Annotated in this window: 49 protein-coding genes and 3 pseudogenes (1 of these 52 running past the window's edge); 33 read left to right on the top strand and 19 right to left on the bottom strand. The window is 70.0% G+C overall.

Annotated elements, in window-relative coordinates; genetic code table 11:
- Together AB0N66_RS06460 and AB0N66_RS06455 are read left to right on the top strand one after the other, a co-directional pair.
- Positions 1–1,108, top strand: partial view of an alpha/beta hydrolase-fold protein gene (locus AB0N66_RS06460; RefSeq protein WP_365429612.1) — the 3' portion only. 14 nt of this gene lie to the left of the window's left edge; only the last 1,108 of its 1,122 coding nucleotides appear in the window; the start codon falls outside the window, past its left edge; its stop codon occupies positions 1,106–1,108.
- A 236-nt stretch (positions 1,109–1,344) separates the two neighbouring features.
- A complete protein-coding gene (locus tag AB0N66_RS06455; protein ID WP_365429610.1) occupies positions 1,345–2,952 on the top strand; it encodes a hypothetical protein in 1,608 nt (535 codons plus the stop codon).
- 77 nt (positions 2,953–3,029) lie between these two features.
- Here the strand turns inward: AB0N66_RS06455 and AB0N66_RS06450 are convergent, their stop codons facing one another.
- Positions 3,030–4,370 carry a PH domain-containing protein gene (locus AB0N66_RS06450; protein ID WP_365429608.1) on the bottom strand — a complete coding sequence of 447 codons (1,341 nt, stop codon included), beginning with the start codon at positions 4,368–4,370 and terminating at the stop codon, positions 3,030–3,032.
- Complete coding sequence (locus tag AB0N66_RS06445) at positions 4,367–4,870, bottom strand: PH domain-containing protein (RefSeq protein WP_365429606.1); 504 nt, start codon at positions 4,868–4,870, stop codon at positions 4,367–4,369. Before AB0N66_RS06445 ends, AB0N66_RS06450 begins: the two co-directional genes overlap by 4 nt.
- Positions 4,871–4,901: 31 nt before the next feature.
- Between AB0N66_RS06445 and AB0N66_RS06440 the strand changes: the two genes are divergently transcribed.
- Entirely contained in the window at positions 4,902–6,053 is a 1,152-nt protein-coding gene (locus AB0N66_RS06440) for an NADH-quinone oxidoreductase subunit D (protein ID WP_365429604.1), read from the top strand.
- On the opposite strand, the gene AB0N66_RS06435 is transcribed toward AB0N66_RS06440, so the two are convergent.
- Positions 6,018–7,169 carry an SAM-dependent methyltransferase gene (locus AB0N66_RS06435; protein WP_365429602.1) on the bottom strand — a complete coding sequence of 384 codons (1,152 nt, stop codon included), beginning with the start codon at positions 7,167–7,169 and terminating at the stop codon, positions 6,018–6,020. The two genes, AB0N66_RS06440 and AB0N66_RS06435, sit on opposite strands and share 36 nt — an antisense overlap.
- A gap of 118 nt (positions 7,170–7,287) precedes the next feature.
- Here AB0N66_RS06435 and AB0N66_RS06430 point away from each other — a divergent pair, with 118 nt between their 5' ends.
- The 3 genes from AB0N66_RS06430 to AB0N66_RS06420 all read left to right on the top strand — a co-directional run bounded on the left by AB0N66_RS06430 (position 7,288) and on the right by AB0N66_RS06420 (position 9,956).
- A complete protein-coding gene (locus tag AB0N66_RS06430) occupies positions 7,288–8,496 on the top strand; it encodes a sensor histidine kinase (RefSeq protein WP_365429600.1) in 1,209 nt (402 codons plus the stop codon).
- Positions 8,497–8,593: 97 nt separating this feature from the next.
- On the top strand, positions 8,594–9,265 hold the full coding sequence (locus AB0N66_RS06425) for a response regulator transcription factor (protein ID WP_365429598.1): 672 nt from the start codon (positions 8,594–8,596) through the stop codon (positions 9,263–9,265).
- A 58-nt stretch (positions 9,266–9,323) separates the two neighbouring features.
- The gene (locus AB0N66_RS06420) at positions 9,324–9,956 is read left to right on the top strand and encodes an AAA family ATPase (protein ID WP_365429596.1); all 633 of its coding nucleotides are present in this window, start codon (positions 9,324–9,326) and stop codon (positions 9,954–9,956) included.
- A 124-nt stretch (positions 9,957–10,080) separates the two neighbouring features.
- Here AB0N66_RS06420 and AB0N66_RS06415 read toward each other — a convergent pair whose 3' ends face one another.
- Entirely contained in the window at positions 10,081–11,187 is a 1,107-nt protein-coding gene (locus AB0N66_RS06415) for a DUF5937 family protein (RefSeq protein ID WP_365429594.1), read from the bottom strand.
- A 158-nt stretch (positions 11,188–11,345) separates the two neighbouring features.
- Between AB0N66_RS06415 and AB0N66_RS06410 the strand changes: the two genes are divergently transcribed.
- Positions 11,346–11,549: a hypothetical protein gene (locus AB0N66_RS06410; protein ID WP_365429592.1), complete on the top strand. Its 204-nt coding sequence runs from the start codon at positions 11,346–11,348 to the stop codon at positions 11,547–11,549.
- A gap of 10 nt (positions 11,550–11,559) precedes the next feature.
- Here AB0N66_RS06410 and AB0N66_RS06405 read toward each other — a convergent pair whose 3' ends face one another.
- Positions 11,560–12,780, bottom strand: a complete 1,221-nt coding sequence (locus AB0N66_RS06405; RefSeq protein ID WP_365429591.1) for a beta-eliminating lyase-related protein — start codon at positions 12,778–12,780, stop codon at positions 11,560–11,562.
- Between the two features lie 185 nt (positions 12,781–12,965).
- On the opposite strand from AB0N66_RS06405, the gene AB0N66_RS06400 reads away from it, so the two are divergent.
- The 10 genes from AB0N66_RS06400 (at position 12,966) to AB0N66_RS06355 (ending at position 21,403) form a co-directional block, all read left to right on the top strand.
- Entirely contained in the window at positions 12,966–13,898 is a 933-nt protein-coding gene (locus AB0N66_RS06400; RefSeq protein WP_365429589.1) for a DUF2520 domain-containing protein, read from the top strand.
- Positions 13,895–14,908, top strand: coding sequence for a pantoate--beta-alanine ligase (gene panC, locus AB0N66_RS06395; protein ID WP_365429587.1), 1,014 nt, complete (start codon positions 13,895–13,897; stop codon positions 14,906–14,908). The genes AB0N66_RS06400 and panC overlap by 4 nt, the downstream gene beginning before the upstream one ends.
- The gene (locus tag AB0N66_RS06390; protein ID WP_365429585.1) at positions 14,905–16,677 is read left to right on the top strand and encodes an L-aspartate oxidase; all 1,773 of its coding nucleotides are present in this window, start codon (positions 14,905–14,907) and stop codon (positions 16,675–16,677) included. Before panC ends, AB0N66_RS06390 begins: the two co-directional genes overlap by 4 nt.
- Before the next feature lie 5 nt (positions 16,678–16,682).
- Positions 16,683–17,675: a carboxylating nicotinate-nucleotide diphosphorylase gene (gene nadC, locus AB0N66_RS06385; protein ID WP_365429583.1), complete on the top strand. Its 993-nt coding sequence runs from the start codon at positions 16,683–16,685 to the stop codon at positions 17,673–17,675.
- A 5-nt stretch (positions 17,676–17,680) separates the two neighbouring features.
- Positions 17,681–18,478 carry a type III pantothenate kinase gene (locus AB0N66_RS06380; protein WP_365429581.1) on the top strand — a complete coding sequence of 266 codons (798 nt, stop codon included), beginning with the start codon at positions 17,681–17,683 and terminating at the stop codon, positions 18,476–18,478.
- 427 nt (positions 18,479–18,905) lie between these two features.
- Positions 18,906–19,505, top strand: coding sequence for a hypothetical protein (locus tag AB0N66_RS06375; protein ID WP_365430220.1), 600 nt, complete (start codon positions 18,906–18,908; stop codon positions 19,503–19,505).
- Positions 19,506–19,518: 13 nt separating this feature from the next.
- The gene (locus AB0N66_RS06370) at positions 19,519–19,698 is read left to right on the top strand and encodes a hypothetical protein (protein WP_365429579.1); all 180 of its coding nucleotides are present in this window, start codon (positions 19,519–19,521) and stop codon (positions 19,696–19,698) included.
- Between the two features lie 128 nt (positions 19,699–19,826).
- The gene (locus AB0N66_RS06365; protein WP_365429577.1) at positions 19,827–20,255 is read left to right on the top strand and encodes a BlaI/MecI/CopY family transcriptional regulator; all 429 of its coding nucleotides are present in this window, start codon (positions 19,827–19,829) and stop codon (positions 20,253–20,255) included.
- A gap of 9 nt (positions 20,256–20,264) precedes the next feature.
- Complete coding sequence (locus AB0N66_RS06360; protein WP_365429575.1) at positions 20,265–20,840, top strand: amino-acid N-acetyltransferase; 576 nt, start codon at positions 20,265–20,267, stop codon at positions 20,838–20,840.
- Positions 20,841–21,067: 227 nt separating this feature from the next.
- Positions 21,068–21,403 (top strand): Lsr2 family protein, encoded by a 336-nt coding sequence (locus tag AB0N66_RS06355; protein WP_365429573.1) that lies wholly within the window; start codon positions 21,068–21,070, stop codon positions 21,401–21,403.
- On the opposite strand, the gene AB0N66_RS06350 is transcribed toward AB0N66_RS06355, so the two are convergent.
- A complete protein-coding gene (locus tag AB0N66_RS06350; RefSeq protein ID WP_365429571.1) occupies positions 21,382–22,080 on the bottom strand; it encodes an SCO3374 family protein in 699 nt (232 codons plus the stop codon). The two genes, AB0N66_RS06355 and AB0N66_RS06350, sit on opposite strands and share 22 nt — an antisense overlap.
- A 430-nt stretch (positions 22,081–22,510) precedes the next feature.
- On the opposite strand from AB0N66_RS06350, the gene AB0N66_RS06345 reads away from it, so the two are divergent.
- Positions 22,511–25,042, top strand: a complete 2,532-nt coding sequence (locus AB0N66_RS06345; protein ID WP_365429568.1) for an ATP-dependent Clp protease ATP-binding subunit — start codon at positions 22,511–22,513, stop codon at positions 25,040–25,042.
- Between the two features lie 238 nt (positions 25,043–25,280).
- Here AB0N66_RS06345 and AB0N66_RS06340 read toward each other — a convergent pair.
- Positions 25,281–26,582, bottom strand: a pseudogene (locus AB0N66_RS06340) (NACHT domain-containing protein); the annotation flags it as partial.
- A gap of 512 nt (positions 26,583–27,094) precedes the next feature.
- Between AB0N66_RS06340 and AB0N66_RS06335 the strand changes: the two are divergent.
- Positions 27,095–27,739 carry a M23 family metallopeptidase gene (locus tag AB0N66_RS06335; RefSeq protein ID WP_365429565.1) on the top strand — a complete coding sequence of 215 codons (645 nt, stop codon included), beginning with the start codon at positions 27,095–27,097 and terminating at the stop codon, positions 27,737–27,739.
- Between the two features lie 22 nt (positions 27,740–27,761).
- Here AB0N66_RS06335 and AB0N66_RS06330 read toward each other — a convergent pair whose 3' ends face one another.
- A complete protein-coding gene (locus AB0N66_RS06330; RefSeq protein ID WP_365429562.1) occupies positions 27,762–28,358 on the bottom strand; it encodes a TetR/AcrR family transcriptional regulator in 597 nt (198 codons plus the stop codon).
- A 174-nt stretch (positions 28,359–28,532) separates the two neighbouring features.
- On the opposite strand from AB0N66_RS06330, the gene AB0N66_RS06325 reads away from it, so the two are divergent.
- Positions 28,533–30,122 carry an MDR family MFS transporter gene (locus tag AB0N66_RS06325; RefSeq protein WP_365429559.1) on the top strand — a complete coding sequence of 530 codons (1,590 nt, stop codon included), beginning with the start codon at positions 28,533–28,535 and terminating at the stop codon, positions 30,120–30,122.
- A 351-nt stretch (positions 30,123–30,473) separates the two neighbouring features.
- Here the strand turns inward: AB0N66_RS06325 and cseC are convergent, their stop codons facing one another.
- The 5 genes from cseC to AB0N66_RS06300 all read right to left on the bottom strand — a co-directional run bounded on the left by cseC (position 30,474) and on the right by AB0N66_RS06300 (position 35,055).
- Positions 30,474–31,904 (bottom strand): two-component system sensor histidine kinase CseC, encoded by a 1,431-nt coding sequence (gene cseC, locus AB0N66_RS06320; RefSeq protein ID WP_365429556.1) that lies wholly within the window; start codon positions 31,902–31,904, stop codon positions 30,474–30,476.
- A gap of 8 nt (positions 31,905–31,912) precedes the next feature.
- Positions 31,913–32,629: a two-component system response regulator CseB gene (gene cseB / locus AB0N66_RS06315; protein ID WP_365429553.1), complete on the bottom strand. Its 717-nt coding sequence runs from the start codon at positions 32,627–32,629 to the stop codon at positions 31,913–31,915.
- A 54-nt stretch (positions 32,630–32,683) separates the two neighbouring features.
- Positions 32,684–33,301, bottom strand: coding sequence for a hypothetical protein (locus AB0N66_RS06310; RefSeq protein ID WP_365430218.1), 618 nt, complete (start codon positions 33,299–33,301; stop codon positions 32,684–32,686).
- 74 nt (positions 33,302–33,375) lie between these two features.
- Positions 33,376–33,927: a SigE family RNA polymerase sigma factor gene (locus AB0N66_RS06305; RefSeq protein WP_365429550.1), complete on the bottom strand. Its 552-nt coding sequence runs from the start codon at positions 33,925–33,927 to the stop codon at positions 33,376–33,378.
- A 222-nt stretch (positions 33,928–34,149) separates the two neighbouring features.
- Entirely contained in the window at positions 34,150–35,055 is a 906-nt protein-coding gene (locus AB0N66_RS06300) for an A/G-specific adenine glycosylase (RefSeq protein WP_365429547.1), read from the bottom strand.
- A gap of 400 nt (positions 35,056–35,455) precedes the next feature.
- Between AB0N66_RS06300 and AB0N66_RS06295 the strand changes: the two genes are divergently transcribed.
- Entirely contained in the window at positions 35,456–36,286 is an 831-nt protein-coding gene (locus AB0N66_RS06295; protein WP_365429544.1) for a hypothetical protein, read from the top strand.
- An 86-nt stretch (positions 36,287–36,372) separates the two neighbouring features.
- Here the strand turns inward: AB0N66_RS06295 and disA are convergent, their stop codons facing one another.
- Positions 36,373–37,497, bottom strand: a complete 1,125-nt coding sequence (disA, locus tag AB0N66_RS06290; RefSeq protein WP_365429541.1) for a DNA integrity scanning diadenylate cyclase DisA — start codon at positions 37,495–37,497, stop codon at positions 36,373–36,375.
- A gap of 68 nt (positions 37,498–37,565) precedes the next feature.
- The gene (gene radA / locus AB0N66_RS06285) at positions 37,566–38,975 is read right to left on the bottom strand and encodes a DNA repair protein RadA (protein WP_365429538.1); all 1,410 of its coding nucleotides are present in this window, start codon (positions 38,973–38,975) and stop codon (positions 37,566–37,568) included.
- Positions 38,976–39,318: 343 nt separating this feature from the next.
- On the opposite strand from radA, the gene AB0N66_RS06280 reads away from it, so the two are divergent.
- Positions 39,319–41,223 carry a hypothetical protein gene (locus AB0N66_RS06280; protein WP_365429536.1) on the top strand — a complete coding sequence of 635 codons (1,905 nt, stop codon included), beginning with the start codon at positions 39,319–39,321 and terminating at the stop codon, positions 41,221–41,223.
- Between the two features lie 43 nt (positions 41,224–41,266).
- On the opposite strand, the gene AB0N66_RS06275 is transcribed toward AB0N66_RS06280, so the two are convergent.
- Positions 41,267–42,106, bottom strand: coding sequence for a hypothetical protein (locus AB0N66_RS06275; protein WP_365429533.1), 840 nt, complete (start codon positions 42,104–42,106; stop codon positions 41,267–41,269).
- 125 nt (positions 42,107–42,231) lie between these two features.
- Between AB0N66_RS06275 and AB0N66_RS06270 the strand changes: the two genes are divergently transcribed.
- From AB0N66_RS06270 to ilvD, 4 genes are all read left to right on the top strand, one after another.
- Positions 42,232–43,164, top strand: a complete 933-nt coding sequence (locus tag AB0N66_RS06270) for a Ppx/GppA phosphatase family protein (RefSeq protein WP_365429530.1) — start codon at positions 42,232–42,234, stop codon at positions 43,162–43,164.
- Between the two features lie 309 nt (positions 43,165–43,473).
- On the top strand, positions 43,474–44,298 hold the full coding sequence (locus AB0N66_RS06265; protein WP_365429528.1) for a sugar phosphate isomerase/epimerase: 825 nt from the start codon (positions 43,474–43,476) through the stop codon (positions 44,296–44,298).
- Positions 44,298–44,924: a TetR family transcriptional regulator gene (locus AB0N66_RS06260; RefSeq protein WP_365429525.1), complete on the top strand. Its 627-nt coding sequence runs from the start codon at positions 44,298–44,300 to the stop codon at positions 44,922–44,924. The genes AB0N66_RS06265 and AB0N66_RS06260 overlap by 1 nt, the downstream gene beginning before the upstream one ends.
- A 273-nt stretch (positions 44,925–45,197) precedes the next feature.
- Positions 45,198–47,051: a dihydroxy-acid dehydratase gene (ilvD, locus tag AB0N66_RS06255; protein WP_365429522.1), complete on the top strand. Its 1,854-nt coding sequence runs from the start codon at positions 45,198–45,200 to the stop codon at positions 47,049–47,051.
- A gap of 87 nt (positions 47,052–47,138) precedes the next feature.
- On the opposite strand, the gene AB0N66_RS06250 is transcribed toward ilvD, so the two are convergent.
- On the bottom strand, positions 47,139–49,244 hold the full coding sequence (locus AB0N66_RS06250) for a serine/threonine-protein kinase (RefSeq protein ID WP_365429519.1): 2,106 nt from the start codon (positions 49,242–49,244) through the stop codon (positions 47,139–47,141).
- A gap of 182 nt (positions 49,245–49,426) precedes the next feature.
- Here AB0N66_RS06250 and AB0N66_RS06245 point away from each other — a divergent pair, with 182 nt between their 5' ends.
- From AB0N66_RS06245 to AB0N66_RS06235, 3 genes are all read left to right on the top strand, one after another.
- Positions 49,427–49,750 (top strand): SH3 domain-containing protein, encoded by a 324-nt coding sequence (locus AB0N66_RS06245; protein WP_365429516.1) that lies wholly within the window; start codon positions 49,427–49,429, stop codon positions 49,748–49,750.
- A 46-nt stretch (positions 49,751–49,796) separates the two neighbouring features.
- A complete protein-coding gene (locus AB0N66_RS06240) occupies positions 49,797–50,285 on the top strand; it encodes an EamA/RhaT family transporter (RefSeq protein WP_365429513.1) in 489 nt (162 codons plus the stop codon).
- A gap of 170 nt (positions 50,286–50,455) precedes the next feature.
- Positions 50,456–51,304 carry a class I SAM-dependent methyltransferase gene (locus AB0N66_RS06235; RefSeq protein WP_365429510.1) on the top strand — a complete coding sequence of 283 codons (849 nt, stop codon included), beginning with the start codon at positions 50,456–50,458 and terminating at the stop codon, positions 51,302–51,304.
- Here the strand turns inward: AB0N66_RS06235 and AB0N66_RS06230 are convergent.
- Positions 51,268–52,041: pseudogene (locus tag AB0N66_RS06230) on the bottom strand (SulP family inorganic anion transporter). The gene AB0N66_RS06235 and the pseudogene AB0N66_RS06230 sit on opposite strands and share 37 nt — an antisense overlap.
- Before the next feature lie 282 nt (positions 52,042–52,323).
- Between AB0N66_RS06230 and AB0N66_RS06225 the strand changes: the two are divergent.
- The 4 genes and pseudogenes from AB0N66_RS06225 to proC all read left to right on the top strand — a co-directional run bounded on the left by AB0N66_RS06225 (position 52,324) and on the right by proC (position 55,093).
- On the top strand, positions 52,324–53,268 hold the full coding sequence (locus AB0N66_RS06225; RefSeq protein ID WP_365429507.1) for an ABC transporter ATP-binding protein: 945 nt from the start codon (positions 52,324–52,326) through the stop codon (positions 53,266–53,268).
- Positions 53,265–54,074, top strand: a complete 810-nt coding sequence (locus tag AB0N66_RS06220) for an ABC transporter permease (protein WP_365429504.1) — start codon at positions 53,265–53,267, stop codon at positions 54,072–54,074. The genes AB0N66_RS06225 and AB0N66_RS06220 overlap by 4 nt, the downstream gene beginning before the upstream one ends.
- Positions 54,017–54,190 (top strand): annotated as a pseudogene (locus AB0N66_RS06215) (PT domain-containing protein); the annotation flags it as partial. The gene AB0N66_RS06220 and the pseudogene AB0N66_RS06215, both read left to right, overlap by 58 nt.
- A 93-nt stretch (positions 54,191–54,283) precedes the next feature.
- Positions 54,284–55,093, top strand: a complete 810-nt coding sequence (proC, locus tag AB0N66_RS06210) for a pyrroline-5-carboxylate reductase (RefSeq protein ID WP_365430216.1) — start codon at positions 54,284–54,286, stop codon at positions 55,091–55,093.
- Between the two features lie 69 nt (positions 55,094–55,162).
- Here proC and trpS read toward each other — a convergent pair whose 3' ends face one another.
- Complete coding sequence (trpS, locus tag AB0N66_RS06205; RefSeq protein WP_365429501.1) at positions 55,163–56,161, bottom strand: tryptophan--tRNA ligase; 999 nt, start codon at positions 56,159–56,161, stop codon at positions 55,163–55,165.
- Positions 56,162–56,975 lie beyond the last annotated feature (814 nt).

The raw sequence follows: 56,975 nt of genomic DNA, 5'->3' as shown, positions 1-56,975 counted from the left end.
TAACAACGTGCTGGTGTCGGCGGTCGTGCTCGCCGTGCTGCTGTTCGTCGGCACGGTGTGGCTGTGGCCGCGGCTGGCACGGCGCAACTGGCGGGCCGTCAGCGGACGGATCGGCCTGTTGCTGACCACCCAGGTGGTGGTCTTCGCCTCGGTCGGCCTCTGCGCCAACCAGGCGTTCGGCTTCTACGCCGGCTGGGCCGACCTCTTCGGCCAGGAGAACGGCGAGGGCGTGGTCGTCGACCACGACGGCCCGGGCGGCGGTCCCCTCCAACTGGTCGACACCCAGGAGGTGAAGGTGGCGGGCGGTTCCCGGCCACGGGTCGGTGGGCAGATCCAGAAGATCGACATCGTGGGCCGTACGACACGCATCGCGACTCCGGCGTACGTCTATCTGCCTCCGGAGTACTTCCAGTCGCGGTATCGGACCCGCACCTTCCCGGCCGCCACGGTCCTCACCGGATACCCGGGAACTGCCGAGGCACTGATCAAGGGCCTGCATTACCCGCAGACGGCCCATGAGTTGGCCAGGGACGGCGCAATGCAGCCGATGATCCTGGTCATGCTGCGGCCGACCGTCGCACCTCCACGCGATACCGAGTGCGTGGACATACCGGGTGGCCCGCAGACCGAGTCGTTCTTCGCCAGGGATCTCCCCGACGCCGTATCGGCCCACTACAGGGTGGGCGAAAAACCCGGCAGCTGGGGCATCATCGGCGACTCCACGGGCGGCTATTGCGCTCTGAAACTCGCCATCCACCACCCCGAGGTGTACGCGGCGGGGGCGGGTCTGTCGGCGTACTACAAGGCGCCGATCGACCCCACGACGGGCGACCTCTTCCACGGGAACACGGAGTTGCGGAACAGCGCCGACCTGCGGTGGTACCTCAAGCACAGGCTCGCGCCCGACACCTCACTGCTCGTCAGCAGCAGCAAGGTGGGCGAGGCCGACTACCAGGACACGTTGCAGTTCATAGAGCTGGTGAAGTCGAAGAGGCCCACCCGGATCTCGTCGATCATCCTCGACAGCGGCGGTCACAACTTCAACACCTGGCGGCGCGAAATCCCGCGGACGCTGGAGTGGATGAGCGGGCGGCTGAGCGACCGCTGAACCGGCGGCCGTTCAAATCGGTCTCCGGTCGAATGCACGCCGACGTTCGGGATACACAGCGACGTTCACGGAATTTCTCACCGTGGAGAAAACCATGGAGAAAAGGGGCGAAGGGCTTGATCAAGTAAGGGGGCGGGTGTCCACAGGGGCTGCAGAGTCGTGTGGAGGCTGCGAGCTGGCTGTGTTTTTACCGGGCGGGGCACCAAGATTCGCCTACGCGCGGTAAGTTTCTGGCCATGCCACGTGGACGTCACCGTCATTCGCCGCCTCTGCACAGGCTGCTGCCTCCGTCGGCGATAGCCGGCGTCTCGCTCGTCTGCGCCGTGGGGCCCTGGGTGTCCACGGAGTCGATGGTGCTCCGCGGGCTGGCCGCGGGTGCGGCGCTGACGGCGGTCCTCGGCGCGGTCGTCATGCGCCGCTGGGACTGGTCCGCGGGCAAACAGGTCGCTGACCTCGAGCGCGCGCGAGTGAGCGACGAGTGGCGTTTCGAGGAGCGCGTCGCCGAACTGGAGACCGACCTCGACGAGTCGCGCGAGCTGCGGGTCAAGCTGGAGCACAAGCTGCGCGCGAAGCGGACCGAGTTGGCGGGCCTGCGCAACGAACACGCGGCGCTGCTGCGGCGGTACGCCACGGCCGAGACGGAGCGGGCGACCGCCCTTGAGGGGCGCCGGCTGCTCGAGATAGAGACGACGGAGCCGGCTCGCGAGCTGCCTGCCGCGCTGACGGCTTCGGAGGAGCCGGAGGATTCTGAGGCGACTGAATCGTCCGAGGTGCTTGAGGAGCTTGAGGCTCTTGATGCGGCTGAGGCTTCTGAGGCGGTTGCCGGCGGACCGGACGCCGACGATGCCGTCGACGCCGGCGAGGCAGCCGAGGGCCAGGTCGAGGAGAGCCGGAGCGACGAGGACCAGGGCGACGAGGACCAGGGTGAGACGGATGCGTCGAATTCCCCCGAGGTCTTCTCCCCGACCGGCTCGTCGCTCTTCCTGCGGGCCAACGCGGCGCTGAACCGGATCGCGAACGGCGCCCCGGAGGCCGACAACGACCCGGAACCGGACGGATCGACGCCGAGCGAGTCGGTGCACGACGGTTCGACGGACGCTGAGGCGGAAGCCAGGGCCGAGGCGGAGACCGGGGCGAGTGCGTCCGACGGCACCGCGGCGGAGGAGGGTGAGGCAGCGGGGAAGCCCGAGGCGGTCGGCGGACATGAGCGCGCGGCCGCCGAGGCGAAGCCTTCTCCGTCGTCGCGTGCGCAGGCTTTGCCCGCCGAGGTGAAGCCCTCCCCGTCGCCGTCTGTGCAGGCTCTGCCTGCCGAGGTGAAGCCTTCTCCGTCGCCGTCTGTGCAGGCCCTGCCCGCCAAGGCGAAGCCCTCCCCGTCATCTCCTGCGCAGGCCCCGCCCTCGGCGTCGCCCCAGAGCGTGGATTCGACAGACCGCTCGCAGCCGTCGACGCCTCCGGACCGGCCGACGCCTCCGGACCGCCCGGCCCCCTCGAAGCCGGTGAAGCCCGTCAAGCCGGTGAAGCCCGCCCCGTCCGCCGGGCACTTCACCGTGCCGACCGCGGTGGCCGTCGTACCGGCCGCGCCCGTGCGGCGTCCGTCGGTCGAGGGTGGCTTCGACTTCTTCGGTACGCAGACGGAGTCCCCGGACACGATGCAGGCCGTGCAGAACGAGGACCTCGCGGACGTGGTCGGCGAGGAGGCGCTCGCCCTGCACAAGGCCGAGGCCGAGGCCGGCTTCAAGCCCGCTGACGAGGAGACCCGTGGCGTCGCCCAGGTCATCGACCTGACCGTCCATGACGAGACCGAGCGGATCGACGTGGCGGAGCTGCGAAGCGCGGTTTCCTGAGAGACAACGGCGGTCCTTCGACGTGAGGGTGGGCGGTGGCGCACAAGCCACCGCCCACCCTCACGTCGTAGGACAACTCACGCCATCCACCGGTCCGGCCGGGCCTCCCGCCGCCCCGTGCGTGACCGGTCGGCCTGGGACTGAAGCAGTTCCGCCGCCTCGGAGGCGTCCCGCAGGCGCGCCGTCACCGTCTTGTTGGCCCCCGTGTCCACATGAACGTCGGCGAGCCCCTTGAAGCGGGCCCAGGGCCCCTGCTCCAGCCGTACGCTCTGGACCTTCGCGTGGGGCACGAGCGCGAGGCTGCGGCGCAGCAGCCCGTGGCGGGCCACGAAGACGGTGTCGGTGACCGCGAGTCCGTACCCCCGCCACCAGAACGGCATGCACCATCCGGCCCGGCGCGGTGGCCGTGACAGGGCCGGCACCGTCACCCCCGGCAGTACCCGCGCGATCATCGCCTCGGCGACCTCGCGCGGAGCGACCGGCACGAGCACGGAGTTCGAGGACCCGGCCACGTCCAGCTCCACCCGCACCCAGTCGCGCCGCCGCCACAGCAGTGGTTCGACGATCCGTACGGTCTGCACGCGTCCCGGCGGCACCGTCTCGTGCGTACGGTCCAGGAGCCCGTGGTCGATCCGGAGCCCGTCCGGCGATTCGCCCACCGTCCAGTCGTACTCGCTGACGAACCGACCCAGGCTGCTCGCACCCGCCGCGCCGAGCAGTGGCAGCGCGGTCGCGAGGACCGTCCACACGCTGTGGGTGGCCAGCCACAGCAGCGACGGTACGACGAGCGCGGCGGCCAGCGTTCCCCAGGTGGCGCCGGTGAGTACGAGGGAGACGGCGAGCTTGCCCGCCGGCACGTGCAGCAGCTGCCGTACGGGCGCTTCGCCGACCTCGTGCGCGGTCTCGGGGGCGAAACCGGCCGCGCGGGCGAGCAGTTCGGCGCGCAGAGTGCGGGCCTCCGCCTCGCCCAGATAGGCCAGTTCGTCCTTCTTGTCCGTCCCGATGACGTCGAGTTTGAGCTTGGTGACGCCCGCGACGCGCGCCAGCAGGGGCTGGGTGACATCGACGGCCTGGAGCCGGTCGAGCCGGATGTGCGCGGTGCGCCGGAACAACAGGCCAGTACGGATGCGCAGTTCGGTGTCGGTCACCGCGAAGTGGGTGAACCACCAGGTCAGAAAGCCGTAGAGGGTGCCGCCCAGGACGGCCGCGGCGAACCCGAGGAGGAGCGTGGTGGTGGCGAGTTTGGTCAGTTGCTCCTGTGCCTGGTTGGGGTCGTGCACGGCCCATCCGGCGACCACCGCGATCGGCGCCCAGGCGCGCCGCAGGGGCGTCACGGGGTGCAGGCGCCGCTCGATGAGCGGTTTCCCGTCCGCTATGTCCTTGCCGGCGTCCAGAGGCGCCGTGGGCGGCGTCGTCACAGCCCTGCCGATCGTGCCTCGCCCAGCTCGGTGAGCCGGTCGCGCAGACGCTCGGCCTCGGCCGGGTCGAGGCCGGGGATGCGCGCGTCGGTCGCCGCGGCCGCCGTGTGCAGCTGCACGCTCGCGAGCCCGAAGTGCCGCTCGACGGGCCCTGAGGTCACCTCGACCAACTGCATCCGGCCGTACGGCACCACGGTCTCCTCGCGCCACAGCACACCCTTGCTGATCAGCAGGTCGTCCACGCGCTCGGCGTACCGCCAGGACTGCCAGTTGCGCCCCAGCATTCGCCAGCCCCACGCCAGCAGGGCCAGCGGCAGGACGGCGAAGGCGGCCCAGACGGGCCCGGCGAACATCCCGAGCAGCAAACCCACCGCGATGGTCAGCAGCCCCAGCCACACCACCAGCAGCAGGCGCCGCATCCGCAGCAGCCCGTTGGGCAGCCCGGTCCAGACCGGCTCGGTCGCCGTGTTTCCGGTGGTCTCCATGCTCCCCGTCTCCATGTGGCAAGCGTACGTACGAGACACTGTGCCCATGACTCCCACGACGGAGACCATGGTCGGCATCGGCGGCGCCGCGGAGAGCACCGACATGGTGCTCAACATCGGGCCCCAGCACCCGTCCACGCACGGTGTGCTGCGGTTGAAGCTCGTGCTTGACGGCGAGCGGATCCAGCGCGCGGAGCCGGTCATCGGCTATATGCACCGCGGCGCGGAGAAGCTCTTCGAGGCACGCGACTACCGCCAGATCATCATGCTCGCCAACCGCCACGACTGGCTGTCCGCCTTCGCCAACGAGCTGGGCGTGGTCCTCGCCGTCGAGCGGATGCTCGGCATGGAGGTCCCCCAGCGCGCGGTGTGGACACGCACACTGCTCGCGGAGCTGAACCGTGTCCTGAACCACCTGATGTTCCTGGGCTCGTACCCCCTGGAGCTGGGCGGAATCACGCCGATCTTCTACGCCTTCACAGAGCGCGAAGAACTCCAGCAGGTCATGGAGGAGGTCTCCGGCGGGCGCATGCACTACATGTTCAACCGGGTCGGCGGCCTCAAGGAGGACCTTCCGGCGGGCTGGACGGGACGCGCGCGTGACGCCGTCACCGCCCTGCGCTCGCGGATGAGCGTGTACGACGACCTGGTGCTCGGCAACGAGATCTTCAGGGGGCGTACGCGGGGCGTGGGGGAGCTCACGCCGGCGGCCGTGCACTCGTACGGCGTGAGCGGGCCGATCGCACGCGCCTCCGGGGTCGACTTCGACCTCCGCCGGGACGAGCCGTATCTCGCGTACGGGGAACTCCAGGACACCCTGAAGGTGGTCACCCGTCAGGAGGGCGACTGTCTGGCCCGCTTCGAGTGCCTCCTGGAGCAGACCCACAACGCGCTGGACCTCGCGGACGCCTGCCTCGACCGGCTCGCGGACCTTCCGCCGGGCCCGATCAACCAGCGGCTGCCCAAGGTCCTGAAGGCGCCCGAGGGCCACACGTACGCCTGGACCGAGAATCCCCTCGGCATCAACGGCTACTACCTGGTCAGCAAGGGCGAGAAGACCCCGTACCGGCTGAAGCTGCGCTCGGCCTCGTTCAACAACATCCAGGCGCTCACCGAACTGCTGCCGGGCACGCTGGTCTCGGACATGGTGGCGATCCTGGGGTCACTGTTCTTCGTGGTCGGGGACATCGACAAGTAGGGCTCGATCGAGAAGGCGGGTTCGATCGAGAAGTCGGGTTCCATCGTCGAGCCCGACCGGCTGGAGCAGCCAGCCGAAGTCGCCCAGGCCGCCGGGCGCGGTCAGTTCGGCCGCCGCGCCGGCGCTCGCGAGGGCGCGCACGTACGCGGCGGGGTCTGTGGACGCGAGGGCGAGCGCTGGGCGTGCGCCGCTCACACCCAGCGCGCGCAGCGCGTCCCGCTGGGTCACCACGCGCCCCCCGGGCAGCGCGCACGCATCCAGCGCCACATGCGCGGTGATGTCGCAGGAGCCGTCCGGGACGGGCACCGTCTCCCGCCCCTCCCGGAAGCCGGTGAGGGTCCCGAACGGTGGCCGCGCGCCGACGGTGTGTGCGTAGTCGACGGCCACGGCGAGACCCCGTCCGAGGGAGGCGACGGCGGAGGCCCAGGCGACATCCCTGGGTAGCCCGATTTCGGCACGGGCGCCTTCGGATGGCATGCGGGCTCCTTCGAACGGCATGCGGGCGCCTTCGGACGGCACGCAGGCTCCTTCGGAGGACAGTGGCCACCACTTCCGCAGCCATTCCGCTTCCGCTTCCGCTTCCGCACCCGTTTCAGGATCCGTTTCCGCTTCCGCGACGGCCTTCCCGAGGCGTTCGGTCCCGTCCCGGCGTACGAGAACCCGGCGCGCCACGCCCTCCGAGTCCACCTCGGCGACCTCCACGGGCACGTTGTCCAGCCATTCGTTGGCGAACAGCAGCCCGGTGACGCCCTTCGGAGGCTCCGCGAGCCACTCGATCCGGTGATCAAGACCGGCGGGGCGGTCGGCGCGTTCGACGGCGTACCCGCGCGCGCGGGAGGCCACTTCGGCGGGGAGTGCGGCGAGGACGGCGGTCACGAGCTCGCCGCGGCCCGCCGCCATGTCGACGAAGGCGAGCGAGGAGGGGTGGTCCAGCACCTCGTCGACCTGGCACAGCAGCCGGGCCACGGCACCCGCGAAGAGCGGCGAGGCGTGCACCGAGGTGCGGAAGTGGCCCGCGGGCCCCTCGGGCCTGCGGTAGAAGCCGCCGGGGCCGTACAGGGCTTCCTCCGTCGCCTCGCGCCAGCCCCGGAACCCGTCCGTTTCCTCACGTCTCACGGAGTCAGGCTAAGCGGCGGGGACCCCCGGGCCTCCACCTTGGGGAGTACGCGCGGCGGTTGCGGATCGATCCTCCGGTTGACCCCTGCACACTGCACGCTTCCCTACTCTGGGTTACGTGCAGCGCCTCTATGACTTCCTCCGCAGGCACCCGACGTGGGTCGACAGCTTCTGGGCTGTCGTCCTGCTCGGGATCACCGGCGTGAATCTCAGCAGTGTCGCGGGGGCCCGGGAGAACTACCACGGGTCGCCCGAGGTGGCCCTCCCGATCGCCGTCGTCCTGTGCCTGGCCGTCGCGCTGCGCCGCCGGATGCCCGAGAAGATGCTGCTCCTGGTCGCCGCGATGGGTGTCGTACAGCTGGCCGCCGATACGGAGGTGATGGCGGCCGACTTCGCGATGCTGGTGATCATCTACACCGTCGCCGCGGACGGCGCCCGCTGGGCCTCCCGCTTCGCGCTGACCGGCGGTCTGGCCGCGGGAACCATCTCGCAGATCCGCTGGCCCCAGACGCACACGAGCGCGCTGGGCATTGTCCTGATAGCCGTCTTCCAGACGGTGCCCTTCGCGCTCGCCTGGGTGCTCGGCGACTCCATCCGCACCCGCCGCGCCTACCTCGCCCAGCTGGAGGAGCGCGCCGCCCGCCTGGAGAAGGAGCGCGAGGCGCAGTCCAAGGTCGCGGTCGCCGCCGAGCGCGCCCGGATCGCCCGCGAACTGCACGACGTCGTCGCGCACAACGTCTCGGTGATGGTGGTCCAGGCCGACGGCGCCGCGTACGTCATGGACACCGCCCCGGAACAGGCCAGGAAGGCCCTGGAGACCATCTCGGGAACCGGCCGCCAGGCCCTCGCCGAGATGCGCCGCCTGCTCGGCGTACTGCGCACCGGTGAGCACCAGGAAAGCGGCGAGTACGTGCCGCAGCCCGACGTCGAGCAGCTCGACGACCTCATCGCGCAGTGCCGTACCTCGGGCCTCCCCGTCGACTTCAAGGTGGAGGGCACCCCGCGCCCCCTCCCCAGCGGCGTCGAACTCACGGCGTACCGCATCGTGCAGGAGGCGCTCACCAACACGCGCAAGCACGGCGGCCCGAACACGGGCGCCAGCGTGCGCCTGGTCTACTTCGACGACGGCCTCGGACTGCTCGTCGAGGACGACGGCAAGGGCGCACCCCACGAGCTGTACGAGGAGGGGGGCGCCGACGGCCAGGGACACGGCCTGATCGGTATGCGGGAGCGCGTCGGTATGGTCGGCGGCACCCTGGACGCGGGGCCGCGTCCCGGCGGCGGCTTCCGCATCAGCGCCCTGCTCCCGCTCAAGCCCGCTCACTGACACCTGTAGCCCCCCTCAGCGACCCCCTGCTGACCTTGACCTTGACCTTGATTTTGACCCTGATTTTGACTTTTGACGGAAACGGAAGAGGCCCCCGATGGCGATCCGCGTGATGCTCGTCGACGACCAGGTGCTGCTGCGCACCGGTTTCCGGATGGTGCTTGACGCCCAGCCGGACATGGAGGTCGTGGCCGAGGCGGGCGACGGCGTCGAGGCCCTCCAGGTGCTGCGCGCGACCGAGGTCGACGTGGTGCTGATGGACGTACGCATGCCGAAGCTGGACGGTGTCGAGGCGACCCGGCGTATCTGCTCGGACCCCAATCCGCCGAAGGTGCTGATCCTCACCACCTTCGACCTCGACGAGTACGCCTTCTCGGGGCTGAAGGCAGGCGCCTCCGGCTTCATGCTCAAGGACGTGCCGCCCGGTGAACTCCTCACCGCCATCCGCTCCGTGCACAGCGGCGACGCCGTGGTCGCGCCCTCCACCACCCGGCGCCTGCTCGACCGGTTCGCGCCGCTGCTGCCGCACGCCGGCAAGGAGCCCCAGCACAAGGAGCTGGAGCGGCTCACCGGCCGCGAGCGCGAGGTCATGATCCTGGTCGCGCAGGGCCTCTCGAACGGGGAGATCGCGGCCCGCCTGGTGCTCTCCGAGGCGACCGTGAAGACGCACGTCGGGCGCATCCTGACGAAGCTGGGGCTGCGCGACCGGGTGCAGGTGGTCGTCCTGGCGTACGAGACGGGGCTGGTGCGGGCGGGCGGGCAGGGCTGACGGTGTGGACCACGGGGGGCGTGACCGGCGCGTGACCGGCGCCCACTAGGGTCTGCGCATGCTCCTGTGGATCAACGGCCCCTTCGGGGGCGGCAAGACACAGACCGCACACGAGATCCAGCGACGGCTGCCGGACAGCGTCGTCTGCGACCCGGAACACGCCGGATTCGGTCTGCACCGCATGCTGCCGCCCGAACTGCGGGGCGACTTCCGGGACTTGACGTCCTGGCGGCAGGGCGTGGTCGAGGTGCTCGACCTCGCCCTCAGCAAGCACGACGGTGTGGTCATCGCCCCCATGACGGTCACGAATCCCCGCTACTTCGAGGAGACCGTCGGGCAGCTGCGCGAACTGGGCCACGACGTACGCCACTTCGCGCTCCTCGCCGAACGCGAGACCGTACTGAAGCGGCTGCGCGAACGTGGCTTCGGACACCTCCTCGGTTACGTCGCCGGCAAGGCCGCCCCGCTGCGCCGCGAGACTTGGGCCGTGCAGCAGCTCGACCACTGCCTGGAGCGGCTGCGCGAGCCGGAGTTCGCCGAGCATCTGTGGACCGACAACACGACGGTCGCCAAGACGGCGGACCGGATCGCGGTACTGGCGGGCCTCACCCTCACACCGAACCGGGACGGGCTCGTGCGGGGGCGGCTGCGGCGGGCGTGGACGGGCGCGCGGCACATCCGGTTCGACTGAGGTACCCCGCGGCACATCCGGTTCGACTGAGGTACCCCGCGGCACATCCGGTTCGGCTGAGGTGCCCCCTGGAAGTTCTCGCTGGATACCCTCCAAAGGCCTGGATCCCCTTCAGAGGCAAGGCTCAGCGCAGGATCCCCTCCAGGAAGTCGCTTCCCAGCCGGGCCACGACGGTGACGTCCAGCTGGTGCAGCACATACCGGCCCCGGCGCCGCGTGGTGACCAGGCCCGCCTTCTTGAGCACGGCCAGGTGCCGGGATATCTCGGGGGCGCTCATCCCGTGCACCTGCGCCAGCTCGCCCGTGGTGTACGCGCTACGGGCCAGGTGGCGGCAGATCCGCATCCGGACCGGGTGGGACAACGCGGTCATCCGCAGGGTCAGCTGCTCGACCGAGGGCGGGGCGGCGAGCTCGGGAGAGCTGACCGGGTAGTGCAGCACCGGCTGCCAGCCGTATCGGTGCAGCACCATGAGATGAGGCCAGCCCAGGCTGGTGGGCACGAGCAGGAGGCCGCCGTCCGCGGTGACCGTACGGCCCTCGGCCAGCTTGTCGACGGTGATCCGCCCGGCCGTCTCGTCCAGCGCCGTCGCGGGGGACACCGAGGCCAGCGCCTCGCCCAGGCCCTTGTGCCGCAGCAACTCCGTCTTGTGCCGGGCGTCCGCCGCGAGCTGGTGGCGCAGGCGCGACCAGGCCTCGGCGAAGAAGGCATCGTCGCAGTCCTCCAGGAACCGCCTCAGCCAGGCCCGGACGCTCGGTGGATCGTCGAGCAGCCGTTTGGTGAACCGCGCCTGTTGCGGCCCGCGCGAGGCGGCGAGCTCCAGCGCGCGGCGGCGCAACTCCGGGTCGGAGAGCGCGGCGGGTCCGTGCGAGTCGTACGCCGGCACGCAGGTGAACTCCAGGGCCGCGTCCACGAACTGTTCGTCCGTCAGCTTGTCCAGCAGGTCCAGGTCCTCGGCGAGCGTCGCGCCCGGCAGCGTGGTCCTGCCCGGAATCCCGGCGGCGGGCAGGAACAGGTCCGAGAACGTCGTCCGCCACAGGAAGTCCGCCTCGCACATCCGGTCCGCGAGATCAGGCTGCAGCCGTGCGGTCACTCCCGTCGCCCAGCCCTGCAGGCCGGGGTGGTGCCCCGGCTCGGACAGGGCGTGCAGCGCCATCCCGAGCTCGGCCAGCGGTGACGGCACGACGGCGATGTCCTCCCGCCGCAGCCCGGTGATGTCGATGTGCACGCTCATGACCTCATGGTGCACCCCACCACTGACAACGCCGCCGTCGATTGACTGAGGCCGTCAATCGAGGCGACGTACGCCGTGAGCAGGCGCAGTCTGGGATCACCGGGGCATACCGCGCGGGGCCCACGGATCCCCTTCCCCGTCCCGAGAGGCGATCCGCCATGAGCGTCACCCAGCAGTACCTCCTCGACACCTACCGGGCGCGGCAGCACGGCGAGCCCGTCCCGCCGGCACCCGGCAGGCACGACTGGCAGGTCGTGCGCGAGCTGCGCGACCACCGGCGGTTCCGCGCGGTCCTGGCGGGCCGCCCGGCCCATGGGCGGGTACGGGAAACCCTGGGCCGGTGGCTGCACGCCGGTCGGTGACCGGCGGTCGTCAGCGGGGCAGCCGCTCCACGAAGTCCCGTACGGCCGCCTTGACGTCCTCAGCCGTCCACTCCAGGCCGGGCGCCGCCACCGTGATCTCGGTGTACGCCAGTCCCGGGCCGCTCCGCGCCCAGCCCTGCGCGAACAGGCCGGTCTTCGTCTCCTCGGTCTGCCGCAGCCCCGCGTCGCCGAGGACGTCGGGGTCGTACGGCAGCCAGATCTGGAACTGGTGGGTGTGCGGTTCCTCGGGGTGGACGCGTACCCAGGGGACACCGGCCTCCGTGAACCCATCACGCAGGGCGGCGGCGACCACGCGCGCGTGGGCCACGTATTCCGGCAGCCGGGGCAACTCCCGCTCCAGACCGATGAGCGCCGCCAGGACGGTCGGGAACTGCTGGAGGACCATGCCGCCGTACCGGTGCCGCCAGGTCTTCGCCTCGTCGATCAGCGTCTTCGGGCCCGCGATCGCCGCCCCGCCGAGCCCGTCGAGCGACTTGTAGAACGACACGTAGACGCTGTCCGCGAGGCTCGCGATCTCGTCCAGGGGGCGGCCGAAGTGGGCGGTGCACTCCCACAGCCGGGCCCCGTCGAAGTGCACCACCGCGTCACGTTCCCGCGCGGCCTCGACGGTTTCGGAAAGCTCCTCCCAGGACGGCAGCACGAAACCGGCCTCCCTGAGCGGCAGTTCGAGCATCAGCGTGCCGAAGGGCTCCGCGAAATCCTGTATCTCCTCGGCGGTCGGCAGCCGGGGCTCGTACGTCACATGCACCGGGCGTAGGCCGCTGACCTGGCTGAACGCATGCCGCTCATGCATCTCCGGGTGGCTCAGCTCATGCAGCGCGACGGTCGGGTTCCCGGTGCGGCCCGCCCAGCAGCGCAGGGCGATCTGCTGGGCCATGGTGCCGGTGGGGAAGAAGGCGGCGGCCTCCTTGCCGAGCAGGCCCGCGACCCGCTCCTCCAGGGTCTCGACGAGCCGGTCGCCGTACATGTCGACCGGCTGGTCGAGGTCGTACACGCCCTCGGCCCCGTCGTTCAGCCACGCCAGCCGGTCGCGGACCGTGCTCTGGTAGCTGGGGTGCCACAGCACCCGCCGAGCGGCCCGCCAGGCGGCGACACGGCGCTCGCGCTTCTGCTCAGCCGTCTCTTCCTCGGCCTGCTCAGCCGTCTCTTCCGCGGGTTGTTCCACCGGAACTGCGGCTTCTGCAGCCTTATCGCTCGCCGTATCGCTCATCCCCGGATGATGCCGCGAGCGAGGCCGTTGCGGCATCCCGATTTCCGTACCCTCGCGACCTGCGGAAACCCACAGCCTGTGGACAACGAAAACGCCCCTCGAACCAATCGCGTTAACATGACGAGAAATCGTCCGGTACATCGTCCGGTACCCCGAGCGGACTGGAACGGGAAGGCCGTCGTCGAGTGAGTACATTCCAACCGCCAGATCCCAGGGACCGCCCCGCGCGGCTCACCGTCGGCGTCGTCGGCGCCGGCCGGGTGGGCCCCACCCTGGCCGCCGCCCTCCAGCTCGCCGGGCACCGCCCGGTGGCCGTCTCCGGAGTCTCCGACGCCTCCGTACGGCGGGCCGCGCAGCTGCTGCCCGACGTGCCACTGGTGACCCCCGCGCAGGTCATGGCGCGGGCGGACCTGGTGCTGCTGACCGTCCCCGACGACGCCCTGCCGGGGCTCGTGGAAGGGCTCGTGGAGACCGGGGCCGTGCGGCCCGGGCAGCTGCTCGTGCACACCTCGGGGCGGTACGGCGCGCATGTGCTCGATCCGGCGCTCAGGGCCGGCGCGCTGCCGCTCGCACTGCACCCCGCGATGACGTTCACCGGCACCCCCGTGGACGTACAGCGGCTCGTCGGATGCTCCTTCGGGGTCACCGCGCCCGAGGAGCTGCGGCTGGCCGCCGAGGCCCTGGTGATCGAGATGGGCGGCGAGCCCGAGTGGATCGCCGAGGAGAGCCGGCCGCTCTACCACGCGGCCCTCGCGCTCGGCGCCAACCACCTGGTGACCCTGGTCGCCGAGTCCATGGAACTGTTGCGCGCCGCGGGCGTCGAAGCCCCCGACCGGATGCTGGGCCCGCTCCTTGGCGCCGCCCTGGACAACGCGCTGAGGTCGGGCGACGCGGCCCTCACCGGGCCCGTCGCGCGCGGCGACGCGGGCACGGTCGCCGCGCACGTCGCGGAGCTGCGCAAGCACGCCCCAGGGACCGTCCCCGGCTACCTGGCGATGGCCCGCGCGACCGCCGACCGCGCGCTCGCCCACGGGCTGCTCAAGCCGGAACTCGCCGAGGACCTGCTCGGGGTACTCGCCGACGGGGCGTCCCTGCCCGAGGACGGGGATGACCGATGAGCAGCCGCCGGTGGGGACTTCTGCGCGACGCCGAGGACCTGGAGGACGCGCGCGCACATCTCGCGGTGCCGGGACACACCGCCGTCGTTATGACGATGGGCGCCCTCCACGAGGGTCACGCCACCCTGATCCGGGCTGCTCGCGAGCACGTCGGCAGCAAGGGGTTCGTGATCGTCACCGTCTTCGTGAACCCCCTCCAGTTCGGCGAGGGCGAGGACCTCGACCGCTACCCGCGCACCCTCGACGCCGACCTCAAGATCTCCGAAGAGGCGGGCGCGGACGTCGTGCTCGCCCCCTCCGTGGACGAGGTCTACCCGGGTGGCGAACCCCAGGTCCGGGTCAGCGCGGGCCCCATGGGCGGGCTCCTCGAAGGAGCCACCCGCCCAGGGCACTTCGACGGCGTGCTCACCGTCGTCGCCAAGCTGCTGCACCTCACCCGGCCCGACGTGGCGCTGTACGGGCAGAAGGACGCCCAGCAACTGGCCCTGATCCGGCGCATGGCGCGCGACCTGAACTTCGGCGTGGAGATCGTCGGCGTGCCCACCGTGCGCGAGGAGGACGGGCTCGCCCTCTCCAGCCGCAACCGCTACCTCTCCCCCCAGGAGCGGCGCACCGCGCTCGCCCTCTCGGGGGCCCTGTTCGCGGGCCGCGACCGGCACGCCGCCCAGGAGGCCCTGCGCGCGCGTGCCCGTGAAGTGCCCGCCACGCACGCGCGTGCCGAGGCCCTCAGCGCGATCGGTGAGTCCCGCGCGGCAGCCGACGCGCACGCCGTCGCGAAGGCCGCCCCCGGCGTTCCCTCCGGTGTCCGCGCGGCGGCCCGCCTCGTCCTCGACGAGGCCGCCCGTATGCAGCCACCCCTGGTCCTGGACTACCTGGCCCTGGTCGACCCGTCCGACTTCACCGAGATCGACGAGGACTTCACCGGCGAGGCGGTCCTCGCCGTCGCCGCCCGGGTCGGGACGACCCGCCTGATCGACAACATCCCCCTCACCTTCGGAGCCGCCTCGTGACCGGCAAAGGCACAGGTACGGGTACCGGTAAGAGCACTGGTACCGGCATACGACTGCACGCGCCCGCCCCCGGCTGGGCCCTCACCGCCGACGTCGTGGTCGTCGGCTCCGGCGTCGCGGGCCTCACCACCGCCCTCCGCTGCGAGGCCGCCGGTCTGCGGACCGTCGTCGTCACCAAGGCCCGCCTGGACGACGGCTCCACCCGCTGGGCGCAGGGCGGCATCGCCGCGGCCCTCGGCGAGGGCGACACCCCGGAGCAGCACCTCGACGACACCCTGGTGGCAGGCGTGGGCCTGTGCGACGAGGAGGCCGTACGCATCCTCGTCACCGAGGGCCCCGACGCCGTACGCCGCCTCATCGAGACCGGCGCCCACTTCGACGAGTCCGCCGAGGGCGCCCTGGAACTGACCCGCGAGGGCGGCCACCACCGCCGCCGGATCGCGCATGCCGGCGGCGACGCGACCGGCGCCGAGATCTCCCGGGCGCTCGTCGAGGCCGTACGCGCGCGTGGCTTGCCTACCGTCGAGAACGCACTCGTCCTGGACCTCCTCACGGACGCCGAGGGCCGCACCGCGGGTGTGACCCTGCACGTCATGGGCGAGGGCCAGCACGACGGCGTGGGAGCCGTGCACGCCCCCGCCGTGGTCCTCGCGACCGGCGGCATCGGCCAGGTCTTCTCCGCCACGACCAACCCGTCGGTGTCGACGGGCGACGGCGTGGCACTGGCCCTGCGCGCGGGCGCCGAGGTCTCCGACCTCGAATTCGTGCAGTTCCACCCGACCGTGCTCTTCCTGGGCGCGGACGCCGAGGGCCAGCAGCCGCTCGTCTCCGAGGCGGTACGCGGCGAGGGCGCCCACCTGGTCGACGCGGACGGCGTGCGCTTCATGGTCGGACAGCACGAGCTCGCCGAGCTGGCGCCCCGGGACATCGTCGCCAAGGGCATCATGCGCCGCATGCAGGAGCAGGGCGCCGAGCACATGTTCCTCGACGCCCGGCACTTCGGCGCCGACATGTGGGAGCACCGCTTCCCGACGATCCTGGCCGCCTGCCGCGCCCACGGCATCGACCCGGTGACCGAGCCCGTCCCGGTCGCCCCGGCCGCCCACTACGCCTCCGGAGGCGTCCGCACGGACGCCCTGGGCCGCAGCACGGTGCCGGGCCTGTACGCGTGCGGCGAGGTCGCCTGCACCGGCGTGCACGGCGCCAACCGGCTGGCCTCCAACTCCCTCCTGGAGGGCCTGGTCTACGCGGAGCGCATCGCGGCGGACATCGCGACCCGGCACGGGGAGAACCGCCTCCACGCGCGCGTGCCCGAACCGGTCCCGCACCCCGAGAAGCCCGCGCACCCGCTGCTCGCCCCGGAGGCCAGGTTCGCGATCCAGCGGATCATGACGGACGGCGCCGGCGTGCTGCGATCGGCCGCCTCCCTCGCCACCGCCGCCGACCGCCTCCAGCGGCTGCATGCCGACGCCCGCGACGCCCTCGACGAGAACGGCAAGACCGCCGAGCCCGGCGTCGACACCTGGGAGGCCACCAACCTCCTGAGCGTGGCCCGGGTCCTGGTCACCGCCGCCCATCTCCGCGAGGAGACCCGCGGCTGTCACTGGCGCGAGGACCACGCCGACCGGGACGACACGGACTGGCGCCGCCACATCGTCGTACGGCTGAATCCCGACCGGACGCTCGCCGTACACACCACCGACACAGCAGACTTCCCCCCGACCCGGCAGAACCGCCAGGACCGTCAGTCCCGCCCCCAGGAGCAGTGACAGCAGTGAGCACCCCCGACCTTCCCCTCGTCCAGAGCGGCGGCTGCGGCGACGGCTGCGGCTGTGGCGCCGACGCGGACGAGACGTACCTGGAGTGCGGCCTCGACCCCGCGCTCGCGCAGCTCCTCGCCGAGGCGGGACTCGACTCCCTGGAGGTCGAGGACATCGCGAACGTGGCCATCCAGGAGGACCTCGACCACGGCGTGGACGTGACGACCGTCGCGACCATCCCTGAGGACGCCGTCTCCACCGCCGACTTCGTCGCCCGTGACGCGGGCGTCGTCGCGGGCCTGCGGGTGGCCGAGGCGGTCATCTCCGTGGTCTGCACGGACGAGTTCGCGGTCGAGCGGCATGTCGAGGACGGCGACCGGGTGGAGGCGGGCCAGAAGCTTTTGTCCGTCACCACGCTCACCCGTGACCTCCTGACGGCCGAGCGCAGCGCGCTGAACCTGCTGTGCCGCCTCTCCGGCATCGCGACCGCCACGCGCGCGTGGGCGGACGCTCTGGAGGGCACCGAGACCCGCGTGCGTGACACCCGCAAGACGACGCCGGGCCTGCGCTCCCTGGAGAAGTTCGCGGTGCGCTGCGGCGGCGGCGTCAACCACCGCATGTCCCTCTCGGACGCGGCGCTGGTCAAGGACAACCACGTGGTCGCCGCGGGCGGCGTGGCGCAGGCCTTCAAGGCCGTACGCGAGGCCTTCCCCGAAGTGCCGATCGAGGTCGAGGTCGACACCCTGCAACAGCTGCGCGAGGTCCTGGACTCGGGCGCCGACCTGATCCTTCTGGACAACTTCACGCCCGGCGAGTGCGAGGAGGCCGTCGCCCTCGTCGACGGCCGCGCACTCCTGGAGGCCTCGGGCCGCCTCACCCTCGGCAACGCCGAGGCGTATGCCAAGACCGGCGTCGATTTCCTGGCGGTGGGCGCTCTCACGCACTCCTCGCCGATCCTGGACATCGGCCTCGACCTGCGCGAGGCGTCGACGGACGAGGCGGCGTAGGACCCATGCTGCTCACGATCGACGTCGGCAACACGCACACCGTCCTCGGCCTCTTCGACGGGGAGGAGATCGTCGAGCACTGGCGCATCTCCACGGACGCCCGCCGCACCGCCGACGAGCTCGCCGTGCTCCTCCAGGGCCTGATGGGCATGCACCCGCTCCTTGGCGAGGAGCTCGGCGACGGCATCGACGGCATCGCCATCTGCTCCACGGTCCCGTCCGTGCTGCACGAGCTGCGCGAGGTGACGCGCCGCTACTACGGCGACGTGCCCGCCGTGCTGGTCGAACCCGGCATCAAGACCGGCGTCCCGATCCTGATGGACAACCCCAAGGAGGTCGGCGCCGACCGCATCATCAACGCGGTGGCGGCGGTCGAGCTCTACGGGGGGCCGGCGATCGTCGTGGACTTCGGTACGGCGACGACGTTCGACGCGGTGTCCGCGCGCGGCGAGTACGCGGGTGGTGTGATCGCTCCGGGCATCGAGATCTCCGTCGAGGCCCTCGGCGTCAAGGGCGCCCAGCTCCGCAAGATCGAGATCGCCCGGCCGCGGACCGTCATCGGCAAGAACACCGTCGAGGCCATGCAGTCGGGCATCATCTACGGGTTCGCCGGCCAGGTCGACGGTGTGGTCACGCGCATGGCCCGCGAGCTCGCCGACGACCCCGACGACGTCACCGTCATCGCCACGGGCGGCCTGGCGCCGATGGTTCTCGGCGAGGCGTCGGTCATCGACGAGCACGAGCCGTGGCTGACGCTGATCGGGCTGCGGTTGGTGTACGAGCGGAACGTGTCGCGTACGTAGCGCCTGCGGCTGAGCCGCTGCCGGGTTTTTCGCCCCCTCCGCCCCTACCCGTCCCTTGTCCCTGGGGGCTGCCGCCCCCAGACTCCCGCTGTCGGCCTGGACGGCCTCGTCCTCAAGCGCCGGACGGGCTGAAGGATCTCCCCCGGCCGGGGGTGAAGAGTGCCGCCCTCTCGGGTGGGTGGGGGATCGGGATGGCATCGGCTCGGCCTCGGACGCCGGACGGGCTGAAGGATCTCCCCTGGCCGGGGCTGAAGAGTGCCGCCCTCTCGGGTGGGCGAGGGATCGGGACGGCGCCGCCTCGTCCTCAAACGCCGGACGGGCTGGAGATGGCCCCGGGGAGGCGCGCCGCATTCGCGCCCTATGCGCGTTTTGTCTGATTAGCGCGTATCGTCGGCGCATGCCCACGCCATACGGATCCCGCGGCGGCATGGCGTTCGGTGCGGAGGAGCTGCGTGTGCTCCGTCGCGCTCTCGCCCTCGCCCTTCACCCCAGCCCCGTCTCGGCCGAGGACCTCCAGGACTGTCTCCGCCTCGCCGAGTCCGTCGACGAGGCGGCCCGCGAGGGGGCCAGGCTCCGGGCCTTCCTGGTGGCCGACCTCGCCCGCTACCGGGCTGCGCTGCCCGGCACCGCGGCCGGCTACCTCCTGCTCCTGGAAGAGGCGCTCGGCAACGGCTACCGCCCGAACCCCGACGACCTCGCCGCGCTCCGCGCCCTGCGCGGCAACCCCTCCGCCGCCACCCTCCTGGACCGCTGCCGGGTGCTCGCCGAGCAGGACGTACGCGCCCGCCTGGCCGGCCGCACCGTTCCGTCGTCCCGCACCCGCCTCCTCGCCCTCCCCGGCGGTCTGGCCTCCGACGAAGGGGTCAAGAAGCCCGTGGAAAAGCCGGCCGCACAGCCGCAGTCGCGGCCTCCCGTCAAGACACCGCGCCCGGAGCGCCCCATCCCCACCCCGGGCGAGGTCTTCCCCCCGAAGCGCAAGCCCGCACCGTCACCGACGAACCCCCCTCAACAGCTCGCTGCGGGCTAGCTACTCTGGAGGCATGGACTATGTCTCCGCGCTCGTGCCCCCGGTAGTGATGGCCGTGTTCTTCATCGGGCTGATCGTGACGATCGTGAAGAGCCAGGGCGGGGCCAACAAGGCCAAGGAGGACGCGTTTGTCGACGCCACCCTCGCGCGCGCGGAGAGCGCCCGGCAGGTCTCACGGGACACCGAGGACTGACAGGGACTGACGGAGACCGGCGAGGGCTGGGCACTCGGCCCTCCCGGGACACTCATCGGCGTACGACTCATACGTTTTTCGAGTCGTACGCCCTTTTTGTTGCTGATCTCCCACTATTGTTCTGAGCTGTGCCTCGCCCATTGGGAGAACTCGAAGACGCGGTCATGACGCGGGTGTGGAAGTGGAACCGCCCGGTGACCGTTCGAGAAGTCCTGGAAGACCTTCAGCAGGAACGGTCCATCGCCTACACCACGGTGATGACCGTTTTGGACAATCTCCATCAGAAGGGCTGGGTGCGCCGGGAAGCCGAAGGCCGTGCCTATCGATATGAGGCGGTCTCCACGCGTGCCGCCTACGCGGCCGCGCTCATGAACGAGGCCTGGTCACAGAGTGACAACCCGGCCGCCGCTCTCGTCGCGTTCTTCGGCATGATGAGCGAGGAACAGGGACATGCGCTGCGCGACGCCGTACGTATGGTCCAAGGGCCGGAAACGCCGGGGGCGGAGAACCCGCCCGGCGAGAACCCCGGCTCCGACCGCGACGACAGCGGGCGATAGCGTCCGCTCATGCCAGCAGAGCATCCCGCGGAGCTTCCGGCGAAGCTTCCGTCAGAGCGTCCCGAAGCCAGTGCAAAAGCCATCACCGTCCGGCGGGCCAGGACCAGCGATGTCGCCGCCGTGCGCCGACTCCTTGACGCGAACGTCCGAGAGCGCATCCTGCTCGACAAAGCGACGGTGACGCTTTACGAGGACATCCAGGAGTTCTGGGTCGCGGAACGGGGCGCCGGCTCGAGTTCTGAGGTCGTCGGCTGTGGTGCGCTGCATGTGATGTGGGAAGACCTCGCGGAAGTCCGCACTCTTGCCGTGAACCCCGCGGTCAAGGGCGTCGGCGTCGGTCATCAGTTGCTGGAGAAGTTGCTGCAGACCGCGCGCTGGCTCGGCGTTCGACGCGTTTTCTGTCTGACCTTCGAAGTCGACTTCTTCGCGAAGCACGGCTTCGTGGAGATCGGTGAGACACCCGTTGACACCGATGTCTACGCCGAGCTACTGCGTTCCTATGACGAGGGCGTGGCGGAGTTCCTCGGTCTCGAACGAGTGAAACCGAACACCTTGGGCAACAGCCGGATGCTTCTGCATCTGTGATCGCCCACAACTATTTCGGTTGAACGCCCTGCCCAGGTTCCCTATGTCCGAAACGCGCACGTTTCCGGTCTGCCGGTGTCCCATGAGTCTCCTCCAGGGGTTTGTGTTTTTCCAGCAAAAGCGGTTTGCTTTCCGACGTACTGCAGTACTGCATATAACAGGGGCCGTGAAACAGCGGCAGACGCTGTAGTCCCTCGGCTCTGAAGTTATCGATGAAAGGAAATCCGGTGGCACAGAAGGTTCAGGTCCTTCTTGTCGACGACCTCGACGGTGGCGAGGCGGACGAGACCGTCACGTTCGCGTTGGACGGCAAGACGTACGAAATCGATCTCACGACTGCCAATGCGGACAAGCTCCGTGGCCTTCTCGACGCCTACGTGAAGGGTGGCCGCCGTACCGGGGGTCGCGCTTCGGGTGCACGCGGAAAGGCGCGCGTCGCTTCCGGCGGCAGCCAGGACACCGCGCAGATCCGCGCGTGGGCGAAGGAGAACGGCTTCGAGGTCAATGACCGTGGCCGAGTTCCCGCGGCCATTCGTGAGGCCTACGAGAAGGCCAACGGCTGAGCGCACGCGCGCCGCAGCCGTACCCGGTGGCATTGCGTCGCCATCGTGTCGACGAGTCGTACGAGATCGGGGGCGCCCCCACCGCCCCCCACGGCCGCAAGTGCCGGCAGCGCCGACATCGTCGGCAGCGAGGACTCGACCTCGCACCCAGGCTCGGGGGGCCGCAGCCAGACAGCGGCCCCCTGTGGACTGGTCACCAGTGAACCGTCACCTGGTGAACCCGCCCCCTGTGAAGAACCCAGGCCCGACGGCGGTGAAACCCGCGGCATCCCCGGTAGCCGTGCGGCCCCCGGCATCCCCGGTGGCCGTGGTGCCTCGATGCTCCCGCCCGCGCCGATCGCCCCGAGGTCCAGCGTGAGGGCGCCCCACTCCAGCCAGTCGAGCAGCCCCGGCACCTCGTCCGCGCTCCCCGCGGCGACCAGGAACCGCATCCGCTCGCCACGTGCTCCGTGCCCGCTGTGAAGTGCCACCGGAGACCCCGGGCCCAGGTGCCGCAGCGCCGCGTATCCCGCCTCCGCCGGCACGTCCAGCACGTCGAAGCGCAGGCCGGTGACGAGCCGTAACGGGGCCCCGGGCACTGTCGCCCAGCCAAGTTCGTTCTCATACCACTGCCGCACCGGATCGCTCGGATTACTCGGATCGAGCGGTCGGCGGGGGTGGGGAACGGTGGGAATCATGCCAAGAGCAACAGCCGGAAAGGCTCCGGAGTTACGCTGGGTGTTCCGATGAATGCACAGAGTGCGGGAAATGGGGGCGTGCGGGGGTGATCGACGGCGCAAGGGTGTTCGCCCGTAGCGGAGGGAACCGGCGCGCGCGGCATGGAGTGTCAGTGCGTGCGGGTAAGACATCCCTAGTGGGAGGGCCGACACGCATGGCTCGGGCATCTCACGTTCGCCATCGGCGTACAGCGGGAGAGGGTATCTGCCTGGCCTGCGGGAACATCGTCTCGCACCATCAGGTTGGAGCAGATGTCGGCGTTCGGGGTCAGGAGGCCAAGGACGGTGTCGGCAGTTGGAATGAGCGGTCCCTGCTTGCGGGACTAAGCTGCGGAAGGACAGGGAGGGGAGCGTCCCCTTACTGCCTGACCGCTCTGAGGAGCGATTAACGATGTTCGAGAGGTTCACCGACCGCGCGCGGCGGGTTGTCGTCCTGGCTCAGGAAGAAGCCCGGATGCTCAACCACAACTACATCGGCACCGAGCACATCCTCCTGGGCCTGATCCATGAGGGTGAGGGTGTCGCCGCTAAGGCCCTGGAGAGCCTCGGGATTTCGCTCGAGGCGGTCCGCCAGCAGGTGGAGGAGATCATCGGGCAGGGTCAGCAGGCCCCGTCCGGGCACATTCCCTTCACCCCCCGTGCCAAGAAGGTCCTGGAGCTTTCGCTCCGCGAGGCTCTTCAGCTGGGCCACAACTACATCGGCACGGAGCACATCCTGCTCGGCCTGATCCGTGAGGGCGAGGGCGTCGCCGCCCAGGTCCTGGTCAAGCTGGGCGCAGACCTCAACCGGGTGCGGCAGCAGGTCATTCAGCTGCTCTCCGGCTACCAGGGCAAGGAGACCGCCGGCGCCAGTGGCGGTCCTGCCGAGGGCACTCCCTCGACGTCCCTGGTCCTCGACCAGTTCGGCCGGAATCTCACCCAGGCCGCTCGTGAGTCCAAGCTCGACCCGGTCATCGGGCGCGAGAAGGAGATCGAGCGGGTCATGCAGGTGCTGTCCCGTCGTACGAAGAACAACCCGGTCCTGATCGGTGAGCCCGGCGTCGGCAAGACCGCCGTCGTCGAGGGCCTCGCCCAGGCCATCGTCAAGGGCGAGGTGCCCGAGACCCTCAAGGACAAGCACCTCTACACCCTGGACCTCGGCGCACTGGTCGCCGGCTCCCGCTACCGCGGAGACTTCGAGGAGCGCCTCAAGAAGGTGCTCAAGGAGATCCGCACCCGCGGCGACATCATCCTGTTCATCGACGAGCTGCACACGCTGGTCGGTGCGGGTGCCGCCGAGGGCGCCATCGACGCGGCTTCGATCCTGAAGCCGATGCTGGCCCGTGGCGAGCTGCAGACCATCGGTGCGACGACTCTGGACGAGTACCGCAAGCACCTCGAGAAGGACGCGGCCCTCGAGCGCCGCTTCCAGCCGATCCAGGTGGCGGAGCCTTCCCTCCCTCACACGATCGAGATCCTCAAGGGCCTGCGGGACCGCTACGAGGCCCACCACCGCGTCTCCATCACGGACGAGGCTCTGGTGCAGGCCGCGACGCTCGCGGACCGCTACATCTCGGACCGCTTCCTCCCCGACAAGGCGATCGACCTGATCGACGAGGCCGGTTCCCGGATGCGCATCCGCCGGATGACCGCTCCGCCGGACCTCCGCGAGTTCGACGAGAAGATCGCGGGCGTGCGTCGCGACAAGGAGTCCGCGATCGATTCGCAGGACTTCGAGAAGGCCGCCTCCCTCCGCGACAAGGAGAAGCAGCTCCTGGCCGCCAAGGCCAAGCGGGAGAAGGAGTGGAAGGCCGGCGACATGGACGTCGTCGCCGAGGTCGACGGCGAGCTGATCGCCGAGGTGCTGGCCACGGCCACGGGTATCCCGGTCTTCAAGCTCACCGAGGAGGAGTCCTCGCGTCTGCTGCGCATGGAGGACGAGCTCCACAAGCGGGTCATCGGCCAGAAGGACGCCATCAAGGCGCTCTCGCAGGCGATCCGTCGTACGCGAGCGGGTCTCAAGGACCCGAAGCGTCCCGGTGGTTCGTTCATCTTCGCCGGCCCCTCGGGTGTCGGTAAGACCGAGCTGTCGAAGACCCTCGCGGAGTTCCTCTTCGGTGACGAGGACGCGCTGATCTCCCTCGACATGTCGGAGTTCAGCGAGAAGCACACGGTGTCGCGTCTCTTCGGTTCGCCCCCCGGTTACGTGGGCTACGAAGAGGGTGGCCAGCTGACGGAGAAGGTGCGTCGGAAGCCGTTCTCGGTGGTTCTCTTCGACGAGGTCGAAAAGGCTCACCCGGACATCTTCAACTCGCTTCTCCAGATCCTGGAGGACGGTCGTCTGACCGACTCCCAGGGCCGGGTCGTGGACTTCAAGAACACGGTCATCATCATGACGACCAACCTCGGCACCCGGGACATCTCCAAGGGCTTCAACCTCGGCTTCGCGGCAGTGGGTGACGTCAAGTCCAACTACGACCGGATGAAGGCCAAGGTCAACGAGGAGCTGAAGCAGCACTTCCGCCCCGAGTTCCTGAACCGTGTCGACGACACGGTGGTCTTCCACCAGCTCACCGAGGAAGACATCATCCAGATCGTCGACCTCATGGTCGCCAAGGTGGATGAGCGGCTGAAGGACCGGGACATGGGCCTTGAGCTCAGCCCGACCGCCAAGTCGCTCCTCGCGAAGAAGGGTTACGACCCCGTCATGGGCGCCCGGCCGCTGCGCCGGACGATCCAGCGCGAGATCGAGGACCTCCTCTCCGAGAAGATCCTCTTCGGCGAACTGCGCCCCGGCCAGATCGTGGTCGTCGACACGGAGGGCGAGGGTGACGCGAAGAAGTTCACCTTCCGCGGCGAGGAGAAGTCCGCGCTCCCCGACGTCCCGCCGATCGAGCAGGCCGCGGGTGGGGCCGCCGGTCCCAACCTGAGCAAGGAGGCGTAGGCGCTACGGCGCTCGCCTGAACGGAGGGGCTGGCCTGGGACTTCGGTTCTGGGGCAGCCCCTTTTCCATGTGGCGGCTGCGGTCAGATCACGCTGCCCATCTTTGTGACGGTGGGGGTGCACGGGAAGAGATCGAGGACGTCTTCCGGTACTTCGGCCGCTTCCGGGGTGAGGACGATCGTGACCCGACGCAGACCCGGAAAGAGGGCAGGGACTCGGGACAGGTCCTCGGTCCCCACGAGGCGGTCGGTGTCCGAGGCGTCGAGACGGGCTGCCGAGTGCCAGCGGCGGATGAACGCGGCCACGTCGTCGCGGCTCATGGGGGAGAGGGTGAGTTCGGTGAAGCCGTCGGGGGTGAGCCAGTCCTCGCGTACGGCCGACGGGCGTGACGTCACCAGCCACTGGTTGCCGGGATAGACGTCCAGCAGTTCGCGCAGCCAGCGGCGGGTTCGCTCGCGGTCGCGCTCGGGGATCTCGTCGATGCCGTCGATGAGGAGCAGTCCGCGCCCCGCGCCGAGCACGCGGTCGACCCAGCCGTCCGGCTGGGTGGCGTGGAAGGGGACGCCGACGGCGGAGAGGAAACCGTCGGGCGCCGGGAGTCCGTCGGAGCGGCGGACAAGCGTGCGCAGGGGCAGTACGAACGGGATCCGGTCGTCCCGCTCGCCTCGGGCCGCCGTCACGGCAAGCCACTGCACGAGCGTGGTCTTGCCGGAGCCGGCCACTCCGCGCAGCAGTACCAAGTCCTGTTCGGCGAGGGCCTGTTCGGCGGGGAGGTTGGAGACGGCGGGGGCGATGTGCGGGCCGTCCGCACTGTTCGCCTCGGTGTCCTGCGTGGTGTGTACGGCCTGGAGGCTCAGGTAGGCGGCGTCCAGGGGCCAGCGTTCGGGGGAGTTGACGAGGTCGATGCCGTAGATGGTGAGGCGGCTGTGCCGGGTGGCGACGTAGGCGAGATAGCGCTGTTCGAAGGCGAGGTCAGTGCCTCCGGGTAACGGCGTCCGGGCGATCAACTCATCGACCTTGGCGATGAGTTCGCTCTGCCTCCTGCTCTGCTCGACGAGCGTGCGGGCCACGAAGGCCGAGCGCTGCGTGAAGAAGTGCAGGATGTGCAGGCAGGCCGCGTCGAGGATCCGTTCGTAGAAGAGCGTCGCGTCGAAGGAGAGGTCCCGGTCGGGATTGCCGCTCGCGGCTCGCAGGCGCAGGGCGAGGGCCTCGTGGCCGAGTTCCACGGCCTGTACGTCGGTCATGGTGAGGTCGCCGAGGGCGTACAGGGTGCCGGCCAGGGCGTGTACGACGGCTTGCTCCTCGTCGGAGGGGAGCGGGCGTTCGCCGGTGCGGAGGGCTCTGGTGACCAACTCGGCTGAAAGTTTGGCCAGTTCCTTCTCTCCGAGGGTTCGCTTCTCGCCCTTGAAGGAGACGAACCCCGAGATCCGCACGGGCTTCTCGACCAGCCAGGCACCTGGGCCGTCCGTCACGAAGAGCTTCTTGACGAGCGGGGTGGCCACGCTTGAGGCGAGTCGGATGCCGACCGTTGTTGGTTCCATGGCGCTCCCCCGAGGGCATGGTGGGCGGTTGGTAGGCGCAGTTCAGCGACGGCTGCCGACTGCTGGAACATGTGCCGAATCAGGCATGCCTGAGCGTAGGCTCCGTCACATTTCCGTGGGCCAGGGTCGCGGTACCCGGTGACATGACGCACAGGCGATTTGTCCGTTACTAGGGCGCATAGTGGAGAGATGTATTTGGACAAAACGGACCTTTGGTCCAGGGGTCCGGTGGCGCTTCCGGCGCCTTGGGCGGGGGTGGGTGGGTGTGGCCATTCCCGTGGAGTGGGATCGTCCTAGGTGGAGTTAAACCCCCTTTTCGGGAAAAAATACGGAAGATTCACACCGGGATGGCGAGTCTGTCAAGAACCGGTAAGTTTCGGTCTCAAGTACGACCTTTCATCGTAGATCGCGTGTTTGGGCGTCTGTGGGTGTGGGGGTTACCAAGGGGTGGTCCATCCGGCGGGTGTCTCCGCGTCGGGTGGGCTTTCTGTCCCCGTCTCCGTGAGGTCCCCATGTCGAAGCGCGTCACGTCCCGTCACTCCCGTACGTCCCTGATCCGCACGCGGGCGGCCGTCCTGGCCGTCGGTCTCGGCGCCTCGGTCGTGCTCGGTGCCGGGGTCGCGGCTGCCGCCACAAGCAGCGGAACCGTCACCGCGGCGAGCGTCACGAAGGCGAAGGCGGCCACGAAGGCGAAGGTGGCCACGAAGGCGAAGGTGGCCACGAAGGCCGCGACGAAGGCCGCCTGGGTCGACCCGGTGAAGAAGTACACGCTGTCCGCCGGCTTCGCCCAGGCCGGCGCCATGTGGACGTCCACCCACTCCGGGCAGGACTTCGCCGTGGCCAGCGGGACCCAGGTCGTCGCCGCGCACGGCGGTACCGTCGTCAAGGCCGGTGCGAATGGCGCCGGTGACGGGTCCGCGTACGGCAATGCCATCGTCATCAAGCACGGCAACGGCACCTACTCGCAGTACGCCCACCTGTCGAAGGTCAACGTGAAGGTCGGCCAGGTCGTCGCCACGGGTCAGCGCATCGCGTTGTCCGGCAACACCGGCAACTCCAGCGGACCCCACCTGCACTTCGAGATCCGTACGACCGCCAACTACGGGTCCGCCGTCGACCCCGTCGCCTTCCTGCGCTCCAAGGGCGTGACTGTCTGAAAAGGCCCCCGGGGAGAGCTGCTCATGAAGCGGCAGCGCCCCCGTGCGCCTGCGTCACCAGATCGATCGCGACCTCCAGGACCGCCTTGCGCTTGGCCTCGGGGTCGCCTTCGATCTCCTTGAGGACGAACATCCCGGCGTGCATCGTGAAGAGCGCGCTGATGCAGCGGACCTGGTCAGTCAGCGGTGCCTCGGGCTCCTTGATGATTTCGAGCATGCTGATCATGCGGTCCTTGAAGGTCTCGCCGATGCTCAGCTCCCGTACCGTCGCCTGGTTCTCCTGCATGAAGCGGAAGAGCGGGGCGGCGCCGCCGAGGGCTTCGCTGTAGCGGCGCAGGACCTCCTGCTTGGTCTCCAGGGTGCGTGGCTGCTGCCCGGCCCACTCGATCAGCTCGTCGAGCGGTCGCGTCAGGTCCTGGAAGAGGCTGATGAGGATCTCTTCCTTGGTCTTGAAGTGGTAGTAGAGGGCGGCCTTCGTGACGTCGAGGTGCTCGGCGATCTCGCGCAGCGAGGTCTTCTCATAGCCCTGCTCGGAGAAGAGTTCGAGGGCCACGTCCTGGATGCGCTGGCGGGTGTCCCCGCGGCGCTGTCGCTTGGTGCCGTCCATGGTGCCGCCCATTCTCCTGGTCCTCGCGCGCCCTTGGAAACTTATCCGTCGCCCGGCTGGTAAAGCCCGGATAAACTTACTTGACGACCGGCTAGTTGGCGGTCTAATTTCCCTAGTGTAGTCAACACTTGCCGGTCGGCAAGTAAGTAGCCGGGGACGGCAGCTGTACCTAGGGGAGTGGGAACGATGGCGGACAACACCGGAGTGGTGGCAGAGCCCGAGAAACAGCCACGCAGTGTGCGCGTGGTCCTGTTCGCGCTGATGGTCGCGATGATGCTGGCGATGCTCGACAACATGATCGTGGGCACCGCGATGCCGACGATCGTGGGCGAGCTGGGAGGACTTGAACACCTGTCGTGGGTGGTGACGGCGTACACCCTCGCGACCGCGGCCTCCACCCCCATCTGGGGCAAGCTCGGCGACATGTACGGGCGCAAGGGCGCCTTCATGACCTCGATCGTGATCTTCCTGATCGGGTCCGCGCTGAGCGGTATGGCCCAGGACATGGGGCAGTTGATCGGGTTCCGCGCGATTCAGGGGCTCGGCGCCGGTGGTCTGATGGTCGGCGTCATGGCGATCATCGGGGACCTCATTCCGCCGCGTGAGCGTGGCAAGTACCAGGGCATGATGGCCGGCGTGATGGCGCTCGCCATGATCGCCGGACCGCTAGTCGGCGGCACCATCACCGACCACTGGGGCTGGCGCTGGTCCTTCTACATCAACCTGCCGCTCGGCGTCGTCGCACTCATCGCGATCAGCGCCGTACTGCACCTGCCGAAGAAGCGGGTGGAGGGACGGATCGACTATCTGGGCGCCGGGCTGCTGACCGTGGGCATCACGTCCATCGTGCTCGTCACCACCTGGGGCGGCAGCGAGTACCCCTGGGGCTCGGCGCGGATCATGGAGCTCATCGCCATCGGCGTCGTCGCGCTCGTCGGGTTCGTCTTCGTGCAGACCAAGGCCGTCGCGCCGGTCGTACCGCTGCACATCTTCCGCAGCCGCAACTTCACCCTCATGTCGATCATCGCCTTCATCACCGGTTTCGTGATGTTCGGTGCGACGCTCTTCCTTCCGCTGTACCAGCAGGCGGTGCAGGGCGCGTCCGCGACCAACTCCGGGCTGCTGCTCCTGCCGATGCTCGGCGCGATGCTCGTCACCTCGATGGTGGCCGGGCGGGTCACCACCAACACCGGCCGCTACAAGGTCTTTCCGCTCGTCGGCGGTGCGCTCATGACGGTCGGGCTGTTCCTGCTCTCGCAGATGGACACCGAGACGACCCGGCTGACGTCCGGGGTGTACATGGCCGTGGTCGGCGCCGGCATGGGCTGCCTGATGCAGATCACCATGCTGGTCGCGCAGAACAGCGTCGAGATGAAGGACATGGGTGTGGCGTCCTCGACGAGCACCCTCGCCCGTACGCTCGGCTCCTCCTTCGGTGTCGCGATCATGGGTGCGCTGTTCAATCAGCGGGTGACGGACGCGATGGTCGAGCGGGGCGGGGCGCTCGGGTCGCAGGTGACTGAGCAGTCCGCGCAGCTCGACGCGGCGAGCCTGGCGAAGCTGCCGCCGCCGGTACGGGAGGCGTATCAGTACGCGGTGTCCTCCGGGACGCACTCCGCGTTCCTGCTGGGGGCGGTGGTGGCTGTGGTCGCGCTGGTGGCCGCGCTGTTCGTGAAGGAGGTTCCGCTGAAGGGGGCGGGGGCGCCGAAGTCGGCCGAGGAGGATGCGGCTGGGGACGCCGCGGGGGCGAAGCTGACGGTTGCGGAGACCGTCTGAGTCGCGTCCACTTCACCTTGGTCCGACGACCCCCGGCGTTGTCCGCCCCGGGGGTCTTCGGTTGTACGTGTACGGGGCTGGGGCGTGAGTTTTTTCGCCCCCTCCGCCCCTACCCGTCCCTTGCTCCTGGGGGCTGCCGCCCCCAGACTCCCGCTGTCGGCCTGGACGGCCTCGTCCTCAAGCGCCGGACGGGCTGAAGGATCTCCCCCGGCCGGGGGTGAAGAGTGCCGCCCTCTCGGGTGGGTGGGGGATCGGGATGGCATCGGCTCGGCCTCGGACGCCGGACGGGCTGAAGGATCTCCAGCCCCGGACGTGTCGAAAGATCTCCAGCTCCGGACGGGCTGAAGGGCTCTAGTCCGGCAGCATCGGGTAGCTTCCCGTGTTCGTCGGTGCGTGTTCCGGTAGCCATAGGACGGCGACCGCGCCCTCGGCGGGGACGTCTTCCGGGGCGCCGGGGGGCAGGACGTTGCGGAAGGTCAGTCGGGCGCCGAGTACTCGGGCCTGGCCTGCCGCGATCGTGAGGCCGAGGCCGTGGCCGTAGCCCGCGCGGTCGGGGCTGCCTGTGCGGAAGCGGCGCGGGCCGTCGACGAGGAGTGCCGCCGGGAAGCCGGGACCGTGATCGCGTACGCGGATGACGCGGCCCTCGACCGTCACCTGGACCGGCGGCTTGCCGTGCCGTGCCGCGTTGGCGAGCAGGTTGAACAGGACGCGCTCCAGGCGGCGCGGGTCCGTCGTGACGTGCGACTCGTGCACGACGCGTACGTCGATGTCCGGGTCCTTGGCCGTCACCCGACGTGACACGAACTCGCCGAGCAGGATGTCCTGCAACTCGGCACGCTCGGAGGCGCCGTCGAGCCGCGCGACCTCCAGGACGTCCTCGACGAGGGTGCGCATCGCCTGGGCGCGGTCGCGGACGAGCTCGGTCGGGCGGCCGGGGGGCAGCAGTTCCGCCGCGGTCAGCAGCCCCGTCACCGGCGTACGCAGCTCGTGCGCGATGTCGGCGGTCACCCGGCGCTCGGCCTCGATGCGCTGCTGGAGCGTGTCCGCCATGGCGTCCACCGCCCGTGCGAGGTCGTCGGTCTCGTCGCGCAGGAACCCGCCGATGGAGTCCCCCACCCGGACGTCGGTGTCGCCCGAGGCGACCTGGTTCGCCGCGGCGGCGGCCTTGCGCAGCCGGTGCGACAACTGGCCGCCGATGAGCACCCCGAGCGCGCTGCCGCCGAAGACGACCGCGATCGAGCCGATGAGCAGCGCCTGGTCGAGGTCGGTCATGACGTCGCTGTTGCGGTCGGTGAAACCGGTGTGGAGGGAGAGGACGCGGCCGTCCTTGAGCGGCACGGCGGCCCAGATGTCCGGCACGCCGCTGGGGCCGTCGGACACGTAGGTCGCCCGCCGCCCCTGCGTGACCTTCTCCAGCAGGGCCGCCGGGATGGACGGGTCGTCGACCTCGACCCCGAAGGCCAGCGTCCGCCCCGACTCGTACATGCGCTGCGCGACCTGGAGGCGCTCGTCCGCCAGATCGCGGGAGTTGTCGAGCATCGACACCTGCGCCGCGTTGTGCACGACCAGGCTCAGCGCGATCGCGACCAGCGCACCGACGAGCGCGATCGCGGCGCTGAGCTTCCACCGGACGCCGGTCCGGATGCCGGTCCTGATGCCGGATCGGATGCCGCTCTGGACGCCGCTCTGGACGCCGGATTGGATGCCGGTCTGGACGCCCGCGCCGTTGTTCGTGGCCCCGGCCGTTCTCTCCAGAACCCGGCGGCTGAATATCGCCCGCATACCCCTGCTCAGGCCTTCAACTTGTAGCCGAAGCCGCGGACCGTCTCGATCCGGTCCTGGCCGATCTTCGTACGCAGCCGCTGCACATGGACGTCGACGACGCGGGTGTCACCGCCCCAGCCGTAGTCCCACACGCGTTCGAGCAGCTTGTCGCGGCTCAGGACCGTGCCCGGCGTCGACGAGAACTCCAGAAGCAGCCGCATCTCGGTGGGCGTCAGCGCCACCGGCGTACCGCCCCTGCGGACCTCCATGCCCTCGGTGTCGATCTCCAGATCGCCGTGGCCGAAGGAGAGCACACTGCCGTCGACCGACGAATGCCCCTCCGTGGCCGCGCTGTTCGCCGGACCGCTCGCGTGCCCGAAGCGGCGCAGCACCGCGCGGATGCGGGCGACCAGGACAGCGCCGTCGAACGGCTTGGTCACGTAGTCGTCGGCGCCTGCCTCCAACCCCAGGACGACGTCGATCGAGTCGGCGCGCGCGGACAGCATGATCACGGGGACGGTCGACTCGTCGCGGATACGACGGCACAGACTGACGCCGTCCAGGCCGGGCACCATGACGTCCAGGAGCGCGATGTCGGGGCGGTTCGCGCGGAACGCCTCCAGGCCCGACAGGCCGTCGGGCATCGCGGTGACCGCGAAGCCGTCCCGCTCCAGCGCGAGTTGTGTGGCCTCCCGGATGACGTCGTCGTCCTCGACGAACAGGACGTGGGTCTGCTCTGTCATCCGATGTTCCGACATCCGCTGCTCTGCCATCCGAGGCTCTGCCATCCCTTGTTCTCAGTTCGCGGCCGCGGTGCTGGGCGCTTCCGCGCCGCCCACCGCTTTGCTGTAGTCGTTGTGGATCCGGGACTCCTCGGCGAAGTGGGTCGCCGACCAGGCGTAGGTGATCACTTCTTCGCTGGAGGGGTACGACATCGGGTCGCCCTTGGCGTACAGCTGCTGGGTGACCACCAGGTCACCCCGGTCGATCTCGGCGTAGACCGGAGGCTCCTCGGCCTTGAAGACGTTCTCGTACCTGCCGTCCTTCTCGCGGTACACGTACGAGCCGACGCCGACGGCATCGGCGCAGGTCATCACATTGACCACGATGTCGTTGGCGGATCCGCCGGTCAGTTTGCCGTACGACACGTCGACCGGGTACTCGTCGGCGACGCACGGCTTCAGGCCGCTCTTGACCGCCGGGCTGACCTCCGGGTCGTCCTGGACGAGCTTGACCGCGTCCACGCGCTGGGGCGCCTTCGTGGCGGAGGCGGCGGGTGTCTGCGCGGTGCTGGGCACCGCCGCCTCGCTGCCCGCCGGGCCCTCGTCGCGGGCGCCGGTGCCGCCCGTCGCGCAGCCGGTCAGGGAAAGGCCGAGGGCGGCGAGCGCGACCGCTGCCGCACTCCCCGCCTTCAAAGCTTGCCGGGCCTGTCGGGCTGAGCCGACCGGCCGGGCTGAGCCGGCCTGTCCGACCTGCCCGGCCCGGTTTTCTACGCCGCGCAACGCTCCCGCCCCTCACTCGCTTCGAGCGCGCGTGCGCCGCGCTCCTCATAGTCCCGGTTCTCCAGCTCCTCGCGGAGCCGGGCCAGCGCCCGGTGCAGCGTGCTCTTGACCGTACCGGCCGACATGCCGAGGGCGGCGGCCGTCTCCTCCGTGGACATCTGCTCCCAGTGTCGCAGCACCACGACGCTGCGCTGCTTGGGAGCCAGCACCTTCATGATGTCCATCAGCAGCGCGCGGTCCGCGTGCTGCTCGGTGGAGTCGTCGACGCAGGCGTCCGGAAGCTGCTCGGTCGGTACCTCTTCGAGCTTCCGGGCCCGCCACCACTCGGTCCGCGTGTTGATCATCACGCGCCGCAGGTAGGCATCGGCCAGCCGCTTGTCCGCGATGCCGTCCCAGCGGCCGTACGTCCGCACCAGCGCGGTCTGTAGCAGGTCCTGCGCGTCGACAGGGTCGGGGACCAGGCGGCGGGCACTGCGCAACAGCGCGTCCTGCCGAGTGCGGACGTACTCCTCGAATTCGAGCACCTCGCCGTGCGCCATGATCAACCGCCTCCATCCCCGTTTCCGACCTACCAGCTGTCGCTGGTAGCCGGTTGTCCGTTGCCTGAGATGAAGCTACGGAGCAGTTGTCACGGGGCTGTCCGAGCCAGCACGCGGAGAACGCTCGGCTGTCCGTCGGTTGTGTAACGGATGTAGGAGGTGAGTAAGGCGGGGTTCAGTTATGTCCCGGTTGTAATTGTTTTGCCGCGTCGGCGAGGTCAGTTACGTCAAGGGGAGCTGATACATACCGCCCGGCAGCGGTTCCACGAGCCCGTCGGCGACGAGGCCGTCGAGGGCGCGGGCCCGCTGCACCGGCTCGTCCCACACGCGGTCCAGGACGGACTGCGGGACCGGGGCGACGGCCTCCCTGAGTACGGCGAGAAGCTTGCCGCGGACCTGGCGGTCGGTACCGGCGTACGTCTGGCCGCGCCGCGGCGGACCCTCGTGCTCGGGCTTGCCCGCCAGCCGCCACGCACACCGCGCCGCGATCGGGCAGCGGTCACAGGTCTCGTTCTTCGCCGTGCAGACGAGCGCGCCCAGCTCCATGGAGGCGGCGGCCCAGCGGGAGGCGGTCCGCTCACTGTCGGGCAGCAGCGCGCGGGCGAGCTTGCGCTCGGCCGCCGTCGTCGCGTTCGGGGGGTACCGCACGCCGGTGACCGCGCGCGCGAAGACCCGTCGTACGTTCGTGTCCAGTACGGCGTGACGCCGGCCGTACGCGAACGACGCGACCGCCGCCGCCGTGTACTCGCCGATACCGGGCAGCGCGAGCAGCTGCGCGTGCTCCGCCGGTACGTCGCCGCCGTGCCGTTCCGTTATGGCCACCGCGGCGCCGTGCAGGCGCAGCGCGCGGCGGGGGTAGCCGAGGCGTCCCCAGGCGCGGACCGCTTCGCCCGGAGGCTCCTTGGCCAGGTCGGCGGGGCGGGGCCAGCGGGACAGCCACTGCTCGTACACGGGCAGCACACGGTTCACCGGCGTCTGCTGCAACATGAACTCGCTGACCATCACTCCCCAGGGACCGGCGTCCGGCCGACGCCACGGGAGATCACGGGCGTGCGCGTCGAACCAGGCGATGACGGGCGTGTGCAGGGTCTCGCCGGGGGCGGCAGTGGTGGCGGTGGGCTGAGGCATGGGTGTGGGTGTGGTGGGTGCAGTCATGGCGGAGTCGATCCTGCCATGTGAGGGGTACCGGGTTGGCGCAGGTCGGTACTTGCCGGTGCCGGAGAGTCTTCGGCCCGATCTTTCAGCCCGTCCGGCGTTTGAGGATGAGGCGGTGCCATCCCGATCCCCCACCCACCCGTGGGGGCCGTGGTTTCAGCCCGTCCGGCGTTTGAGGACGAGGCCGTTCAGGCCGATGGCGGGGGTCTGGGGGCGGCAGCCCCCAGGTACGGGACGGGTAGGGGCGGAGGGGGCGAAAAAACCCAACCCCGTTGCCGCACAAGCGCATACGCCGGGATGATGATCCGGAAAAGTTGCCCCCGGGCGGCGGGTGGGGCAAGCGCCGCGACGGATCTCTCGTACAGTTTGCGCCGTGGGATCACTGCGCAATCCGGTCGGGCCGCTACCCTCCACCATCTACTGGCGTCGGAGGGCCGTTCTGCTGTCTCTGCTCGCGCTGTTGGCGCTGCTGACCGTGTGGGTGGTCGGCGACGGAGGCGGCGGCGGGTCGAACAACGGCGGCGGGTCCAACGGGAAGAATCCCGCGCCCTCGACGATCACTCCCGGCCCGTCCGGCTCGGGCCCCGCGATCAGTGAAAACCCGGGCGGGCGCGACGAGTCGACGGCCGGCACGGGTGGGAGCGGTTCGGGCGACGGCTCCGATGACGGTTCCGGTTCCGGCTCCAGTGCAGGTTCCACCGCCGGTTCCGGGGACTCGAGTGGGAGCGACGGTACCGGGGCCGACGACGGCTCCAACGGCTCCGGAGGCTCGGCCGATCAGCTTCCGGCCGGTTCCACTCTCCCCAACTGCACCGCGAACGCCGTCAAGTTGACGCTGCGCAGCGTGCGCAACACCTACGCACCTGGCGAGAAGCCCACGTTCGAGCTCACCGCCAAGAACTCGACCGGCAGCGACTGCAAGCTCGACCTCGGCCCGAAGAACGCCGTCCTGACGATCACCCAGGCCGGGAGCGACGACGACATCTGGTCCTCCGGCGACTGCCCGACGGGTTCCGGCAGTCTCCTCTTCCGGGTCGCGGCCAACGGGCAGGTGACCCACACCGTGGAGTGGGACCGCAAGGCCAGCGCTCCCGAGTGCGCCACGCCGCCCGCGATTTCGGCGACGGCGGGCACGTACTTGGTGGAGGCGGAGGCGCCGGGACTGACCAAGGCGCAGACGTCGTTCGTACTCTCCAAGGACTGAACGGCGTTAGGCACGGACGGAGCCGCGTCGGGAGGCGCGGCCCCTGAGCAGCAGCTCGACCCGGCAACCCGGACCAGCCGGGTACCTCAGACGTACCGCTCCAGAATCGACGACTCCGCCAGCCGCGAAAGACCTTCCCGGACACTGCGCGCCCGCGCCTCACCCACACCGTCGACGGTCTGAAGGTCGTCGACGCTGGCGGCGAGAAGCTTCTGCAGGCCCCCGAAGTGCTCCACCAGGCGGTCGATGATCGCGCCGGGCAGGCGGGGCACCTTGGCGAGCAGGCGGTAGCCACGCGGGGAGACGGCGGAGTCCAGCGCCTCGGGGGAGCCGGTGTAACCCAGCGCCCGCGCCACGGTGGGGAGTTCGAGCAGCTCGGCGTGGGCGAGTGCGTTGAGCTCGAAGAGGGCCTCGTCGACCGTACGGGAACGCTTGGCGGTCGGCTCGGGCACGTAGTCCCGCACGACGAGTTCGCGCTCGGGCTCGACGCCGGCGATCAACTCGTCGAGCTGGAGGGCGAGAAGGCGCCCGTCGGTGCCGAGCTCCACCACGTACTCGGCGATCTCGGTGGCGATCCGGCGCACCATCTCCAGGCGCTGGGCCACCGCCGAGACATCGCGGACCGTGACCAGGTCCTCGATCTCCAGGGCCGACAGGGTGCCCGCGACCTCGTCGAGGCGGAGCTTGTAGCGCTCCAGGGTCGCCAGGGCCTGGTTGGCGCGGGAGAGGATCGCCGAGGAGTCCTCGAGGACGCGGCGCTGGCCGTCCACGTAGAGGGCGATCAGGCGCATCGACTGGGAGACCGAGACGACCGTGAAGTCGACCTCCTTGCTCACCCGGTCCGCGGTGCGGTGCCGCGTGCCCGTCTCCTCCGTCGGGATGGTCGGGTCGGGCACCAGCTGGACGCCCGCCCGCAGGATCTTGGTGATGTCCTTGTCGATCACGATGCCGCCGTCGAGCTTGCACAGCTCGCGCAGGCGCGTCGAGGTGAACTCGACATCCAGGACGAATCCGCCGGTACACATCGATTCGACGGTTTTGTCCCAGCCGAGCACGATGAGTCCGCCCGTGTTGCCGCGGAGGATCCGCTCGAGTCCGTCACGCAGCGCCGTGCCGGGTGCCACGGCGCTCAGGGCGGCGCGCATCAGGCCATCGGCACCGGAGCTCCCGCCGGACTTTCCGGGAGCTGCTGCCCGGTCGTTGGCTGCCACTGCACTCCTCCGGTCGCGGGTTTCCGGTCGCCCTCAGTTCGTCACGATGGGCAAGACCAGGGCAAAGTCTACCGGCGTGCTTCCTCCTCCCGTGGGGCCTCTCGACGACGGGAGCGCGGGAGGACGCTCAGCGCGGCCCCCATGTCGGCCACTTCCAGGACCTTCATGCCGGGAGGGATCTTGCCCGGGTCGCTCGGGACGAGGGCGTGCGTGAAGCCGAGGCGGTGGGCTTCCGCGAGCCGGCGCTGAACGCCCGTGACCCGTCTGACCTCGCCCGCGAGCCCCACTTCACCGATCGCCACGAGGTTCTTGGGGAGCGGGGTGTCGCTCGCCGCGGACGCGAGGGCGAGCGCGATCGCGAGGTCCGCGGCGGGCTCGGAGAGCTTCACACCGCCGACCGTCGCCGAATAGATGTCCCGCTTTCCCAGGGCGGTGATCCGGCCACGCTGCTCCAGGACGGCGAGCATCATCGAGACGCGGGAGGTCTCCAGACCGGATGTCGTACGACGGGGGGAGGGGATCTGCGAGTCGACCGTGAGCGCCTGCACCTCGGCCACCAAGGGGCGGCGGCCTTCCAGGGTGACCGTCAGGCAGGTGCCGGGGACCGGCTCCGCGCGACGGGTCAGGAAGAGGCCGCTGGGGTCGGCAAGGCCCGTGATGCCCTCGTCGTGCAGTTCGAAGCAGCCGACCTCGTCCGTCGTCCCGTAACGGTTCTTGACCCCTCGGACCAGCCTGAGGCGCGCGTGCCGGTCGCCCTCGAAGCTCAGGACGACGTCCACGAGGTGTTCGAGGAGACGGGGCCCCGCGATCGCGCCGTCCTTGGTGACATGGCCGACGAGGAGGGTGGACATACCGCGCTCCTTGGAGACGCGGATGAGCGCACCGGCGACCTCCCGGACCTGGGCCATGCCGCCCGCTGCGCCGTCGATCTCCGGGGAGGCGATGGTCTGTACGGAGTCCAGGATGAGCAGGGACGGCTTCACCGCGTCCAAGTGACCGAGAACGGCGGCCAGATCGGTCTCGGCGGCGAGGTACAGGTGGTCGTCGATCGCTTTGATGCGGTCGGCGCGGAGCCGCACCTGACCGGCCGACTCCTCCCCTGTCACGTACAAGGTGCGGTGCTCGTCGCTCGCCGCCTTCGCCGCCACGTCCAGCAGCAGTGTGGACTTGCCGACGCCCGGCTCGCCCGCGATGAGGACGACCGCGCCGGGGACGAGACCGCCGCCGAGGACGCGGTCCAGCTCGGGAACACCCGTGCTGCGTGCGGTGGCCTGGCGGCCGTCGACCTGCCCGATGGGTACCGCGGACGTGGTGACCCGGCCCGGTGTCGTCGTACGGACAGGGGGCGCGCCGTACTCCTCGACCGTCCCCCACGCCTGGCACTCGGAGCAACGGCCGAGCCATTTGGCCGTCTGCCAGCCGCACTCGGTGCAGCGGTAGGACGGTCGGTCCTTCGCGGATTTCGTACGGGCAGCCATGAACCGAACCGTAGCCGAGGCCACTGACAGCGTGGCGGGCGCTGTGCACGGGGGTGCCCCGAAGCGTGCCTGGTGGCTATCCCGCTGTCGTCGATGCGTGTCTGGTCGCCATACCGGTGTCGCCTGGCGCGTGTCTGGTCCCCATCCCGGTCTCGCCCGGCGCGTGCCTTGTACAGGCCCGGCACGCGCCCCCCGCATGGCATTGCCATCGCCCGCCGTGACGGTGTAGGCCACGGAATCGGAGCTTCCTGCCCCCTAATGAGGGATCGTTTCACCCGTACGGATTAAATGTACTCAAGGGGGAGGAAGGGGCCACCGATTGGCGCCTACGGTCGCACGGGTGATGAGCAGCAGCCCGGAGACCTCCACGCACACCACCGGCGCACACCGGGCGCACGGAGACGCGCGCAAGCGGGCGGCCGCGCCCCGTGGCGCGTCGCCCCGCACCACCATGGCTCAGCGCCCACCCGCGCGCTACGAGCCCTACCTGGACGGCCTGTTCACCTACTGCCTGTCCGTCCTGTGCGACCACGACGCGGCGACCGCCGCCCTGGGCGACGTTCTCGCGCTGGCCGAACGCCGGGGCACGCGCGCCCCGGAGGCCGCGGGCGACCGCAGGGCCTGGCTGTACGCGCTGGTGCGCTGGGCCTGCCTGCGCAAACTCGCCGAGACGAAGCGCACGCGCCAGGCGGCGCACGCCTCCGTCCGGGGGCGCGCGAGCCACAAGGGCGCCCCAAAGAGCGACCCCAAGACCGCGCGCGGGACGGCGCAGGAGACGGCGTACAAGCCGACGGACAAGGACGCCGCGGACCGGCGCGCGGCAGAGGCCCTGAGCGCCCCCGCCCCCGCATCCGCCTCCGCATCCACATCCGGTTCGGCGTCCGCCACCGCCACCGCCGTATCCGAAGAGGCCCAGGCGCACCGCCGTCGCGAACTCGCCCTGCTGGCCTGGCCGGAGGCCGCCGGCACCACCCCCGAGCAGCGCGAGGCACTCGAACTCGCCGTACGCCACCAGCTCGCCGCCCACGAGGTCGCCGCCGTCCTCGGTATGGACCTCGCCTCCGCGCGTGAACTGCTCGGCTCCGCCGCCTGCGAGGTCGAACGCACCCGCGCCGCGCTCGCCGTCGTGGAGACCGGCACCTGCCCCAGCGTCGCCCGGCTCACCGGCGACCACCAGCTCGTGCTCGGCACCGCCCTGCGCCGGGAGCTGGTCCGGCATGTCGACGACTGCCCACGCTGCCGCCGTACCGCCGAGCGCGCGGTCGCCGGCTCCTGGCCCGGCACCAGCGTCACACCCGCAGCGCTTCCCGTCCTGGAGGCCCCACGCGCCGCCCTGCACGTCGCGATGGTGCATGCCCCACGCGCGCGGGGCGGCGCTCCGCGCTTCGACCGGCGCGGTTTCCCGATGGACCCCAAGGACCGTGCCGCGCGAAGGGACCGGCTACGCGCGCGTGCCGTCACGACCACCGTCGTCGCCACCGTCGTCGCCGCCCCCGTACTCGCCCTCTGGGCGGCCTACCGGGGCGCACCCCTCACCGGCGAGGGCGCGGACGGCCGCTCGGCCATCGCGACCGAGGAGCAGGGCGCCAACGGGATCGACGGCATCGGCGACGGGTCGGGCGGCTACGAGAACGCCGGCAACGCCAGCACCAAACCCGACAGCCCCTTCACCAAGGGCAGCCAGTCCCCCGACGTCTCCGTGGAGGTCATCAGCGCCCCCGGGAGCAGCCCGGCACCGGGCGCCGGACAGCTCTCCGTGGCGGCCGGCAACAGCGGCGACACGACCCTCATCACGCTGACGGCGTCCGGGAGTTCACCGGTTCACTGGTCCGCGCACACCGGCGCCCACTGGCTCTATCTGAGCCAGTCGGCGGGAACCCTCGAACCCGGCGAATCGTTGACGATCAAGGTGTACGTCGACCATCTTCGCGAGCCGGTGGGCCCCTGGAGCGCGCGGGTGTCGATCGCACCGGCGGGCGCCCTGGTCACGATCGGGGGGTACGGGAACGCCCGCCCGACCCACCCCGGGTGGCCCGGCGGCGAGCACCCCGGCCCTCGCCCCAGCGACCCGAGCCCGTCCGACCCCGACCCCACACCGAGCGACCCGAGCCCGTCCGACCCGGATCCCACGCCCAGCGACCCGACTCCGTCCGACCCCGAGCCCACGCCCACGGACTCGGCGCCGTCCGATCCAGGGGGCTCGACCCCGCCGCCCAGCGACAGCGGCGACCCGAGCCCGTCCTCGTAAACCAGCGTCCGCCGCGTCCGCCGGACCTCAGTACCCCATTACCTCAGCGGACCGGGTCGGCCGGATGCGGAGCCAGCAGGGGCAGCTGCGAGGCCAGCCTCTCCTCGCAGAGCTCGACCAGCCGGTCGTACCCCTCCTTGCCCATCAGCTCGACGAGCTCCGGGCGGTACGAGACGTACACCGGGTCGCCCGCGCCGTGCGCCGAGGTCGCCGACGTGCACCACCAGTGCAGGTCGTGGCCGCCCGGACCCCAGCCGCGGCGGTCGTACTCACCGATGGACACCTGGAGCACGCGGGTGTCGTCGGGCCGGTCGATCCACTCGTACGTCCGTCGTACGGGCAGCTGCCAGCAGACGTCCGGCTTGGTCTCCAGCGGTTCGAGGCCCTCCTTCACGGCGAGGATGTGCAGCGAGCAGCCCGCGCCGCCCGCGAAGCCGGGGCGGTTCTGGAAGATGCAGGACCCCTTGTACGGGCGGGTCTGCCGCTCGCCGTCCTCGTCCTCCGAGACCCAGCCGGTCTTCGTCCCAACGGCATGGTGCTGCCAGAGCTCCGGCGTGAGTCTCGCCACGTGCCCGGCCACCCGCTTCTCGTCGTCCTCGTCCGAGAAATGGGCCCCGAGCGTGCAGCAGCCGTCGTCGGCGCGGCCTGCCTGGATGCCCTGGCAGCCGCTTCCGAAGATGCAGTTCCAGCGAGAGGTCAGCCAGGTCAGATCGCACCGGAAGACCTGCTCGCCGTCGGCGGGATCCGGAAACTCCACCCACGCGCGAGCGAAGTCGAGCCCCTTCTCGTCGCTCCTGCCCGGAGACTTCTTGGACTTGGTGGCCTTCGCCTGCGAAGAACCCTTGGCCGATTTGTCGGGCTTCGCCTTTTTCGTCTTTGGCACTCGTCCAGGGTAAGTCGCGCAAGCCCTCTCCGGGGACGTCCCACCCGCCGTCCGACCACCGTCCTTTATCGAGGGGTTATGCCCCGCCCCACTTGAAGGGCCGGACTCGCAGTAGCGTTCCGTATATGAGACTCGGTGTCCTCGATGTGGGTTCGAACACGGTGCATCTGCTGGTGGTGGACGCGCACCCCGGCGCACGGCCGCTGCCCGCGCATTCGCACAAGGCCGATTTGCGGCTCGCCCAACTGCTCGACGCGAGCGGGGCGATCGACCCCGAAGGCGTGGACAAACTGATCGAGACGGTCAAGGTCGCGCTGGAGGCCGCCGAGGACAAGGGCGTCGAGGCCCTGCTGCCATTCGCGACCTCCGCCGTGCGCGAGGCCAGCAACGCCGACGACGTACTCGCCCGCGTCCAGGCCGAGACCGGCGTCGAACTCCAGGTCCTGACCGGTGCGGAAGAGGCCCGGCTCACCTTCCTCGCGGCCCGCCGCTGGTTCGGCTGGTCGGCGGGCAGGCTGCTCGTCCTCGACATCGGCGGCGGCTCCCTGGAGATCGGCTACGGCATGGACGAGGAGCCGGACGCCGCGGTGTCGCTGCCGCTGGGCGCGGGCCGGCTGACCGCGGGCTGGCTGCCGAACGACCCCGCCGATCCCGCCGACGTCAGAGCGCTGCGCCGTCATGTGCGGGCCCAGATCGCCCGTACGGTCGGGGAGTTCAGCCGCATCGGGGCTCCCGACAACGTGGTCGCCACCTCCAAGACCTTCCGCCAGCTCGCCCGTATCGCCGGTGCCGCACGCTCCGCCGACGGCCTGTACGTGCAGCGCGAGCTCAAGCGCCGGTCCCTGCAGGACTGGGTACCGCGGCTCGCCTCGATGACCGCCGAGGAGCGCGCCGAACTCCCCGGCGTCTCCGAAGGGCGCGCCGGCCAGCTCCTCGCGGGGGCGCTGGTCGCCGAGGCCGCGATGGACCTCTTCGGCGTGGAGACGGTGGAGATCTGCCCGTGGGCACTGCGGGAGGGCGTGATCCTGCGGCGGCTTGACCAGCTGGCCTCGGAGTAACCGAACTGTCCGGCCAGGTAACCGAGCTGTCCGGCGGGGTAACCGAGCTCGCCCGACGCCCCGACAGGGGCGCGGACCGGACCGGGGCGCGGGGAACTGCGCGCCCAGCCACACACGACCTGCCAGTCGCACACAGGGAGCCCCCGCAACGGCGAACAGGCGCAAGGCCGGGGTCCACCAGTCACCCCCGACCGCAATGGCCGGGGTCCACCAGTCACCCCCGACCGCAATGGCCGGGGGCCACCAGTCACCCCGGCCAAGCCCACCACCCCCGCCAAACCGCCGGAGGCAACCCGTACGCTGTCCCTCGTGGCAGAACCAGTTGTGCGCATCCCGGATGCGAAGGTCGCGCTGTCCACGGCGTCCGTGTATCCGGAGTCGACGGCGACGGCCTTCGAGATCGCCGCGCGCCTCGGGTACGACGGCGTCGAGGTCATGGTGTGGACCGACCCCGTCAGTCAGGACGTCGAGGCGCTGCGCAGACTCAGCGACTACCACCAGGTTCCGATCCTCGCTGTCCACGCCCCTTGCCTGCTGATCACGCAACGCGTGTGGTCCACCGACCCGTGGATCAAACTCCAGCGCGCTCAGGCGGCGGCCGAGAAGCTCGGCGCCGGCACGGTCGTCGTACACCCGCCCTTCCGCTGGCAGCGCCAGTACGTCCGTGACTTCGTCACCGGTATCTGGCAGATGGCGAACGAGACGGACGTACGGTTCGCCGTCGAGAACATGTACCCCTGGCGCTACCGCGACCGCGAGATGCTCGCGTACGCACCCGACTGGGACGTGACGAAGGAGGACTACCGTCACTTCACGATCGACCTCAGTCACACGGCGACGGCCCGCACCGACGCCCTGCAGATGATCGACCGCATGGGCGACCGCCTCGGCCACGTCCACCTCGCCGACGGCAACGGATCCAACAAGGACGAGCACCTCGTGCCGGGACGCGGTACCCAGCCCTGCGCCGAACTGCTCGAACGCCTCGCGTTCACCGGCTTCGACGGCCACGTCGTCATCGAGGTCAACACCCGCCGCGCCATGTCCAGCGCCGAACGCGAGGCCGACCTGGCCGAGGCCCTGGCCTTCACCAGGCTCCACCTCGCCGCCGCGCTGAAGGTGCCGCGCCGCTGATGGACGCTTCTCCGCACGACGCGGCCGCCCCCCGCCGCAGGGGACGCCCCTCCCGTACGCAGACGGAGGCGGCCCCCGCGACCCGCGACCGCATCCTCGACGCGGCCCGCGAGGAGTTCTCCGAGCGGGGGTACGAGAAGACGTCGGTGCGCGGTATCGCCAAGGCCGCCGGTGTGGACTCGGCGCTCGTGCACCACTACTTCGGCACCAAGGAGCAGGTCTTCGCGGCGGCCATCGAGGTCGCCTTCGCGCCCGCGCTGGCCGCCCCGGCCGCGGTGGACGGCCCGATCGACGGCGTGGGCGAGCGCCTGACCCGCTTCATGTTCGGGATCTGGGAGAACCCGACGACCCGTTCGCCACTGCTCGCGATCCTCCGCTCCGCCTTCAACAACGAGGCCGCGGCCACCGTCTTCCGCCGCCTCCTCGTCGCCCAACTATTGCGCCGCATCGCGCAACAGCTCGACCTCCCGGACGCCGAACTGCGCGCCGAGCTCGCGGCGGCCCAGCTGGTGGGGGTCGCGATGCTGCGATACGTGATCAAGCTGGAGCCGCTGGCCTCGGCGGACGTGGAGCGGATCATCGAGCGGGTGGCGCCGGTGGTGCAGGGGCATCTCACGGGCTCCTGACGGGTGACGTAAACGCTTACGTAAGCGTTTACGCGACCGCTGCCGACCGCTGCCGACCGCTGCCGACCGCTGCCGACCGCAAGTGGACCGTTTGCGACTACCGGCGACCGCTTCTGGGCCGTTCACGCGTGACCGCCGGCCGAGACACCCGTCCCGCATACCGGACACCCTGTCCAGCCCTTGGAGCACCGGCGTAGGCTCGAATCAGTCACGACCAGCAGTCACGACTGCCGGCCCGTACGAGCCGGTATCCCTCCGAAGGAGCGAGCGACGATGCCCGAGCTGAGGTCCCGCACAGTCACCCACGGACGCAACATGGCGGGCGCACGCGCCCTTATGCGCGCCTCCGGTGTACCGGGCGCGGACATCGGCCGCAAGCCGATCATCGCGGTCGCCAACTCCTTCACGGAGTTCGTGCCAGGTCACACCCACCTCCAGCCGGTCGGCCGGATCGTGAGCGAGGCCATCACCGCCGCTGGAGGCATCGCGCGCGAGTTCAACACCATCGCGGTCGACGACGGCATCGCGATGGGCCACGGCGGAATGCTGTACTCGCTGCCCTCCCGCGACCTGATCGCGGACAGCGTCGAGTACATGGTGGAAGCCCACTGCGCCGACGCCCTGATCTGCATCTCGAACTGCGACAAGATCACCCCCGGCATGCTGATGGCGGCCCTGCGCCTGAACATCCCGACGGTCTTCGTCTCGGGCGGCCCCATGGAGTCCGGCCGCGCGACGCTGGTCGACGGCACGGTCCGTACGCTCGACCTGGTCGACGCGATCTCCGACGCGGTGAACGACAAGATCTCGGACGAGGACATCCTCCGTATCGAGGAGAACGCCTGTCCGACCTGCGGCTCCTGCTCCGGCATGTTCACGGCCAACTCCATGAACTGCCTGACCGAGGCCATCGGCCTGTCCCTCCCCGGCAACGGCTCGGTCCTCGCCACCCACACGGCCCGCAAGGGCCTGTACGAGGACGCGGCCCGCACGGTCGTGGACATCACGCGCCGGTACTACGACCAGGACGACGAGTCGGTCCTGCCCCGCAACATCGCCACCATCGCGGCCTTCGAGAACGCCATGGCCCTCGACATCGCGATGGGCGGCTCCACCAACACGATCCTGCACCTGCTGGCCGCCGCCCAGGAAGCGGGCGTCGCCTTCGGCCTGGACGAGATCAACGAGGTCTCGCGCCGCGTGCCCTGCCTCGCCAAGGTCGCGCCGAACGTCGCCAAGGACCGCACGTACTACATGGAGGACGTGCACCGCGCGGGCGGCATCCCGGCCCTGCTGGGCGAACTGCACCGCGGCGGCCACCTGAACGAGGACGTGCACTCGGTCCACAGCCCGTCCCTCTCCGACTGGCTGAAGACCTGGGACGTGCGCGCCGGCTCCCCGTCGCCCGAGGCGATCGAGCTGTGGCACGCGGCCCCCGGCTGCGTCCGCTCCGCCGAGGCCTTCTCCCAGTCCGAGCGCTGGGAGGCCCTCGACGAGGACGCGGCGGGCGGCTGCATCCGCTCCGCCGAGCACGCGTACTCCAAGGACGGCGGCCTGGCCGTCCTCAAGGGCAACCTGGCCGTCGACGGCTGCGTCGTGAAGACGGCCGGCGTCGACGAGTCCATCTGGACCTTCGAGGGCCCCGCGGTCGTCTGCGAGTCCCAGGACGAGGCCGTCGACAAGATCCTCCGCAAGGAGATCACCCACGGCGACGTCGTGGTCATCCGCTACGAGGGCCCCAAGGGCGGCCCCGGCATGCAGGAGATGCTCTACCCGACCTCCTTCCTCAAGGGCCGGGGCCTCGGCAAGACCTGCGCCCTCGTCACCGACGGCCGCTTCTCCGGCGGCACCTCCGGCCTGTCCATCGGCCACGCATCCCCGGAGGCGGCTTCGGGCGGCACGATCGCCCTGGTCAAGGACGGCGACCGCATCCGTATCGACATCCCGAACCGCACGATCGAGCTCCTCGTCTCCGACGACGAGCTCGCCTCGCGCCGCGACGCCCTGAACGGCGTCTACGCTCCCGCGAACCGCGACCGCAAGGTGTCCGCCGCCCTGCGCGCCTACGCGGCGATGGCGACCAGTGCGGACAAGGGCGCTGTGCGGGACGTTTCCCTGCTGGGCTGAGGCTGTTTCCCTGCTGGGCTGAAACTTGTGCGCGGGGGCCGTTCCTTCGGGGGCGGCCCCTTCGCGTGTCACCAGTGCGACGGGTCGTCACCAGCGCGACGGGTCCCCCGCGGCCACGGCGAAGACGGTTCCGTCGGGGGCGGCGGCGTAGACGTGACCGTCGATGACCAAGGGAGCCGGCAGCCCGAGCACGACGAACTCGGAGTCCGAGCCAAGTCGCGCACGCGTCTGTCCCGCGAGTTTCCCTGTGCGGGCATCCACCGCGAGCAGTCGCCCGTCGGCGGCGGTGAGGTACACGTATCTGTCGTCGGCCACGGGTGCCGAGCCTTGGCTGACAGAGGTCTCAAGCCGCCAGCGCAGGGCGCGCGTCTCCATGTCGACGGCCACCAGCCCGCCACCGGTGGCCAGCAGATACATGGTGTTCCCGTGCACGGTGGCCAGAGCGGTGGGAAGTGAGGTTTCGAGCGGCACGCGCTGTACCGCGAGGCTCTTCGGGTCGTACCGGACCAGCCCGTCTGTCTCGCCGTAGCCGTTCACCGACATGAAGAACACCTTGCCGTCGTGCGCGCCGACCGGCTCCAGTTCCCCCGCCAGGCGGGCGTCCCACCGCACGTCGCCGGTCTGCGGATCCACCCCGCTCACGAGCGTGTGGGTCCCGTCCACGGTCGTACTCGTGGCGTAGGCGAGTCCGTCGGCGCTGAAAGCTGCAAAGGTCGGTTCGCTCTGGCCGGCGATCCGACGGCTCCAGACCTGTTTGCCCGACGCGCCGTCCACCCCGGCGACCGTTCCGTCGGCGCGTGTGAGCAGCACCATGCCGCCGGCGTACTGCACCCGCCCATACGCGGAGATGTCCATCGTCCAGCGCGTCGCGCCCGAGGCGGGGTCGAGGGCCACCAGCCGCTGACCATCGCTCGTGACGGCCTGCACCAGACCGCCCTCCGCGACCGGCGGGCCGTCCGGGGCGTCCCGATCGGCAAGGGTGTGCCGCCACAACACCGTCCCGTCGGCCGGGTCGAGGGCGGAGAACAGCCCCGCAAGCGCGCAGAGCAACTTCCCTCCGCCGTACGAGCATTGCGGCATCCCCCGGCTTCCGGAACCGGGCTTGGTGTGCCAGCCGTCGAACACCGCCGGTGCGGCCGGTATGGCGCTGTCCTCGGGTGCGCCGCCGCTGTCGCCGAGCAGCTGCCCCGAGGCGAACGTCCCGCCCGCGGCGAGGAGCAGCGCCCCGGCCGCCAGGATCACCCCTCTGCGGAGGCGACCCATGGCTCTGTCGGGTCGCCGACCGGGCGACCCGACAATGTCCTCTTCCGGCTCCGGATCACGACTGGGCAGCTGGGCCGGAATGAACACCTGGGTGTCGTACGAGGCGGCCACCGACCGCAATTCGCGCATCAACTCGTCAGGAGTGGGCCGGTCGTCGGGCTCCTTGGCAAGGCAACGCAGCACCAGTGGTGCGAGATTCTCCGGTACGTCGGTCAAGTCCGGCTCGTCGTGCACCACTTGATAGGCGACGACGTACGGACTGTCGGAGTCGAACGGCCCGCGCCCGGTGGCGGCGTGCACCATCACGGAACCGAGCGCGAAGATGTCGGCGGCCGGTCCCACCTCGCGCGGCCGTCGGAACTGCTCGGGTGCCATGAACGGTGGCGTGCCGATCAACTTGCCCGTTTCGGTGCGCAGTTCGCTGTCTTTTGGCCGGGAAATACCGAAGTCGATGACCTTCGGACCGTCCTCGGCGAGCAGGACGTTGCTCGGCTTCAGATCCCGGTGCACGACTCCCACGCGATGTATGTCGCGCAACGCCTCGGCGAGCCCGGCCATCAGCCGGCGCAACTCCCCGGAGAGCATCGCCCCGTTCCGCTTCACATGGTCGGCGAGGGTGGGACCTGGGATGAACAGCGTGGCCATCCAGGGGCGTTCGGCCTCGGGATCGGCATCGACGACGGACGCGGTGAAGGCGCCGCTCACCTGTCGGGCCGCCGCCACTTCCTGCCGGAAGCGGCCCCTGAACTCGGGATCCTTGGCGTACCGGGCGTGTACGACCTTCACGGCCACCCGCATCCCCGACGTACTACGGGCGAGATGCACGATGCCCATGCCGCCGGATCCCAGGCGTGACTCCAGCCGGTAGTGACCGGCGTACTCGGGAAGTTCCGCTTCCACGCCCGCTCCGTTGTTCCGCTGTGGCGCCATGGGACCCACCCCCGTGCTGTTCCTTCGCGCGCGCGACGCACGGAGCCTAGTCGATGCTTCGTGCGATACGGAGGCGGCTTGCTAGCCTCCGAGTGCGAGAAACGAACGTGTGTGCATGGCCTGATTCAGGGGAATCAAAGGGGTCCCATGGCAGCCATGGGGTCCAACGGGGGAGGTTTTTCATGTCTGTTGACCGAGTTGAGGAAATCGAGGGCCACGGCGAGGAAGCGGTCGAGGCCAAGGTCGAGACGGCAGCTCTGCGGTACTACCCGGTCGCACCGGGTGTCAGGCTCAACGTCCGCAGCGGCCCGGGTACCACCTACCGCATCGTCCGCGTCCTGTCCGAGGGTGCCCACGTCCCGATCTTCTGCCAGAAGCCGGGTCAGTCGGTCACCGGCCCGTACGGCACGTCGAACATCTGGGACGGCATCGCAGTCAGCGAGTACGTCGCGGACGCGTATGTGAATACGGGCAGTGACGGTTACGTCGCCCCGCGTTGCGCCTGACCGACCATCGGCAGGGCCCCGCGCCGACCGGAGCGATAATCGACGCGTGAGCGACGACAGCACCGGCACCCCCGCGGGGCCCCAGCCCGAACCCCTTCGTTTTTTCGGCACGACCTGGGTGGACCACACCGATGGCTACCCGGCCCGCCGAGCCGCCGTGGCCGTCGGCTCGCTGGCCGCCGCGGTGGCCGCCTGCTTCGTCCTCCGCTTCGCCTACCAGGGCCTGGAGATCGCGGACGTGGGCAAGCCGGTGAGCATCCTGGTCGTCGTGATGTTCGCGGTGTCCAGCGCCCTCGCTTTCCGTCACACCTCGGCCGCGTTCACCAAGCGCCCCGACCCCGACCGCCAGGCCTCCCTCCGAGGCCTCCTGACGATCGGCTTCATCGGCTCCCTCCTCGCCTACTTCTTCCGCTCCCTCACCGAGGCCCCGGGCGAGAAACTCCACCGCGAGGAGTACGAGACGGCTCGCGAACAGTACGAGCGCCGCAGCAAGCGCCGTACGAAAAACCCTTCGAAGAAGCGCCGCAACTCCTAGCCGGTGCTTTCAGCCCGTCCGGCGTTTGAGGACGAGGCCGTTCAGGCCGATACGGGGGTCTGGGGGCGGAGCCCCCGGATACGGGACGGGGAGGGGCGGAGGCGGCGAAAAACCCTTCAGTCACCTACCCCCAACGCTCCCCTCAGCCCCACCCCCGCCACCATGACCACATGACCGCGCACTCCCACTCCCACACCACCCGAGCCCACTCCTTCAACGCAGCCGCAGCCCAGTACGCCGCGAACCGCCCCTCCTATCCCCCCACCCTCTTCGACGCGATCGAAAACCTCGCGCACCGCCCCCTCACCGGAGCAAGGGTCGTGGACGTCGGCGCCGGCACCGGCATCGCGACCGCTCTCCTCAAGGCGCGGGGCGCGAACGTGGTCGCCGTCGAGCCCGGCGAGGGCATGGCGGCCGAGTTCCGCCGCACGCTCCCCGACACCCCCGTCATCCGAGGCAACGGCAACGCTCTCCCGCTGGCCACCGCCTCCGCCGACTTCGTCACCTACGCCCAGTCCTGGCACTGGACCGACCCGGCCCACGCCATCCCGGAGGCGTTCCGCATCCTGCGCCCGGACGGCGGCGCGCTCGCCCTCTGGTGGAACACCGAAGCCCTGGACATCCCCTGGATCGAGGCGGCAGCCAACCGAGTCGAGCGCTTCTTCGGCCTCGACGCGGTCGTAACGAAGAACGGCAGCGGCGCCAAAGCCGCAGCCGCCCTGTCCACGACCGCCTTGTCCACGACCACCTTGGCCACCACCGCCCCGACCACCACGGGCACCGCCCCCACCCCGACCGCCCCCCTCCACATCGACCGCCACCAGGTCCGCTGGAGCCGCCGCGTCCCCCTCGACACCCACCTCGCCAATATCGGGAGCCACTCGGCCTTCCTGGTCCTCGGTGAGGAGGGCACGAACGCCTTCCTCACCGAAGAGCGCGCCCACCTGCTCGCCACCTTCCCGGACGGCGTGGTCGAGGAGGTCTACGACGTCGAACTGATCGTCGCCACGCGTTCGTGATCCCGCCCGGCGGCCCAATCCCCAAGGGCCGCCGCACACGCGTGATCCAGGTGCCGCAACCCACCCAGCTCCAGCCGTACGTCCCGGTCGTGCGGCAGCGCCTCCAACGCGTCAAGCAGCTTCGGCAGTCGCAGAAACGGTCGCATGCCTGACGACTCGTACGACCATCCCCGCGTCCCCACGGTCCTGGGTCTCCACCTGCACCTGACTGATGTCCCAAGCGGTCTCGGCGACGGCAAGGGCAAGCCCCACGATGACCCCCGCGAACAGATTCCCGACCACGATCGCCACCGCCGTCACGACAAGCACCACCAGCTCCCCGCGGTGCTCCCGCCAGAGCGGACCCAACTCCCGTACGGGCACAAGCTTGCAGCTTGCGTGCACCAGTAGCCCCGACAGCGCGGCCACCGGAATCACCCCGAGCACCCCCGGCAGCGCAGCGGCGAACTGAGCAACCACGCTCCGTGGAGCACCAGCACACCGAGCGCCTGGACCCCGTACGACTGCACCGCCTCGTACACGAGCACCGTCAGCCCCGCCGCGGGCCCGCTCACCCGCAGGCTGCCGACTGGCATCACTCCGGCCACCAGGCCACCGACGATCCCGGTCACCAGCCCCAGCTCGGCAGGCACACCGGAGGCCCTGGCGACCCCCACGCACAAGGGCAACGCGACGAGATGGACGGCAAAGGACGGCAAAGGACGCGAGCAGATCGGCTTTACGGATGACGGCAGCACCTCTGGTGACGAGCGGGAGATGCGCGGGCGCCGAGCCGGGGGAGGATGCGGCGGATCAACAGGCCCGGGCACATGGCCGCGTACTGAAATCCATTGTCAGGAACGGGAGTTGGACACTCACCCCTTTCGCGTGACCACCACGTGAACGCGGAAGCGCGACACCCCGGAGCGCCCCCTTCCGATCGCACCGCCGCGCGCTTGCGCCGCCGGATGCGACGGGGCTTGCAGCCGACTTGATGCCGGGCTTGACGACCCCGACCCCGCAGGAGCAATATTCATCACATGATGAATATTGCTTCGAGCCCGCCCGACACCGCAGAGCCACCCGACCCCACGAGGCAGCCCGCCATCCGCGCCGAAGCCCTCACCGTCGTACGCGGCACCCGCACCGTCCTGCGCGGACTCGACTTCGCAGTACCGCGCGGCCAGATCACCGGGCTGCTCGGACCTTCCGGCTGCGGCAAGTCGACCCTGATGCGCGCGACCGTAGGCACCCAGGCCAAGGTGACCGGCATGCTCGAAGTCCTCGGCCTCCCCGCGGGCGACGCCGCACTCCGCTCCCGCATCGGTTACGTCACCCAAGCCCCCTCCGTCTACGACGACCTGACCGTCCGCCAGAACCTCGACTACTTCGCCGCGATCCTCGACCCCGGGCACGCCGACGCCGAACGCCGCCACGCCAACGTCACCCAGGCCATCGCCGACGTCGATCTCACCTCCCAAGCCGACTCTCTCGCCGGCAACCTCTCCGGCGGCCAGCGCAGCCGCGTCTCCCTCGCCGTCGCCCTCCTCGGCACCCCGGAACTCCTCGTCCTCGACGAACCGACCGTCGGCCTCGACCCGGTCCTGCGCCGCGACCTCTGGAACCTCTTCCACGCCATCGCCGCCGAACGCGAGGCCACCCTGCTCGTCTCCTCCCACGTCATGGACGAGGCCGAACGCTGCCACCGCCTCCTCCTGATGCGCGAGGGCGAGATCCTCGCCGACGACACCCCCGACGCCCTGCGCGAGCGGACCGGCTCCGACACCGTGGAAGCCGCCTTCCTCCACCTGGTGGACGAGGCGAACGCAACGGGCAACAGGCCCACGACGGGCGAGACGGCCGACAACGCCTCCCGGTCCGACAACGCGCCCGGGTCCGACAGCGCCTCCCTATCCGACAGCGCCTCCCTATCCGACAACGAGTCCCCCTCCGGCGACCACCCCCGCAAGGAGACCGTCCGATGAGCGCGACGACCACGCCCACGACCGCACCCCGGCCCATGGGCACCCACGCAGGCCAACGCCCGAGCGCGATCAACTTCTCCCGCACCACCGCCACCGCGGCCCGCGTACTGGGCCAACTCCGCCACGACCCGCGGACCATCGCGCTGCTGATCCTCATCCCGTGCCTGATGCTCGTACTGCTTCGCTACGTCTTCGACGGCAGCCCGCGCACCTTCGACTCCATCGGCGCCTCCCTCCTCGGGATCTTCCCGCTGATCACGATGTTCCTGGTCACCTCCATCGCCACCCTGCGCGAACGCACGTCCGGCACCCTGGAACGCCTCCTCGCCATGCCCCTCGGCAAGGGCGACCTCATCGCCGGCTACGCCTTGGCCTTCGGAGCCCTCGCCATCATCCAGTCGGCCCTGGCCACCGGGCTCGCGGTCTGGTTCCTGGGCCTCGATGTCACGGGATCCCCCTGGCTCCTCCTCCTGGTCGCCCTCCTCGACGCCCTCCTGGGCACAGCCCTCGGCCTCTTCGTCTCGGCCTTCGCGGCCTCGGAATTCCAGGCGGTCCAGTTCATGCCGGCCGTGATCTTCCCCCAGCTCCTCCTCTGCGGCCTCTTCACCCCCCGCTCCGACATGCACCCCGTCCTCGAAGCCATCTCCAACGTCCTCCCCATGTCCTACGCCGTGGACGGCATGAACGAAGTCCTCAAACACACCGACATGACAGCCACCTTCGTCCGCGACGCCCTGATCGTCGCGGGCTGCGCCCTACTGGTCCTGACCTTGGGCGCGGCAACCCTGCGCCGCCGGACCGCGTAACCGACGAGCCAACGACCGACCAAGCAAGCAACCGACCAAGCAACCGACCGACCAAGCAACCGACCAAGCAACCGACCAAGCAACCGACCAAGCAACCGACCAAGCAACCGACCGACCAGCCGTCCGCCCAACGGACAGCGCGCCCCGTCCCGCACCCCCGGTGCGAGGATGGACACCGGACGACGCACCCCCCGGAGGGCACCCGCACCATGACCCAGAAAGTCGCAGTCCTCGGCACCGGCAAGATCGGCGAAGCCCTGCTCAGCGGAGTGATCCGGGCCGGCTGGCCCCTCGCCGACCTGCTGGTCACCGCACGCCGCCCCGAGCGCGCCAAGGAACTCCAGGAGCGCCACGGAGTCGCGGCGGTCACCAACGCCGAGGCCGCCAAGTCCGCGGACACCCTCATCCTCACGGTCAAGCCGCAGGACATGGGCGCTCTCCTCGACGAACTAGCCCCGCACATCCCCGCCGACCGCCTGGTCATCAGCGGCGCGGCAGGCATCCCCACCTCCTTCGTCGAGGAGCGTCTGGCCACAGGCACTCCGGTCGTCCGCGTGATGACGAACACCCCCGCCCTCGTCGACGAGGCCATGTCCGTCATCTCCGCCGGCAGCCACGCCACCGCCGGGCACCTTGCCCACGCCGAGGAGATCTTCGGCGCCGTCGGCAAGACACTCCGTGTCCCCGAGTCCCAGCAGGACGCCTGCACCGCCCTCTCCGGCTCGGGACCGGCGTACTTCTTCTACCTCGTGGAGGCCATGACGGACGCGGGCATCCTGCTCGGCCTGCCCCGCGACAAGGCCCACGACCTCATCGTCCAGTCCGCGATCGGCGCCGCCGTGATGCTCCGTGACAGCGGGGAACACCCCGTGAAGCTCCGCGAGAACGTCACGTCCCCCGCGGGCACCACGATCAACGCCATCCGCGAACTGGAGAACCACGGTGTGCGCGCAGCCCTGATCGCCGCACTGGAGGCAGCCCGCGACCGCAGCCGCGAACTGGCCTCCGGCAACAGCTAACGGAACCGGGGCCGGGCCCGCCCCCGGCCCCACCGTCCTTCAGCCCACTGCCCGTCAGCCCGCCGTCCTTTAGCCCGCCGGCAGCAACCCGATCGCCCGATAGGCCGCGTCCACCCTCGGCCGTGCCATCGCCCTGGCCTTCTCTGCTCCGTCCCGCAACACCCCCTCCACATACGCAGGATCCGCGCACAACTCCTTGTGCCTCTCCTGTACGGGTCTGAGGAGCTCGACCACGGCCTCGGCGGTGTCCTTCTTCAAAGCTCCGTACGATTCATATACACCGCCCAAGGTCTCGGGGTTCCCACCCTCACAGGCGGCGAGAATCTCCAGCAGATTCGAGACCCCCGGCCGAGCCTCCCGGTCGTACGCGACGTCCTGCCCACTGTCGGTCACAGCCCGCATGACCTTCTTCCGCACGGCTTCCGGCTCGTCGAGCAGATAGACGACTCCGGGCCCGACGTCATCGCTCTTCCCCATCTTCGACGTCGGCTCCTGCAGGTTCATGACACGCGCCGCAACGTCCGGACGCGTGGCCCGGGGCACCACGAACGTGTGCCCGTACCGCTGGTTGAACCGCACAGCCAGATCCCGGGTCAGCTCCACATGCTGCGTCTGGTCATCACCCACCGGCACCTCATCGGTCCCGTACGCCAGAATGTCCGCCGCCATCAGCACGGGATACGTCAACAGCGACAGCCGCACACTCCCGCCGCGCTCCCGTTCCCGAGCGGCCTTCTCCTTGTACTGGATCATCCGCCGCATCTCCCCGTCGGTCGCGACGCACTCCAGCAGATACGACAGCCGCGCGTGCTCGTCCACATGACTCTGTACGAACACGGTGCACAGCTCCGGATCCAGCCCCGACGCCAGCAACAACGTCGCCGCCTGCCGACTGAGCCGGCGTACCCGCCCCGGATCGTGGTCCACGGTCAGCGCGTGCAGATCGACGATGCAGAACAGAGCATCAGCCCGATGCTGATCGACGTCGGCCCACCGCCGCACAGCACCCAGATAGTTCCCCAGCGTCAGATGCCCGGTCGGCTTGACCCCACTGAAGATCCGCGTCATCTCTCCACCTCCTGGTCGAGGCCGCCGCACCCGCCGGCCGGTTCTCCAGGAGGGAGACACAAAAACGGCCGCCGAGGCGGCGGCCGTTGAGTACATACGTGAGTACGGCCGCCGTCAGGCGGCCCACCACTGTTGGGTGCACGTATGCGTAGTCACGAGCCCAGACTACGCCGCCGGGGCGCCTCCTGGAGCGGAGTTGACACACCTCCACCCCGTACGTAATGTTCTCCGAGCTGTCCGACGTGAGCGCCGACTCCGGTCGGTCCCCGGACGGCCATTCCGCAACTAGCACTCAACGAACGACGAACCGTCGTCGACTCGTTTTGCTGCGCGTTTGCGAAATGAGGAATCCGCGTTCGAAAGGACGCCACCCCGATTAGCTCGGGAGCCAAGATTCCGCTAACGTCTCACTCGTCGGAACAGCCCAAGGGCCGCGAAGACAAGCCCCGCTGACTGGGAATCAGGCCCGAAAGGATCTGATAGAGTCGGAACCGCCGGAAAGGGAAACGCGAAAGCGGAAACCTGGAAAGCACCGAGAAAATCGGATCGGAAAACGGTCTGATAGAGTCGGTAACGCAAGACCGAAGGGAAGCGCCCGGAGGAAAGCCTGAGAGAGTCTCTCGGGTGAGTACGAAGGAAGTGTCCGTTCCTTGAGAACTCAACAGCGTGCCAAAAATCAACGCCAAGTTTGTTGATACCCCGTCTCCAGCTGTTATGGCTGGGGCGAGGTTCCTTTGAAGAAAACATCAGCGAGGACGCTGTGGACCGTGGGGATTATTCCTCCCTTCGGTTCCGCTCTCGTGGTGTCGTCCCG

Source organism: Streptomyces sp. NPDC093544 (assembly GCF_040683495.1).
Lineage (GTDB): Bacteria > Actinomycetota > Actinomycetes > Streptomycetales > Streptomycetaceae > Streptomyces.
The sequence above is the reverse complement of the archived record's forward strand: the minus strand, read 5'-3'. Positions and strand labels throughout refer to the sequence as shown.

Bases quoted from the DNA above. Each gene is read 5' to 3' on its own strand.
- AB0N66_RS06405 (WP_365429591.1), bottom strand. From the start codon at position 12,780: ATGAGCGATACGGCGAGCGATAAGGCTGCAGAAGCCGCAGTTCCGGTG.
- AB0N66_RS06375 (WP_365430220.1), top strand. From the start codon at position 18,906: ATGGCGTTCGGTGCGGAGGAGCTGCGTGTGCTCCGTCGCGCTCTCGCC.
- AB0N66_RS06335 (WP_365429565.1), top strand. From the start codon at position 27,095: ATGTCGAAGCGCGTCACGTCCCGTCACTCCCGTACGTCCCTGATCCGC.
- AB0N66_RS06420 (WP_365429596.1), top strand. From the start codon at position 9,324: ATGCTCCTGTGGATCAACGGCCCCTTCGGGGGCGGCAAGACACAGACC.
- AB0N66_RS06280 (WP_365429536.1), top strand. From the start codon at position 39,319: ATGAGCAGCAGCCCGGAGACCTCCACGCACACCACCGGCGCACACCGG.
- AB0N66_RS06260 (WP_365429525.1), top strand. From the start codon at position 44,298: ATGGACGCTTCTCCGCACGACGCGGCCGCCCCCCGCCGCAGGGGACGC.
- panC (WP_365429587.1), top strand. From the start codon at position 13,895: ATGAGCAGCCGCCGGTGGGGACTTCTGCGCGACGCCGAGGACCTGGAG.
- AB0N66_RS06250 (WP_365429519.1), bottom strand. From the start codon at position 49,244: ATGGCGCCACAGCGGAACAACGGAGCGGGCGTGGAAGCGGAACTTCCC.
- AB0N66_RS06225 (WP_365429507.1), top strand. From the start codon at position 52,324: ATGATGAATATTGCTTCGAGCCCGCCCGACACCGCAGAGCCACCCGAC.
- ilvD (WP_365429522.1), top strand. From the start codon at position 45,198: ATGCCCGAGCTGAGGTCCCGCACAGTCACCCACGGACGCAACATGGCG.
- AB0N66_RS06235 (WP_365429510.1), top strand. From the start codon at position 50,456: ATGACCGCGCACTCCCACTCCCACACCACCCGAGCCCACTCCTTCAAC.
- AB0N66_RS06345 (WP_365429568.1), top strand. From the start codon at position 22,511: ATGTTCGAGAGGTTCACCGACCGCGCGCGGCGGGTTGTCGTCCTGGCT.
- AB0N66_RS06445 (WP_365429606.1), bottom strand. From the start codon at position 4,870: ATGGAGACGGGGAGCATGGAGACCACCGGAAACACGGCGACCGAGCCG.
- AB0N66_RS06350 (WP_365429571.1), bottom strand. From the start codon at position 22,080: ATGATTCCCACCGTTCCCCACCCCCGCCGACCGCTCGATCCGAGTAAT.
- AB0N66_RS06380 (WP_365429581.1), top strand. From the start codon at position 17,681: ATGCTGCTCACGATCGACGTCGGCAACACGCACACCGTCCTCGGCCTC.
- cseB (WP_365429553.1), bottom strand. From the start codon at position 32,629: ATGACAGAGCAGACCCACGTCCTGTTCGTCGAGGACGACGACGTCATC.
- cseC (WP_365429556.1), bottom strand. From the start codon at position 31,904: ATGCGGGCGATATTCAGCCGCCGGGTTCTGGAGAGAACGGCCGGGGCC.
- AB0N66_RS06440 (WP_365429604.1), top strand. From the start codon at position 4,902: ATGACTCCCACGACGGAGACCATGGTCGGCATCGGCGGCGCCGCGGAG.
- AB0N66_RS06305 (WP_365429550.1), bottom strand. From the start codon at position 33,927: ATGGCGCACGGCGAGGTGCTCGAATTCGAGGAGTACGTCCGCACTCGG.
- AB0N66_RS06415 (WP_365429594.1), bottom strand. From the start codon at position 11,187: ATGAGCGTGCACATCGACATCACCGGGCTGCGGCGGGAGGACATCGCC.
- proC (WP_365430216.1), top strand. From the start codon at position 54,284: ATGACCCAGAAAGTCGCAGTCCTCGGCACCGGCAAGATCGGCGAAGCC.
- AB0N66_RS06455 (WP_365429610.1), top strand. From the start codon at position 1,345: ATGCCACGTGGACGTCACCGTCATTCGCCGCCTCTGCACAGGCTGCTG.
- AB0N66_RS06370 (WP_365429579.1), top strand. From the start codon at position 19,519: ATGGACTATGTCTCCGCGCTCGTGCCCCCGGTAGTGATGGCCGTGTTC.
- AB0N66_RS06410 (WP_365429592.1), top strand. From the start codon at position 11,346: ATGAGCGTCACCCAGCAGTACCTCCTCGACACCTACCGGGCGCGGCAG.
- AB0N66_RS06220 (WP_365429504.1), top strand. From the start codon at position 53,265: ATGAGCGCGACGACCACGCCCACGACCGCACCCCGGCCCATGGGCACC.
- AB0N66_RS06360 (WP_365429575.1), top strand. From the start codon at position 20,265: ATGCCAGCAGAGCATCCCGCGGAGCTTCCGGCGAAGCTTCCGTCAGAG.
- AB0N66_RS06425 (WP_365429598.1), top strand. From the start codon at position 8,594: ATGGCGATCCGCGTGATGCTCGTCGACGACCAGGTGCTGCTGCGCACC.
- AB0N66_RS06270 (WP_365429530.1), top strand. From the start codon at position 42,232: ATGAGACTCGGTGTCCTCGATGTGGGTTCGAACACGGTGCATCTGCTG.
- AB0N66_RS06325 (WP_365429559.1), top strand. From the start codon at position 28,533: ATGGCGGACAACACCGGAGTGGTGGCAGAGCCCGAGAAACAGCCACGC.
- radA (WP_365429538.1), bottom strand. From the start codon at position 38,975: ATGGCTGCCCGTACGAAATCCGCGAAGGACCGACCGTCCTACCGCTGC.
- AB0N66_RS06330 (WP_365429562.1), bottom strand. From the start codon at position 28,358: ATGGGCGGCACCATGGACGGCACCAAGCGACAGCGCCGCGGGGACACC.
- AB0N66_RS06245 (WP_365429516.1), top strand. From the start codon at position 49,427: ATGTCTGTTGACCGAGTTGAGGAAATCGAGGGCCACGGCGAGGAAGCG.
- trpS (WP_365429501.1), bottom strand. From the start codon at position 56,161: ATGACGCGGATCTTCAGTGGGGTCAAGCCGACCGGGCATCTGACGCTG.
- AB0N66_RS06300 (WP_365429547.1), bottom strand. From the start codon at position 35,055: ATGCCTCAGCCCACCGCCACCACTGCCGCCCCCGGCGAGACCCTGCAC.